The 57671-nt window shown below is 41.2% G+C and carries 52 protein-coding genes and 2 rRNA genes (1 of these 54 running past the window's edge); 28 read left to right on the top strand and 26 right to left on the bottom strand.

Features of this window, described 5'->3' with window-relative positions:
• From cgtA to rplU, 3 genes are all read right to left on the bottom strand, one after another.
• Positions 1-1033, bottom strand: the 5' portion of a protein-coding gene (cgtA, locus tag L1272_RS01165) for an Obg family GTPase CgtA (protein WP_054551016.1). Its footprint begins 122 nt before the window's first position; only the first 1033 of its 1155 coding nucleotides appear in the window; its start codon is at positions 1031-1033; its stop codon lies beyond the left edge, outside the window.
• A gap of 162 nt (positions 1034-1195) precedes the next feature.
• Positions 1196-1453, bottom strand: coding sequence for a 50S ribosomal protein L27 (rpmA, locus tag L1272_RS01160; protein WP_054551015.1), 258 nt, complete (start codon positions 1451-1453; stop codon positions 1196-1198).
• 16 nt (positions 1454-1469) lie between these two features.
• A complete protein-coding gene (gene rplU / locus L1272_RS01155; RefSeq protein ID WP_036965957.1) occupies positions 1470-1781 on the bottom strand; it encodes a 50S ribosomal protein L21 in 312 nt (103 codons plus the stop codon).
• A 410-nt stretch (positions 1782-2191) separates the two neighbouring features.
• Between rplU and ispB the strand changes: the two genes are divergently transcribed.
• Complete coding sequence (ispB, locus tag L1272_RS01150; protein ID WP_054562777.1) at positions 2192-3163, top strand: octaprenyl diphosphate synthase; 972 nt, start codon at positions 2192-2194, stop codon at positions 3161-3163.
• 89 nt (positions 3164-3252) lie between these two features.
• Here ispB and mdh read toward each other — a convergent pair whose 3' ends face one another.
• Positions 3253-4188: a malate dehydrogenase gene (mdh, locus tag L1272_RS01145; protein WP_054551013.1), complete on the bottom strand. Its 936-nt coding sequence runs from the start codon at positions 4186-4188 to the stop codon at positions 3253-3255.
• Between the two features lie 225 nt (positions 4189-4413).
• Between mdh and argR the strand changes: the two genes are divergently transcribed.
• Positions 4414-4881, top strand: a complete 468-nt coding sequence (gene argR, locus L1272_RS01140) for a transcriptional regulator ArgR (protein ID WP_054551012.1) — start codon at positions 4414-4416, stop codon at positions 4879-4881.
• Here argR and L1272_RS01135 read toward each other — a convergent pair.
• From L1272_RS01135 to L1272_RS01115, 5 genes are all read right to left on the bottom strand, one after another.
• On the bottom strand, positions 4878-5777 hold the full coding sequence (locus tag L1272_RS01135; RefSeq protein WP_235372598.1) for a Dyp-type peroxidase: 900 nt from the start codon (positions 5775-5777) through the stop codon (positions 4878-4880). The genes argR and L1272_RS01135 overlap by 4 nt on opposite strands.
• Before the next feature lie 61 nt (positions 5778-5838).
• The gene (locus tag L1272_RS01130; RefSeq protein WP_235372597.1) at positions 5839-6882 is read right to left on the bottom strand and encodes an ABC transporter ATP-binding protein; all 1044 of its coding nucleotides are present in this window, start codon (positions 6880-6882) and stop codon (positions 5839-5841) included.
• Complete coding sequence (locus L1272_RS01125; protein ID WP_187490277.1) at positions 6879-8513, bottom strand: ABC transporter permease; 1635 nt, start codon at positions 8511-8513, stop codon at positions 6879-6881. The genes L1272_RS01130 and L1272_RS01125 overlap by 4 nt, the downstream gene beginning before the upstream one ends.
• Positions 8514-8590: 77 nt before the next feature.
• Entirely contained in the window at positions 8591-9595 is a 1005-nt protein-coding gene (locus tag L1272_RS01120; protein ID WP_187490276.1) for a Fe(3+) ABC transporter substrate-binding protein, read from the bottom strand.
• A 953-nt stretch (positions 9596-10548) separates the two neighbouring features.
• Entirely contained in the window at positions 10549-11211 is a 663-nt protein-coding gene (locus tag L1272_RS01115) for a tRNA-uridine aminocarboxypropyltransferase (RefSeq protein ID WP_138619138.1), read from the bottom strand.
• Between the two features lie 479 nt (positions 11212-11690).
• On the opposite strand from L1272_RS01115, the gene rluA reads away from it, so the two are divergent.
• Entirely contained in the window at positions 11691-12344 is a 654-nt protein-coding gene (rluA, locus tag L1272_RS01110; protein WP_082401641.1) for a bifunctional tRNA pseudouridine(32) synthase/23S rRNA pseudouridine(746) synthase RluA, read from the top strand.
• A gap of 80 nt (positions 12345-12424) precedes the next feature.
• Positions 12425-13357, top strand: coding sequence for a DUF3530 family protein (locus L1272_RS01105; RefSeq protein ID WP_235372596.1), 933 nt, complete (start codon positions 12425-12427; stop codon positions 13355-13357).
• Here the strand turns inward: L1272_RS01105 and djlA are convergent.
• The 3 genes from djlA to L1272_RS01090 are packed head-to-tail and all read right to left on the bottom strand — an operon-like array spanning position 13340 to position 15890.
• Complete coding sequence (djlA, locus tag L1272_RS01100) at positions 13340-14212, bottom strand: co-chaperone DjlA (protein ID WP_235372595.1); 873 nt, start codon at positions 14210-14212, stop codon at positions 13340-13342. The genes L1272_RS01105 and djlA overlap by 18 nt on opposite strands.
• Positions 14213-14235: 23 nt before the next feature.
• The gene (gene murU / locus L1272_RS01095; protein ID WP_235372594.1) at positions 14236-14892 is read right to left on the bottom strand and encodes an N-acetylmuramate alpha-1-phosphate uridylyltransferase MurU; all 657 of its coding nucleotides are present in this window, start codon (positions 14890-14892) and stop codon (positions 14236-14238) included.
• Positions 14889-15890 carry an aminoglycoside phosphotransferase family protein gene (locus tag L1272_RS01090; protein WP_235372593.1) on the bottom strand — a complete coding sequence of 334 codons (1002 nt, stop codon included), beginning with the start codon at positions 15888-15890 and terminating at the stop codon, positions 14889-14891. Before L1272_RS01090 ends, murU begins: the two co-directional genes overlap by 4 nt.
• Positions 15891-15993: 103 nt before the next feature.
• On the opposite strand from L1272_RS01090, the gene lptD reads away from it, so the two are divergent.
• The 7 genes from lptD (at position 15994) to L1272_RS01055 (ending at position 24722) form a co-directional block, all read left to right on the top strand.
• Positions 15994-18240 (top strand): LPS assembly protein LptD, encoded by a 2247-nt coding sequence (lptD, locus tag L1272_RS01085; protein WP_235372592.1) that lies wholly within the window; start codon positions 15994-15996, stop codon positions 18238-18240.
• 36 nt (positions 18241-18276) lie between these two features.
• Positions 18277-19569 carry a peptidylprolyl isomerase SurA gene (gene surA, locus L1272_RS01080; protein WP_138601738.1) on the top strand — a complete coding sequence of 431 codons (1293 nt, stop codon included), beginning with the start codon at positions 18277-18279 and terminating at the stop codon, positions 19567-19569.
• Positions 19570-19574: 5 nt separating this feature from the next.
• The gene (pdxA, locus tag L1272_RS01075; protein WP_054550998.1) at positions 19575-20567 is read left to right on the top strand and encodes a 4-hydroxythreonine-4-phosphate dehydrogenase PdxA; all 993 of its coding nucleotides are present in this window, start codon (positions 19575-19577) and stop codon (positions 20565-20567) included.
• On the top strand, positions 20564-21370 hold the full coding sequence (gene rsmA / locus L1272_RS01070; protein ID WP_054550997.1) for a 16S rRNA (adenine(1518)-N(6)/adenine(1519)-N(6))-dimethyltransferase RsmA: 807 nt from the start codon (positions 20564-20566) through the stop codon (positions 21368-21370). The genes pdxA and rsmA overlap by 4 nt, the downstream gene beginning before the upstream one ends.
• A complete protein-coding gene (apaG, locus tag L1272_RS01065) occupies positions 21354-21743 on the top strand; it encodes a Co2+/Mg2+ efflux protein ApaG (protein WP_054550996.1) in 390 nt (129 codons plus the stop codon). Before rsmA ends, apaG begins: the two co-directional genes overlap by 17 nt.
• Positions 21744-21749: 6 nt before the next feature.
• Positions 21750-22565 (top strand): symmetrical bis(5'-nucleosyl)-tetraphosphatase, encoded by an 816-nt coding sequence (locus L1272_RS01060; RefSeq protein WP_054550995.1) that lies wholly within the window; start codon positions 21750-21752, stop codon positions 22563-22565.
• 141 nt (positions 22566-22706) lie between these two features.
• Positions 22707-24722: a methyl-accepting chemotaxis protein gene (locus L1272_RS01055; protein ID WP_138601742.1), complete on the top strand. Its 2016-nt coding sequence runs from the start codon at positions 22707-22709 to the stop codon at positions 24720-24722.
• A gap of 190 nt (positions 24723-24912) precedes the next feature.
• Here L1272_RS01055 and lpdA read toward each other — a convergent pair whose 3' ends face one another.
• From lpdA to ampD, 6 genes are all read right to left on the bottom strand, one after another.
• Positions 24913-26337, bottom strand: coding sequence for a dihydrolipoyl dehydrogenase (gene lpdA, locus L1272_RS01050; protein ID WP_194441848.1), 1425 nt, complete (start codon positions 26335-26337; stop codon positions 24913-24915).
• Positions 26338-26525: 188 nt separating this feature from the next.
• Positions 26526-28424 carry a pyruvate dehydrogenase complex dihydrolipoyllysine-residue acetyltransferase gene (gene aceF, locus L1272_RS01045; protein WP_235372591.1) on the bottom strand — a complete coding sequence of 633 codons (1899 nt, stop codon included), beginning with the start codon at positions 28422-28424 and terminating at the stop codon, positions 26526-26528.
• A 9-nt stretch (positions 28425-28433) separates the two neighbouring features.
• Entirely contained in the window at positions 28434-31100 is a 2667-nt protein-coding gene (gene aceE / locus L1272_RS01040; RefSeq protein WP_062566172.1) for a pyruvate dehydrogenase (acetyl-transferring), homodimeric type, read from the bottom strand.
• Positions 31101-31185: 85 nt separating this feature from the next.
• On the bottom strand, positions 31186-31935 hold the full coding sequence (gene pdhR / locus L1272_RS01035) for a pyruvate dehydrogenase complex transcriptional repressor PdhR (protein WP_036965924.1): 750 nt from the start codon (positions 31933-31935) through the stop codon (positions 31186-31188).
• Positions 31936-32413: 478 nt separating this feature from the next.
• On the bottom strand, positions 32414-33265 hold the full coding sequence (ampE, locus tag L1272_RS01030) for a beta-lactamase regulator AmpE (protein ID WP_235372590.1): 852 nt from the start codon (positions 33263-33265) through the stop codon (positions 32414-32416).
• Between the two features lie 21 nt (positions 33266-33286).
• On the bottom strand, positions 33287-33829 hold the full coding sequence (gene ampD / locus L1272_RS01025) for a 1,6-anhydro-N-acetylmuramyl-L-alanine amidase AmpD (protein ID WP_235372589.1): 543 nt from the start codon (positions 33827-33829) through the stop codon (positions 33287-33289).
• A 187-nt stretch (positions 33830-34016) separates the two neighbouring features.
• Here ampD and nadC point away from each other — a divergent pair, with 187 nt between their 5' ends.
• From nadC to yacG, 8 genes are all read left to right on the top strand, one after another.
• Entirely contained in the window at positions 34017-34865 is an 849-nt protein-coding gene (gene nadC, locus L1272_RS01020) for a carboxylating nicotinate-nucleotide diphosphorylase (RefSeq protein WP_235372588.1), read from the top strand.
• Between the two features lie 490 nt (positions 34866-35355).
• The gene (locus L1272_RS01015) at positions 35356-35784 is read left to right on the top strand and encodes a pilin (RefSeq protein ID WP_235372587.1); all 429 of its coding nucleotides are present in this window, start codon (positions 35356-35358) and stop codon (positions 35782-35784) included.
• Positions 35747-37120, top strand: coding sequence for an O-antigen ligase family protein (locus L1272_RS01010; protein ID WP_235372586.1), 1374 nt, complete (start codon positions 35747-35749; stop codon positions 37118-37120). The genes L1272_RS01015 and L1272_RS01010 overlap by 38 nt, the downstream gene beginning before the upstream one ends.
• Before the next feature lie 8 nt (positions 37121-37128).
• Positions 37129-38358 (top strand): type II secretion system F family protein, encoded by a 1230-nt coding sequence (locus L1272_RS01005; RefSeq protein ID WP_235372585.1) that lies wholly within the window; start codon positions 37129-37131, stop codon positions 38356-38358.
• 123 nt (positions 38359-38481) lie between these two features.
• Positions 38482-39378 carry a prepilin peptidase gene (locus tag L1272_RS01000; RefSeq protein ID WP_290440844.1) on the top strand — a complete coding sequence of 299 codons (897 nt, stop codon included), beginning with the start codon at positions 38482-38484 and terminating at the stop codon, positions 39376-39378.
• Between the two features lie 2 nt (positions 39379-39380).
• Positions 39381-39977, top strand: coding sequence for a dephospho-CoA kinase (gene coaE, locus L1272_RS00995; RefSeq protein WP_235372584.1), 597 nt, complete (start codon positions 39381-39383; stop codon positions 39975-39977).
• Positions 39978-40175: 198 nt separating this feature from the next.
• Positions 40176-41852, top strand: a complete 1677-nt coding sequence (gene pilB, locus L1272_RS00990) for a type IV-A pilus assembly ATPase PilB (protein ID WP_138619056.1) — start codon at positions 40176-40178, stop codon at positions 41850-41852.
• A gap of 73 nt (positions 41853-41925) precedes the next feature.
• Positions 41926-42117 carry a DNA gyrase inhibitor YacG gene (gene yacG, locus L1272_RS00985; RefSeq protein ID WP_235372583.1) on the top strand — a complete coding sequence of 64 codons (192 nt, stop codon included), beginning with the start codon at positions 41926-41928 and terminating at the stop codon, positions 42115-42117.
• Positions 42118-42218: 101 nt separating this feature from the next.
• Here yacG and L1272_RS00980 read toward each other — a convergent pair whose 3' ends face one another.
• The gene (locus L1272_RS00980; RefSeq protein WP_235372582.1) at positions 42219-42746 is read right to left on the bottom strand and encodes a Spy/CpxP family protein refolding chaperone; all 528 of its coding nucleotides are present in this window, start codon (positions 42744-42746) and stop codon (positions 42219-42221) included.
• A gap of 171 nt (positions 42747-42917) precedes the next feature.
• Here L1272_RS00980 and L1272_RS00975 point away from each other — a divergent pair, with 171 nt between their 5' ends.
• Genes L1272_RS00975 through L1272_RS00965 form a run of 3 tightly spaced genes read left to right on the top strand, consistent with a single transcriptional unit; the run spans position 42918 to position 45936 of the window.
• Entirely contained in the window at positions 42918-43607 is a 690-nt protein-coding gene (locus L1272_RS00975) for a response regulator transcription factor (protein ID WP_235372581.1), read from the top strand.
• A gap of 1 nt (position 43608) precedes the next feature.
• Complete coding sequence (locus tag L1272_RS00970) at positions 43609-44994, top strand: ATP-binding protein (protein WP_235372580.1); 1386 nt, start codon at positions 43609-43611, stop codon at positions 44992-44994.
• The gene (locus tag L1272_RS00965; RefSeq protein WP_235372579.1) at positions 44995-45936 is read left to right on the top strand and encodes an alpha/beta fold hydrolase; all 942 of its coding nucleotides are present in this window, start codon (positions 44995-44997) and stop codon (positions 45934-45936) included.
• Here L1272_RS00965 and L1272_RS00960 read toward each other — a convergent pair.
• Positions 45915-46823 carry a cation diffusion facilitator family transporter gene (locus L1272_RS00960; protein ID WP_235372578.1) on the bottom strand — a complete coding sequence of 303 codons (909 nt, stop codon included), beginning with the start codon at positions 46821-46823 and terminating at the stop codon, positions 45915-45917. The two genes, L1272_RS00965 and L1272_RS00960, sit on opposite strands and share 22 nt — an antisense overlap.
• A 101-nt stretch (positions 46824-46924) precedes the next feature.
• On the opposite strand from L1272_RS00960, the gene trmL reads away from it, so the two are divergent.
• Complete coding sequence (gene trmL / locus L1272_RS00955; RefSeq protein ID WP_054550977.1) at positions 46925-47389, top strand: tRNA (uridine(34)/cytosine(34)/5-carboxymethylaminomethyluridine(34)-2'-O)-methyltransferase TrmL; 465 nt, start codon at positions 46925-46927, stop codon at positions 47387-47389.
• A 102-nt stretch (positions 47390-47491) separates the two neighbouring features.
• A complete protein-coding gene (locus tag L1272_RS00950) occupies positions 47492-49378 on the top strand; it encodes a putative bifunctional diguanylate cyclase/phosphodiesterase (protein WP_235372577.1) in 1887 nt (628 codons plus the stop codon).
• A 74-nt stretch (positions 49379-49452) separates the two neighbouring features.
• Here L1272_RS00950 and gpsA read toward each other — a convergent pair whose 3' ends face one another.
• Genes gpsA through L1272_RS00930 form a run of 4 tightly spaced genes read right to left on the bottom strand, consistent with a single transcriptional unit; the run spans position 49453 to position 51710 of the window.
• Positions 49453-50460 (bottom strand): NAD(P)H-dependent glycerol-3-phosphate dehydrogenase, encoded by a 1008-nt coding sequence (gpsA, locus tag L1272_RS00945; RefSeq protein WP_054562802.1) that lies wholly within the window; start codon positions 50458-50460, stop codon positions 49453-49455.
• A 3-nt stretch (positions 50461-50463) separates the two neighbouring features.
• On the bottom strand, positions 50464-50949 hold the full coding sequence (gene secB, locus L1272_RS00940) for a protein-export chaperone SecB (RefSeq protein WP_054550974.1): 486 nt from the start codon (positions 50947-50949) through the stop codon (positions 50464-50466).
• Between the two features lie 41 nt (positions 50950-50990).
• Positions 50991-51248 carry a glutaredoxin 3 gene (gene grxC, locus L1272_RS00935; protein WP_054550973.1) on the bottom strand — a complete coding sequence of 86 codons (258 nt, stop codon included), beginning with the start codon at positions 51246-51248 and terminating at the stop codon, positions 50991-50993.
• A gap of 30 nt (positions 51249-51278) precedes the next feature.
• Complete coding sequence (locus L1272_RS00930) at positions 51279-51710, bottom strand: rhodanese-like domain-containing protein (protein WP_054551326.1); 432 nt, start codon at positions 51708-51710, stop codon at positions 51279-51281.
• A gap of 192 nt (positions 51711-51902) precedes the next feature.
• On the opposite strand from L1272_RS00930, the gene gpmM reads away from it, so the two are divergent.
• Genes gpmM through L1272_RS00910 form a run of 4 tightly spaced genes read left to right on the top strand, consistent with a single transcriptional unit; the run spans position 51903 to position 56688 of the window.
• Positions 51903-53447, top strand: a complete 1545-nt coding sequence (gene gpmM, locus L1272_RS00925; RefSeq protein ID WP_054550972.1) for a 2,3-bisphosphoglycerate-independent phosphoglycerate mutase — start codon at positions 51903-51905, stop codon at positions 53445-53447.
• Between the two features lie 3 nt (positions 53448-53450).
• A complete protein-coding gene (locus L1272_RS00920; protein ID WP_235372576.1) occupies positions 53451-54590 on the top strand; it encodes a murein hydrolase activator EnvC family protein in 1140 nt (379 codons plus the stop codon).
• A gap of 35 nt (positions 54591-54625) precedes the next feature.
• Positions 54626-55894: a S41 family peptidase gene (locus L1272_RS00915; RefSeq protein ID WP_235372575.1), complete on the top strand. Its 1269-nt coding sequence runs from the start codon at positions 54626-54628 to the stop codon at positions 55892-55894.
• A 35-nt stretch (positions 55895-55929) separates the two neighbouring features.
• Complete coding sequence (locus L1272_RS00910; RefSeq protein ID WP_235372574.1) at positions 55930-56688, top strand: divergent polysaccharide deacetylase family protein; 759 nt, start codon at positions 55930-55932, stop codon at positions 56686-56688.
• Positions 56689-57328: 640 nt separating this feature from the next.
• Here L1272_RS00910 and rrf read toward each other — a convergent pair.
• Positions 57329-57443 (bottom strand): 5S ribosomal RNA (rrf, locus tag L1272_RS00905).
• Between the two features lie 124 nt (positions 57444-57567).
• Positions 57568-57671 (bottom strand): 23S ribosomal RNA (locus L1272_RS00900); the annotation flags it as partial.

Here is a 57671-nt window from a genome sequence, read left to right as displayed (position 1 = left end):
TCTCTTCTTCAGCGAATTTCTCTTTCGGCATACTATCAAGTAGCGCCATAATGTCATGACACAATGCTTGAGTATTTTGTTTATTCGCAGCAGAAATACGGTAAACATTAACCTCTTCACCTAGCTCTTCGGCAATTTCATTACACAGGGCTTCAGCTTCATCTTCTGGTAATAGGTCAATTTTGTTAAATACTAACCAACGCGGCTTTTCAGCAAGTTTAGGGCTGTATTGGTGTAGCTCATTAATAATCGCAAAGGCATTATCAACCGGGTTTGTACCATCTACAGGCATAACATCAATGATATGCAGTAATACACGACAACGCTCCAAATGCTTTAAGAAGCGAATACCAAGGCCTGCGCCATCTGAAGCGCCTTCGATTAGACCTGGGATATCAGCAATTACAAATGACTTATTCGCATCTGGGCGTACTACACCAAGATTAGGAATAAGCGTCGTAAACGGGTAATCTGCCACTTTTGGTTTAGCTGCAGAAACACTGCGGATAAACGTTGATTTACCAGCATTTGGTAAACCAAGTAAGCCAACATCTGCAAGTAGCATTAGCTCTAGACGTAAGCTGCGAACTTCACCAGGTGTACCTAGTGTTTTTTGACGTGGAGCGCGGTTTGTACTTGATTTAAAACGTGCATTCCCCAAGCCATGGAAACCACCTTTTGCAACAACAACCTTTTGACCATGCTTGGTCAAATCACCTAATGACTCTTCAGTATCAACATCAATGATACGTGTACCAACAGGCACTTTAAGCGTTAAATCAGCGCCTTTTTTACCAGTCATGTTACGGCTTTGACCATTTGTGCCGCGCTCTGCTTTATGAAAACGCTCAAATTGGTAATCAATTAACGTATTTAAGTTTTCATCGGCTTGTAGATAAACGCTGCCGCCATCGCCGCCGTCGCCGCCATCAGGACCGCCATCTGGTACATATTTTTCACGTCGGAAAGATACGACACCGCTGCCGCCATCACCCGCGTCACAACGAATTTCTACTTCATCTACAAACTTCATGATTACTCACTTTAAGATTGGCTTGTTAATAACTCTATTATATACCTAAGTGCCCTATTCAGCACCCAATGCCAAGGCGCTTAGGTATATATTTATACGCACTATTATGTGCCTTAAAACAAAAAACCCCGCAAAGGCGGGGTTTTTCAAATATCGAGATGATTACTCAGCTACGATATTTACGTATTTACGGTTTAAAGGACCTTTCTGTTCGAATTGAACTTTACCATCTGCTTTTGCGAAGATAGTGTGGTCTTTACCGATACCTACGTTTGCGCCAGCGTGGAAACGAGTACCACGTTGACGAACAATGATGCTACCCGCTAGAACTGATTCGCCACCAAAACGCTTAACACCTAGGCGTTTGCTTTCTGAATCGCGACCGTTACGAGTACTACCAGCTGCTTTTTTATGTGCCATTTCTCAGTACCTCTAATTAAGCGCTAATGCCAGTGATTTTAACTTCAGTGAACCATTGACGATGGCCCATTTGCTTACGAGAATGCTTACGACGTCTAAATTTAACAATCTTAACTTTCTCACCGCGACCGTGTGAAACAACCTCAGCTGTTACTTTACCACCGTTTACGAACGGTACACCGATCTCGATTTTCTCACCATCAGCAACTAAAAGTACTGAATCAAATTCAACTGCTGCACCAGTTTCAACGTCTAATTTCTCAAGACGAATTGTTTGACCTTCAGTCACACGGTGCTGTTTACCACCACTTTGGAAAACCGCGTACATAATTAACTCCGTCTGTGCGCCCTCAAATCGACGCAACTAAAATATTCTTCAATAGGGCGCGAAGTTTACGCTAATGTGCAAAAACTAGCAAGCCTCTTTTTCGATAAAATGAATAAAAAATAGCTGCATTGAGAGCAATTCAATATTTTCCCCTATTCTATCCTAAAAACACCACATGCCAAGCGGTTTTTACGATCTCATGACAATTAAATTACGCTAATAATAGGCACCTTTAAAATTCAAAAAGCTGATCACTTATTAATCAAGGTTATAAATTTATCTTGGCAAAATTGATCTCAAATAAAAAACTTTACAGTGTTTTTTTACTGAATCATCACAAAATATCGAGCAAGCGCTTTTTTTGTTGTACAATCAGCCCCGTATACCCATAAATATTGGCTCGGAGATCAATGGATATAAAAGCTATCCAGACGTTAATCGAAAATGAAATGGATGACGTCAATCAACTTATACATGCCCAAATGCGCTCAGATGTCGCATTGGTTAACCAACTCGGTTTATACATAGTAAACAGTGGCGGTAAACGCGTTCGTCCTATGTTGGCCATTTTAGCGGCAAAAGCACTTGGTTATGAGGGCAAAGACCATATTACGCTTGCCACTATCATCGAATTTATTCATACCGCCACTTTATTGCATGACGACGTTGTCGACGAGTCACATTTGCGCCGTGGTACGCCTACAGCCAACGCAGAGTTTGGTAATGCAGCTAGCGTTTTGGTCGGTGACTTTATCTATACACGTTCATTTCAGCTTATGGTTGGCCTAGGTAAAATGCCAATCATGCAAATTTTAGCGGATGCAACCAATGTCATCGCTGAAGGTGAAGTATTACAGCTAATGAACTGTAATGACCCTGACACCACAGAACAAAGCTATATGCAGGTTATTTACAGCAAAACGGCAAAATTGTTCGAAGCTGCAACCGGCCTTGCTGCAATTATTACCGAGCAAGACGAGCAAACCCTTGAAGCATTAAACTTATATGGAATGCATCTTGGCACTGCATTCCAATTAGTGGATGATGTACTTGATTACAACGCCGATGCCGAGCAACTTGGTAAAAACATTGGCGATGATTTAGCTGAAGGTAAACCTACCCTACCGCTTATCTACGCAATGCAAAAAGGCACACCAGAGCAAGTTAAGCTAGTACGCGAAGCTATTGAGCTTGGTAATGGTATGGACCATTTAGAAAGCATTCTAGCGGCATTAGCTGACACTAAAGCCCTTGAGTTTGCAATGCAAAAAGCTGAGCAAGAAGCTGACAAAGCAATTGCTTGTATTGCGTTCTTACCAGATACACCGTACAAACAAGCCTTAGAGAGTTTGGCCCGTATCGCCGTTGCCCGCGATCACTAAACACTATTTATTCGAGCCATTAAAAAAGCCTGCATTTGCAGGCTTTTTTGTTTTCGGCGATTTAAAAAATCGCCTATCATCTGTCGGAATTAACCGTTGATGAAATCAACACCTTCTTGGATGTCTTTGTTAAGTGTAGCTAGCATGTCGTTTTTAGCTTGCTCTTCGAATGCACTTAACTCACCGTAAGAAAGGATTTCTTCAACGCCGTTTTTACCTAGACGAACTGGGTGTGCGAAGTATGCTGCGTCACCGTTTTCAACTGCAACGTATGCGTAATCAACTACTTCTTCACCTTGTAAGCCTTTAACTAAAGACATACAGAAGCGTGCTGCTGCAGCACCCATAGAAAGAGTCGCTGAACCGCCACCCGCTTTAGCGTTAACAACTTCAGTACCTGCGTTTTGGATACGTGGAGTTAATGCCGCAACTTCTTCGTCAGTGAAAGTAACACCTTCAACTTGAGATAGAAGAGGAAGGATTGTCGTACCTGAGTGACCGCCGATCACTGGAACTTTAACGTCAGTTGCGCTTAAACCTTTAAGTTCAGCAACAAATGCTTCTGAACGGATCACGTCAAGCGTTGTGATACCGAATACACGGCCTGCATCGTAAGTACCCGCTTTTTTGAATACTTCAGCAACGATTGGCACTGTGCCGTTTACTGGGTTAGTGATGATACCTACTAACGCTTTAGGACAGTTTTTAACGATGCCTTCAGCTAATGTTTTGATGATACCTGCGTTTACGTTGAAAAGGTCCGCACGGTCCATGCCTGGCTTACGTGGCATACCCGCTGGGATAAGAACGATATCACAACCAGCTAATGCTGCGTCTAAGCTGTCAGCACCAAAGCCTTCAACTTTAACGTCTGTTGGGATGTGAGAAAGATCAACCGCTACACCAGGAACAACAGGGGCAACATCGTATAACGATAATTCAGAACCTGCAGGTAAACTTGTTTTTAATAATAAAGACAATGCTTGGCCGATACCGCCAGCTGCGCCTAAAACAGCAACTTTCATTGGAATTCTCCGTAATTTGAGGTAGGAAATATTTGTGGCCCTAAAGATAATGAAATTAGCGACTAAAAACAAATTTATCCTGCTTATTTCGCGTATAATTTCGACCATAGTTGTAAACTTAGCTGTAAAGACACAGCATTTTGGACGACTTTGTAAACTAATACTGCATAAATATGCAGAGTTGTGTAGAATTACCCTACATTTTATGAATAAAGAAACGGCAACATGCAACCACAAGACAAACAAGAAGCACTGATCAAAGCGTTTAAAGCGCTATTAAAAGAAGAAAACTTCGGTTCACAAGGTGAGATTGTCGAAGCATTAAAAGAGCAAGGCTTTGATAATATTAGTCAAAGTAAAGTATCTCGCATGTTAAGCAAATTTGGTGCGGTACGTACTCGTAATGCAAAACAAGAAATGGTTTATTGCTTACCGGCTGAAATGGGTGTGCCAACAGCGAAAAGCCCACTGCGTCAGCTTGTTATTGATATTATGCATAACGAAATGATGATCATTATTCGCACCAGTCCAGGCGCAGCACAATTAATTGCTCGTTTACTTGATTCACTCGGTAAAGCAGATGGCGTACTAGGCACTATTGCAGGCGACGACACTATTTTTATCGCCCCTGCGAAGATTTCTGAAATCGATGTGACGCTTGATCGCGTACGCACTTTATTCGATACCGTTTAAAGCTGCTTTAAGAAGTTTACTGACGGGGCGAAAAACGCAGATCCCATATCGGCTTGAGTAAAATCGAGCCAATGATCATAGCAATCGCCCTGCCCCAAGCGACTCTTTAATACCTGCTCAAACGCATCCCCTTGCGCCGCACACGAAACCATTAAAATTCCCTGCTTATGCACATCACCAAATGGCATGCTTTGGTTTAGCAAAAGAGGCTGGCCATGCTCATCTTTTAATTCACTACGAACCGCATGACTGGTTTCTACAGCAGGCACAATCAAGGTGTTATCTAGACGCGTGCGCCCCAAGATTTGCTCTTGCTCTGATAACGATAAATGCTGCCAGACACTCAAATCATGCACAAAGCGCTGAACATGGATATAGCTGCCTTGGTCTTCAAAGTGACCCGGTTTGTCGATAAGTGCTGTACTACGCTTTTGACGGCCATGAGGTGTATCGCCTGCATAAATAAAGCCGTTAAAATCACGTCCATCTAAAAACCGAAAATTACGGACCTGCTCCACCAGCTCAACATCCGGTGTTAATAATTTTAGGATTTGCAGGGCAAATAGATGGTTTACATCTTCACGGTCTGAGCGAATTTGTACAAACAAATCAAATGGCTGGGCACTCATCACATGATCACTGTGAGTTACATTCGGAAAGCTTTGCAATTGACTAGGAATAAACTCGGGCAAGATATGCGGCCAATACTGAGCACCAAGGGCAACCACGCACGATAGCATGGCTTCTGAGAACTGATCAGCAAACTCATCTTGAATGACGCTAACGCGTTTTAGTTTTTTACGTAATGACTCATCATGGCCATCGTAAACATTAAAAAACAGGTGCAAACCATGTAAGTTTGCTTCAGCACAAATCCCAGATTGCGCTTGCGCCATAGTGAATCCTTAGCTTCTCGTTATTTGCACAAAGCCAAGGATTCAAGATTGTTATTTATTACTAATCATGAAAAAAATTGACTGTGTGCGGCATTATTTTTATTTTTACAGGTTGCTCAACAGCTAACACGCGGTCTTGCTCTGCAGCAACTTCACACTCTTGCCCTGCAATATTAATTCGATATACATAACGCGTACCGATAAAGCGCCTGTGCAAAATAGTTAAACTGTTTGCGTCACTGTGCGCAGCTTCACACAACTGAATATGGTGCGGTCTTATATACACTTGACCTTGCTGACAATCTGCATTGTTCGGTGTCAATGAGTGAACCACACCAAACGCCGTTTCGTATTCAGTTGGCGTTAATACTTTTGCCGTTAAGTATATGCCCGTACCAAGAAACTCTGCAACCACCTTTGAGTTAGGTTGGCTAAATAACTGCTCAGGAGAGCCTTGTTGGGCTATTTTTCCACCATGCATAACCGCAAGCGTGTCAGCAAATGCGAAAGCTTCTTCCTTTGAGTGAGTAACAAATACCGCAGAAACCTGCTGAGCTTTAATAATTCGGCGTATATCTGCAATAAGCTCAAAACGCACTTGTGTATCAATATTCGAAAATGGCTCATCAAGTAATAATAAACTTGGTTTGTAAGCAAGTGCACGGGCTATTGCCACACGTTGCTGTTGGCCACCAGAAAGCTGATGAGGGTATCGCTGTGCACAACCATCGAGTTTAACAAGGCTAAGCATTTCATCTACACGCTCTCGCTTTTGCGCTTTGCTCATATTGCTAAGACCAAACGCAATGTTGTCGCTTACCGTTAAATGAGGAAACAGCGCATAGTCTTGGAACATCATGCCAATATTACGTTTTTCCGGTACAACAAACAGCCCACTATCGTTGACCACTTTTGAATCAATACTCATATAGCCTTGATCAGGCTGTAAAATCCCGGCAATTGCCTTTAAGGTGGTGGTTTTGCCGCAGCCACTTGCGCCAAGCAAACAGACGATTTCATCTTGTTCAACATTGAGGTTTAGTTCACTCAACACCTGAGTCGCATTGTACTGATAAGCTAAGTCTTTAATTATCAAATGACTCATGAGTGATTTTGCTCCATCGAACGATTAACGAAATACAAAGGGATTAACCCAACTAACACGATAAACAAGGCTGAAATTGACGCAAGCTCCAATTGCTCATCACTAACATATTGAAAAACATGAGTTGCTAGGGTTTCAAAATTAAAAGGTCTGAGTAATAGAGCTGCAGGTAACTCTTTCATGCACTCAATAAACACTAACAAACCAGCTGTTAAAATACCGCGTTTTAATAGCGGTAAATGTACTCGCCAAAGGGTTTGCATGGGCCCTTTGCCCATTGATTGGCTGGCCATATCTAACGATGGGCTAATACGTAAAAAACTGCTTTCAAGCGCGCCATGCGCAATCGCATAAAAACGTACAACATAAGCAAAAATCATCGCAAATAAAGTACCGCTTAAAAGTAACCCTGGTGATAGACCAAAAGGCTCAAGCCAATTATTTAATGCATCATCTAACTGAGTTAATGGGAGCAATACAGCAATCGCTAATACAGTACCAGGTAAGGCATAGCCAGTACTTGCTAAACGCCCAGGGATCAAAGGGTAAGCTTGCTTCGCAATGCGTTGATAAAACAATACCAATAAGCTCAATAGGATAGTTGCAATGCTCACCACTACAGCCACTTTAAAGCTTTGCCAAGCGTAATTAAAGAATGCCCCATTCCATGCTTCATCTGCATAGACAATGGCATATTTAACTAATACTCCAACCGGCAGAATAAAAGCCAATACCAGCACAACGGTGCAAGCCAAGCTTGCAGCCCATGCCGCACCGCCTTTTAAGCGATACAAAGTTGCGCTGTTTACGCTTGACTGACGTTCATACACAGCTTGATTGCGACGACTAAAGCGCTCTACCATGATGGTTAAAAACAAAATCAGTAACATAATACCTGAGATTTTCGCCGCTGCGGTTAATGAGTAATAGCCAAGCCATGTATCATAAACAGCGGTCGTCAGTGTGCTCACAGCAAAGTAGTTAACAGTAGCAAAATCAGCCATGGCCTCCATACTGATTAATGTAACCCCTGCCACAATCGCCCCACGACCAAGAGGCAAACTAACGCGTAAAAAACTTTGTAATGGTGATAGCCCCATTAGTTGACTAGCTTGTACTAGTTTAAAAGACTGCTCCCTGAGTGCCGTTTTAAAAATTAGGTATAAGTAAGGATAGAGTACCAAGGCAATCATAAAAATAGCCCCAGTCAATGTACGAATATCAAAAAACCAGTAATCGTCTGGTGATTGCCAACCAAACCAGTCTCTGAGTGCGATCTGTACAGGCCCTGCGTAATCAAGTAAGTCGGTATACACGTAGGCGATAAGATAAGTTGGCATTGCTAAAGGCAGCATTAACGCCCATTCAAATTGCTTACGCCCAGGAAACTCGCAATATGCAGTTAACCAAGCTAACGGCAATGCTATTACACAGCTCAGCAGCCCTACCCCTGCAATGAGTATGAGAGTATTACGGGTATAATCCCACAGCACAGTATCGAAAAGGTGCTGAAATACATCTGAATCTCCTTGCAGAGATTCAAATAATAAAAAGCCTAATGGCGTAACAAGCAACAGGCCAATAAGCCAGGCTATAAGCTGCCAACGCGACAGCGAAAACTTCACATGCATAAGTGGATTAATACCAGATAAAATAAAAGCTGTTAAAAAACAGCTTTTATAAAAATGTGTTACGAGAAATATCCTCGTTATAAATCAAACTTTACTTCATCAATCAGCTTCAGTGCCACAGGGCGATATTTGCTGATCTCATCAAGAGGAAGGCTATCTTCTTTAAACTCACCCCATGATGCAACCATCTCAGATAATGCAACCCCTTGCTTTACAGGGTATTCCATATTAACGGAAGCATACATATTTTGCGCCTTATTGTCGGTCATATACTCAACCAGTTTCAAGGCATTTTCAGGGTTTTTAGCATAACGGGTCATAACAACGCCCGATACATTGATATGAGAGCCACGGTTCGTTTGGTTAGGGAAGTTAATATATACCGCTTCTGCCCATGATTTTTGCTGCTCATCTTGCATCATTTTGCCAAAATAATAGCTGTTGCCTAACGCCAGATCGCATAAACCTTCTTTTACGGCTTTGACTTGCGCTCTGTCATTACCTTGCGGTTTACGTGCTAAATTGGCTTTTACGCCCTCAAGCCATTGCTTAGTTTTTGCTTCGCCATGGTGAGCAACCATAGAAGCAACTAAACCTAAATTGTAAGGATGTTTACCAGAGCGAGTACAGATTTTACCTTTGTATTTTGGGTCTGCTAAATCTTCGTATGTTAACTCACCAAGCGCACCAACGCGCTCTTTTGCGGAGTAAACATTACGTACACGCTTGGTAAGTGCTATCCATTGACCGTCGGAATCGCGAAAAGTACTTGGCACATTCGCATTAACTACATCACTATTAATTGATTGCGTTAAGCCTAAATCTTCTAATTGAATCAGCGCACTAAAATTTGAGGTTAATACTAAATCAGCCTTGCTGTGCTTACCTTCACGCTTTACACGTTCAATCAGCCCTTTTTTGGCAAAAACCACATTGGTTTTAATACCTGTTTGCTTAGTGAAATCATCCAAAATAGGCTGAATTAAGAATGGTTGACGAAACGAGTAAATATTTACTACATCTGCAGCAAATGTAGGCGCGCTTAATAATGCGCTAAGTAATACTAAGGCTGTTTTTTTCATTTTATAGCACCTAAATAATAACAATTATCAAAATATTTTACCTAGAGTTAGGGCAAAGTGCACCCGTTTAAACTTATATTTCAATCAACATAGCTGCCATTTAGGAATTTGCATGTAAGACATATCTCACCCACATGGCAGTTATTGAGTAAAAAGCACCAGCAAACACTGCATAAAAACACTTAACCAACTGAAATTTAATGAAATATATTAAATGACAATAAAATAACCAACAGATTAAATAAGATTTTGACCTACTCAGCTTTGCCTATTTCTCTATAATTACTTACATCAACTAAGCAAGAAGCTTAATGAGTAGATGGATAAGGAAGCATTACTCATAATACCGCGGAATAAGGTTCATTAGGAGAATAAGGAATCAAGGACAGGCTCTGGAAGAGTAACGCAATGGAGTGACAACCTACGGACAGCATCAGGATGATGTGGAATGGCATAACAACAGGATGTTGTTATACAGGAAGTTCAAAAAGTGGAATAAAGGACAGGCCGTTAGGGCATCGCAACGGATTTGCAAATAAAGGGATAGTGTCGGGATGGCACGTAAGGGAATGGTAAAGTGATTACCAGCAAGGATGTAAAGGACTAACAAGGAAACAAGGCGGGATTGCCTTATATTACACAGAACCAATAAGTAAAGTGTAATCGCATGGATTGGCAAAGTTTAGGGAGTTGATTAGATTCAATTGCAGGATGCAAAAAATTAAGAAGATTCCGCAAGCGCGACTAGAGATAGTACGCGCTTTTCTTTTGCCTACAATTTAGTAAAGAGTTATACCAATTCGCTTAATTAAGTGGTCTATTTTGAGGCAATAAAACCTCGTCGATAACAAGGCAAAAATTTCGTTATTTAGTTGTTCTAAATCAGTAATTTTTAACGCAGGTAGCGACAGGTTTAATCCCTCAAAATGATTAAGTATTATTGCGGATTGGTACTATTGCTCTGGGCGTCCCTTATTTCGCTTACCAAGCAGGTAAGCATCTCTAAACTTAATAAAATGTTGCTCAAGCTTTTGTGTAGCGTCTTCCTCACCAGCAAGAGCAAGAACCATAATAGCCACCTCAGCAGTACCTAGTTGATGCTCATGCGGGGCAACACGCAATCGATAATCCGAAAGCTTTTCAGGTGTAATTGAAAGCACAGGAAAATTATCTAGATAAGGGCTTTTACGGATCATTTTCTTTGCTTCGCGCCAAGTACCATCTAAAAAGATAAACAATGGACGCTTACCTTCAACAGGGGTTACTTCGGTGATCACCCTCTCTTCGTCGTCTACATCGCTAGCAGGAAAAATAACCATTGGCTGATACTGGGGATCTGCCAATAAGCTTAATAAGGCTTCATCTGGATTTGTTCTATCCCATTTAAAGGCATGGTTATCTGGCACGATTTCAGCAATTAAACGGCCAGTATTTGACGGCTTAAAACTCTCATTGTGGTACATAAGTAAACAAACCGCGGCATCACACTTTGCCTGTTCAACACCATCACAAATACAATAGTGTTCGGCTAATAAACATCGCTCACAACGCGTTAACTTTGCTCCTCGCGCTTTAAATTCACGACGAGACTCAGTCATTTGCTGAGCACGAAGCATTAACACGGAATTATTTGAGATAGTAGCCACTGTATTTACCAGATAATTAAACGGCGCGTATTGTAGCTAAAAATAAGGGGAATAGATATCTGCAAGCCCAAAGAGCAAGCTATTCCTAAAAAATGAAGAGAAGTAGTGTTATAAAAAATGCAACAAGGGTTAGCTTCCAAAAAACGGCTATTAAATCGCTATTTTTATGACGTAAATCATCTCTGTGGGACTTCTTCAAAAACACGATCTGTAAATCTGATAGGCCTTTACAGTGCGGACACTCTGGCTCAAGATAATTTACTTCTAAGCCACATCGTGAACAAGGCTTACTGCGAATTAAACCAAAGCGAAACATTTGTTTGTCCTTTTCTTAAAACTCCATAGCTGAATTTACTGTATCTTAACTACTTTTCTAAAACCAGCTCTGGCATTGTGTATGCGCTCATACTCCTTTAAAATAGCGCCCTTGCATATCATCGAGGCTGGCTGTGTTACTCAATTATAATCCCCCAATGACACCTTATTTAAGTATTGTTTATCAAGACGATGACTTACTTATTGTGAATAAACCAAGTGGTTTACTTACTGTGCCGGGAAAAGACCCAAAACACGCCGACTGCCTTATTGCTCGCATTAATCGCGTTTTCCCAACGGCAAAAATTGTTCACCGCCTTGATATGGCGACCTCTGGCATTATTTGTTTAGCTATGCATAAAGAAGCGCATCGTAATTTAAGCATTCAGTTTCAAGATAGAAAAACCGCGAAACGCTACATTGCTCGTGTATTTGGTAAGCTTGAGCAAGAAACTGGTTCTGTAGATTTACCACTTATTTGTGATTGGCCGAACCGCCCAAAGCAAATGGTTGATCACGATAATGGCAAACCGTCATTAACCCACTTTAAAGTGCTTGAATATGAACAGAATGCAACTCGTGTTGAGCTGACCCCAATTACTGGGCGTTCTCACCAACTACGTGTGCATATGCTGTCATTGGGTCACCCTATTTTAGGCGATAAGCTGTATGCTCACCCCGAGGCATTCGCCATGGCTCCTCGCTTACAACTGCATGCCGAAATGCTAACCTTAGCTCACCCTGCCAGCGGTGAAACATTGATTTTTGAAGCCGCTCCTGAGTTTTAAGACAATTCGCTAAATATTTAATAAATACTGCCGATAGTTAATCAATAACTGATTTAATTAAAGACTCAGGTAATATCGGCATGAATTTAAAACCCGCACATCGCTTACTTTACGCAGCCTGTTTTGCGTTCATGGGCAATGTGAATGCTGCCGATTTTATTAAACCCACCCCTTGGTCAAGTTTGGTCACTAACGATATTCAACGCTTTTTACCAAGCGATGAAGTACGCACTCTGCTTGCCGGTGAAGATGAGTTCATTAGCTTATATCGCCAATCGATGGCAGCCAGTCAACGCGGAATTGTGCTAATCATTCCTGATTGGCAGCACCTACCCACTAATAATGCTGGTATTAACTTTTTGCGTAAGCAGTTAAACGAAATTGGCTATGCAACCCTTGCCATGACCATGCCTGACATTGATTGGCACCCTGTCGATATGACAACGCCCGAGTCATCTGAAAGCTCTGAACCTGAGTCAACACAAACTGTTGAACAAAGCGATGAGCAAGCAGCTTCTGCTCCACCAGCCCAAACGCAACAAGCGCCGCATTTTGTTACGGGTGAGCCCAATATCAGTGAAGCCGTGCTTGATGATTACAAATTAAAGCTAATTGCCAGATTCAATGCCTTGTATAACAGTGCAATGGATGAAGGCGGCAATATTATTGTGGTGGCACAAGGTGCCAGTGCGGGGCTGTTGATTGAGCATTATGCTAGCTTTCCAAATAACGAACTAAACGCTTTTATTAGCTTAGGTAGTTATTTACCCAACAGTGTTCGTAACCAGCATCTCAATGCGACGCTTTCAACTATCAGCCCACCGTTACTGGATATTTTTTATAGTGAGGGTAACCCTGACACCCTGCAAAGTGTGAAAGACAGAAAACGTTGGGTAAGAAAACACGCTAAATATGACTACCGTCAAAGAGAGTTATTTGGTGTGCCTTCAGAGCCTGAGCAGCACCAGCGACTGCTCAAAGAAGTAGACGGCTTTTTACGCCGCCTTTTTTAAATACTCATAAGCCGCTTGAATATCTTGGCTTTTCTTTACCGCAACTTCCATCATATGTTTTGGTAAACCTTGCGATACCAGCTTATCGGGGTGATGCTGAGCCATAAGCTTTCGATAAGCAACTTTAATATCTCTCGCTGAAGCATCATTGTTTAAGCCTAAAAGAGCCAACGCTTGGGCGCGATTCATACCATTATTCGGTGGCACACTGTGCCCTCTTTGTTCACTATGACTGCTGCGATTTTGCTGGCTTTGTTGACGCTGTTGTTCATAAAAACGCTGTTGTTGCTGACGAAATGCAAATTCGGCTTGGTAGCGTTTTAATAAAAATGCGAATTGAGTACGTGAAATACCTAACTGCTTGCTCACCTCTTGCAATAGCTGCTTTTCTTGCTCTGCAAGGTGGCCATCTGAAAAGGCCATTTGAATTTGTATTTCGAGGAACAGTTGCAATAAATCATGGCGTCGAGCAAAGCGCTCTTTAAAGTCATGAACGGTTTCTTTTAATGAAAAGTCGCTTTCTTTACCACTACGAAAGGCATCCTGTGCTTCTCTTCGCTCATCACCCGATAAGCCCATTTCGTTCATAAACAAACTTGCAGCACGAATATGCGTTTCACTAACGCGACCATTTGATTTGGCGATATGCCCCATCACCGCAAAACAGCTAGAAAAGAAAAGTGCTTGGCGCTCGTTAATATCATCGCCTTTAAACAAACCAGAAAAACCACCTGCTTTATCAAAGTCTTGTTTTAAGCTGCGATCGAACATATGGCCTAGGTATAGGCCCAGTAAGGCTCCTATAAATTTGCCAAACATAAAGCCAAAACAAAAACCGAGTACTTTTCCCCACATAATTTGGCAAACCTCTGTTGTTATTACAAAGCGAAACGTTGATTGATTTCGTCGAGTCTGGCAGGTGTGCCAATGTCATCCCATTGCCCCAAATAAAGTTCAGTCGAAACCTGGTACTCACTGAGCCTTTCTCGCAAAATAGGCCCAAGCGGACGAATACCAGCGCTGAGACCTTTAAAGAAATCAGCATGATAACGACTTATACCGGAAAAAGTATACTTTTGACTATCAGGACTTAGATGACTCAGTGCAAAATCACCATCAGGGTTATGCGCGGGATTTTCAACAAGGACAATATGCGCTTCACCGGCTTGCAGGTGCAACTGCATTAACGAAGTCACATCGTAATCAGTAAATACATCACCATTAATGACAATAAATTGTTCGCCCAATAACGGCAATGCTTGAATGATCCCCCCGGCGGTTTCAAGCCCCCCAGCCTGCTCTTGGCTGTAAGTGATCGATACACCAAACTGCGAACCATCACCGAAATACTCTGTTATTTTGTCGCCCTGCCAGGCAAGGTTAATAACAATATCGGTAACCCCGGCTTGACGTAAGTTATTAATATGATGCTCTAATAGTGGCTTGCCGTTAATCTTTAGCATCGGCTTTGGTTGCGTTTCGGTTAGCGGCATCATGCGTTTACCACGCCCCGCCGCTAGGATCATTGCTTTCATTTGGACTCTTTCGTTAAACGCTGCTTAGTCTGTGGAATAATTATCTGCTCTATCCACTGACCAAGGACTGTTAACTCTGGGTATTCTTTACTGACATTACTGATGTATGTAAGGGTTGGCAGTACATTATTCAAATAGCCAGACTTACCGTCACGTAATTTTAAGCGGCAAAATATGCCCGCAGCTTTTAAATGACGCTGCACGCCGGTTAAGTCAAACCAACGTTTAAACATCGCAAACGAAGTGTCTTGCAATAGCTGCTGCTCGCTAAATTCGTCATAAGCGTAATGTAAAAGGTAGTCGAGCTCTTGTTCTGGTAGCTTGAAATAGCAATCTCTTAATAATGAAACAAGGTCATAACACACTGGCCCTTGTACGGCATCTTGATAATCGATGATTGCCCATTGCTGCCCTGTGCGCATAATATTGCGACTATGGAAGTCTCGGTGCACCGTAACAATTGGTTGCTCAAGGGCATTATTAATTAATAACTCACAGGCTTGTTGCCACATTTTCTGCTCATCAGCAGAGAGTTGCTCACCGATAAAGTTATCGACTAACCAATCTCTAAAAATACTTAGCTCAAACTGTAAAAACTCGCCATCAAATACTTTCATATATTGGGCAGGCGGGATTTGCGCCCACTGTGCACTTAACTTTATTAGATGTTTGTAGTGTAAAGTGCGGTCTTCGTCGCCCAGTAAATCAGCCAAATGAGTATTCCCTAAATCACTCAGCAAGAAGAAGCCTTGTTTTTCATCAGCCTGAAGAATTTTTGGTAATTTAAACCCATGCTGAGAAAATACTTTGTTGAGTTCTATATAAGGTGTGTTATCCAGTTTGTCTGGATCTGAGTCCATGACAATATAACTTTGATCACCTGTATTTACGCGGAAATAACGGCGAAAACTCGCATCCCCAGTGATGGCGGCTAATTGATATTCATCCTCTTTAAAGTGAGGATTTAAAAACTGCTGTAAACTTTTATAACGATTCATTTAGTAAGATATCTATTTTTCACTAAGTCAATTACTGTATTTGCCATTGTTTTCCTTTATTATGTCTAGCTTATATCCAACCAAAGAGCATTAAGGTCATTAAATGAGCAAAACCTGGGGCATAATGATGCTAAGCGTACTTAGCGCACCATCGTTCGCCGAAACTGAACTGACACACAATTTTTGTGGCACTTCAATGCAAACCAGAGCTTGGCAACCGCTCCCTGGCCTTGAACTTAATACGATCGATATCAAATCCGATGATATTGAACTATTGGGTACCCAAAGCGCAGAATTTACCGGTAATGTAGATATTAACACCCTAACGATGAATTTGTCCGCACAAAGTGCACTGATTGACAAACAACGTGGGTTACTTAATGCAACCGGTCCTATCGTTTATCGCGATAAAGTAAGCCAAATTAATAGCTCTGGACTCAATGCAGATTTAAACAATTCTGAATTGAGCTTGCTAGGCGCAGACTATAAGTTTACTGATCAACTTGGTCATGGCGGCGCAGAAAAACTAACAGTTAATGAGTCTGGCCTAAACCTGATGAACGCAAGCTTTACTACCTGTCCGGGTGAAACACCTGTGTGGGCCATCGAAGCTGACGAAATCGACTTATCAAGAGAAGAAGGTTGGGGCGAAACACATAATACTGTGCTTAGAGTGCTTGATACCCCAGTACTTTATGTTCCTTATTTTACTTTCCCATTAGATGACCGTCGTAAGTCAGGTTTACTAACACCTAATTTCTCGAGCTCAGGCCGCTATGGTATCGAAACCATTACTCCTTATTACTGGAATATTGCACCAAATTACGACGCGACTATAACACCGCGCTATATGTCTAAACGCGGTTTACAAATGATTGGGGAGTTTCGTTACTTAACTGAGCAAAATAATGGCTTAGTTGCTGTTGAGTACCTAGACAAAGATGACGAAGAGCCAAATGTAGACTCTCGTTACCTGTTCCACTGGCAACAGCAAAGTTATTTAGGTGAAAACTGGCGTGCTAATATCGACATAACAAACGTCAGTGATGATAACTACTTAACCGATTTAAACTCTGGTTATGCGACTCGCACCGATACTCAGTTGTACCGCACCGGCTCTCTAACCCACTTAGGTGACACTTGGCGCACCAATATCAAGTTGCAAAGTTTTGAAGTACTTGGTGATCACCGTGAATCATATGCGGCGCTGCCACAAATTAGTTTTTCGCAAACTGATGCATATGATTTTTATGGCATTGATTTAACCCTTGATGGTGAGCTCAGTTATTTCACTAATGATGAAGCTGTAATTGATGAAGCAAGCCGTGTTCATATAGAGCCTAAAGCAAGTTTTGGTTACCAAGAATACGCATGGTCATTTTTATCTGAGTTCAGCTTATTACATACTGAATACAACCAACATGGTGACTTAGCTGGTACCGAGTTTGATGAAAATGTCACTCGAACCCTACCTAAAGTGCGTTTATACAGCCAATTAAATTTTGAGCGTGATACTGCATTTTTCTTTAAAGATGGTATTCAAACTCTTGAACCACAAATTCAGTACTTATATACGCCAAATAAAGACCAATCAAATATTGGTCTTTACGATACAGCAAAATTACAAGACGATTTCTTTGGCTTATTTAGAGATCGCCGTTTTTCAAGTATCGACCGGATAGCAACTGCAAACCAATTTACGTTAGGTGCAACAACACGCTTATTTAGTAGTGAAAATGAAGAAGTATTTAACTTCAGTGCCGGACAAATTTTTTATTTAAGTAATGATGCCAAGCCTACATCACAAGGTATCGACTCCGACACTAACTACAATGCCTTGTTTGCAGCGCAAACCATGTTACATTGGCACCGTCGTTGGTATTTATCAGGTGGTATCCAGTACGACACTGATGGTAAAGAAATTATTCAGTCAAATATCACCTTAGATTATAAAGGTGACGATAAACAGCTCGTGCAATTGAACCATCGCTATGCAAATGATGTCTCAGGCAATACAATCGAGCAAGTTGGTCTATTTACCAGCATTCCGCTATCAGAAGATTGGCAGTTTGTTGGCAGCTACCACCGTGATTTAGAGAGCGGTCGTAGTATTGAGGTTTTCAGCGGTCTTCAGTATGAATCATGCTGTTGGGCGTTTCAAATCACAGGCCGTCGTCAAATCGAAACTGATTTGAACCAGGCGATTGGTCAAGAGCAAGCAACCTTTGACACAAGTATTGGTTTCAATATTGTGTTAAAAGGGCTTGGAAGCAAAAGCCGTTATGATGCACAAAAATTATTACAACAAGGTATTTTTGGCTATCGTAGACCGTATTTTCTTAATAACTAGTACCGCAGTACTATTAGCAAGAGTATTAGAAAAAGTATGAATTTAAAAAAATTATTTGCATCAGCATTATTAACAGTTGGCCTATGCCAAAGCGTTTTCGCAAAACCAGTTGAAATTGACAAAGTGGTGGGCGTTGTTAACCAAGGTGTTATCTTACAAAGTGAAGTAGACACCATTGTTAATCGCGTAAAGACTCAGGCTGCAGAGCAAGGTCAAGAATTACCTTCTGATGATACACTGCGAATTCAAGCCATTGAGCGTTTAGTTAGCCAAGAACTAATGATGCAACTTGCTGAGCGTATGGGTCTTGAGATTTCAGACTCGCAATTAGACCAAACTTTAGAAAATATGGCGCGTGAGCAAGGTGGCAGTATTGCTGACTTACGTAGGACAATTGAAGCGGCTGGAGACAGCTACCCTGCATATCGCGAAGAAATCCGTAAAGAGATCACCACGCAACAAGTAACTCGCATGAACGTGGATCGCCGTATTTATATCAGTACGCAAGAAATTGATAACCTGTTAAAAATCATGGAAACACAAGGTAAAAATGCCGAAGAATATGACATTGGCCATATCTTGATTGATATTCCTAGTGATGCTACTGCGGATGAAATTGCGAGCGCTAAAACGCGAGCTGAGAAAGTTATTGAGTTTTTAAAAGAAGGCAAAGAGTTCAAGCGTATTGCTATTTCATCTTCAAGCGGCTCAAAGGCACTTGAGGGTGGTCAGCTTGGTTGGATGAGCATCAACGAAATGCCATCGCTATTCGCAGAAGCTGTAAAAGGTCATAAAAAAGATGACATTGTTGGTCCGCTTCGTTCAGGTGCTGGTTTCCACATCATCAAAGTGCAAGATGTTCGTGGTCGTCAAGTTGTTGAAACAACAGAAGTTCGTTCACGCCATATCTTAGTTAAACCATCAATTATTTTAAGCGAAGAAAAAGCGCGTGACATGCTTAAAGGCTTTGCAAAAGATCTTCGTGATGGTAAAGCTGACTTTGCAGAACTTGCTAAAGAGTACTCTGAAGATCCAGGTTCAGCACTAAAAGGTGGTGAGTACGACTGGACTGACCCAAGCACCTATGTACCAGAGTTTAAGAATACCTTGCTTTCTCTAGATAAAAATGAAATCAGTGAGCCATTCAGAACTCAGTTTGGTTGGCACATTGTACAGCTACTTGATAAGCGTGTAGCAGATAAAACAGAGCAAGCTAAACGTAATCGCGCTCACCAACTACTGTTTAATCGTAAATTTAAAGAAGAAAGTTTCAACTGGCAGCAAGAAATGCGTGAGCAAGCACACGTTGATATTTTCCCAACAGAATAATAATTATGACCATTAGAATTGCAATTACCCCAGGTGAGCCAGCTGGTATTGGCCCTGATTTACTTATCAAGTTAGCGCAGCACCAGTGGGATGCCCAACTGGTGGTGATTGCTGATGGCGCGTTATTAAAACAGCGCGCTAAGTTGCTTGGTTTAGATATCAATTTAATTGACTTCGATGATAGCCAAGCACCAAGCATTGCCCCTGCAGGCAGCGTTTACTTACACCAAGTAGATTTAGGCACAGACGTTGAAGTGGGCGTACTTAATGACGCTAACGGTCAATATGTGTTGGATACACTGCGCATTGCCAGTGAAAAAAATATGGATGGTACTTTTGCTGCTGTTGTTACAGGCCCAGTTCATAAAGGGATTATCAACAAAGCGGGGATTTCGTTCAGCGGTCACACAGAATATTTTGCACAGCAATCAAATACTGCCGATGTAGTGATGTTGTTAGCAACTGAAGGCTTGCGCGTGGCACTTGTTACGACCCATATACCACTTGCTTATGTATCGCGCGCAATCACCGTTGAGCGTTTAAGCAAAGTAGCCACAATATTAAATCATGACTTACAAACAAAGTTTGGCATTGAAAAACCACGCATTCTCGTATGTGGCTTAAACCCACATGCCGGCGAAGATGGTCATTTAGGCACTGAAGAAATTGACACTATAACGCCAACTCTTGAGCTATTAAATAACCAAGGTATGAACTTAATTGGCCCATTGCCTGCTGATACCCTATTCCAAGATAAATATCTTTCGCAAGCAGATGCAGTGCTTGCAATGTATCACGATCAGGGATTACCTGTGCTAAAATACAAAGGTTTCGGCAATTCGGTCAACATCACTCTTGGCCTGCCATTTATTCGCACCTCAGTAGATCACGGCACGGCTCTCGATTTAGCCGGCACAGGTACTGCTGATGTAGGTAGTTTTGAATTAGCGATCCGCGAAGCAATTAAGCTCGCCCATGAAAAAGCGCAGAATCAATGACAGATAAAGTACATTTAGGACACCGCGCGCGTAAGCGTTTTGGTCAAAACTTTTTAAACGATGACATGATCATCGACAAAATCGTCACGGCCATTGATCCTAAACCTGAAGATAATTTAGTAGAAATCGGCCCGGGTCTTGGTGCTATCACTGAGCCAGTCGCTGATTTAAGTGGCCACCTAACGGTTGTTGAGTTAGATAAAGACTTAGCAGAACGTTTAACGAGCCACCCATTCTTAGGGCCAAAGTTAACAGTGCATCAAGGCGATGCAATGAAGTTCGACTTTAGCTCTTTGATCAAGTCAGACGAAAAATTAAAGATTTTTGGTAACTTACCTTACAATGTTTCGACCCCGCTGTTATTCCATTTATTTGAATTTGCAGACAATGTTGAGCATATGCACTTTATGCTGCAAAAAGAAGTAGTTAAACGTATGGTCGCAGGCCCAGGCAGCAAAGCTTTTGGCCGCTTGAGTGTAATGACACAATATTACTGTCACGCAATGCCAGTGATTGATGTGCCACCAGAGTGCTTTAAGCCAGCCCCTAAGGTCGATTCAGCAGTAATTCGTTTGATCCCTAAAAAGCCTGAACAGCGTTCAGCTAAAAGTACAAAACTTCTTAACACAGTATGCTTAGAAGCCTTTAATCAGCGCCGTAAGACTCTGCGTAATAGTTTATCTAACTTACTTACAGCTGAAGAACTAACAAGCATCGGCATTGATATCACGCTGCGTGCTGAAAGCCTGTCTTTACAACAATTTATTGATATAGCTAATTGGATTTATGACAACAAGCAGTAATCTAGGTTCTCCAATTAAGGTGTCGGTTGAGACCTTCTACGTAGAAGGTCAATCAGAGCCTGAACAAGATAAATACGTTTTTGCTTATTCTATCACCATTAAAAACCACAGTTTATGCAGTGCTAAGCTTTTGAGCCGTTATTGGTTAATTACTGATGCTAACGGCAAAGAAGTGGAAGTACAAGGTGAAGGTGTTGTTGGTGAAACCCCAACCATTGCCCCAGGTGAAAGCTACAAATACACCAGTGGCGCTGTGCTTGATACCCCAGTTGGGACAATGCAAGGTCATTACACCATGCGTAACGAATTTGGGACTGAATTCGAAGCACCAATCGAGGTGTTTCGTTTAGCTCGCCCAAACATATTGCACTAAATAACGATGGCTGATTATGCAATTGGTGATTTACAGGGGTGTTATAGTGAATTTGATGCGTTATTGAAACGGGTCAACTTCAACCCAAGCCAAGATCACCTTTACTTAGTCGGCGATATAGTCGCTCGAGGTCCTGACTCACTCGCCTGTCTCGAGCGTCTTCATACTATGCAAGGCAGTGTAACTATTACCCTTGGTAATCATGATTTACACCTTATCGCTTGTCATTATCTAAATAAACCTGCAAACCCCAAAGATAAGCTGGCCGATGTTTTTAATAGTCCAAAACGCGCTGAATATATTCATTTTTTACAGCAACAGCCATTAGCTATTTGGCTTGAACGCTATAACATGCTGATAAGTCATGCTGGCCTAAATCCTAGCTGGTCAATAAAAAAAGCATTGAAACGTGCTAGTTTTGCCCAACAATGCTATCAAGGAGCTGATGCAACTCATTACTTCGCCAATATGTACGATCCCCATCCGTTACAGTGGCAATCGAATTTAAGTAGTGAAGCTAAATTTCGCTATATTGTTAATTATTTCACTCGGATGCGGTTCGTAAACCTTACAGGTGAACTCGATTTTGCAAACAAAACCAGTATTAGTGAAGACAGCTCAATAATACCTTGGTTCGATCACCCTGATATTTCTAAGTTAAAACAGCATATTGCATTTGGCCACTGGGCTGCTTTAGAAGGTAAAGTCAAACAAGAAAACATCCACGCACTTGATACAGGCTGTGTTTGGGGTGGCGCAATGACCCTAATGGAACTCAACACAAAAGACTATTTCGTCGAAAAATCCCACTCTTTTATCTAAATAAACTGAAAAATAGCTGAACATCTGTTAGATTTATAACAATTAAAATAAATTTAATTTAAAGCTAATTAAATTTAAATACTTAACTAATTGGCAACCTTGCCGATAAGTGTTGATTAGTACTATTTTCTGGAATTGCATATGAACTTGACCGTTAGACAGCGCATTTGGGGTGGCTTTATTGTTATTACGTTACTCCTGCTTTTTATTGGTGGTAACTCGTTGGTAAAAATTACCAACATAGATCAATCAACACAGCGAGTTAACCAGCTTTCGCTGCCAGCTCTCGATAAGAGTTATGAGTTACAGGTTGAATTTATTTTAATGAGTAAGTCAGCTCAGGCAAGTTTTTATACTAGTGCGCAAGATGAACTGGCGACATTAAGAAAAAATTTCAACCAACAAAAAAAACGATATGATAATTCCTACCAAGAGCTTCAACAAATTGTTAGCAACGATCCAAAGCTAAAACAAAGCAGCCAACAAGTTGAGCAAACTTATAAGCGCTTTGTTAAGTCTGTCGACAACCTGTTTGCAGATAAACAAACTCAACTTGAGCTAAATAAAACACTACGCACCCAGCTTGAAAACATCGAAATCAGTGCTGAAGATGCAAATTCAGTGGTGCTTGATATTATTGATATAGATGGACTTGAAGAAAACCATTCACGTGCTTATCAAGCCGCCAATAACATGGAAAACAACTTCCAATCAGTCGTCACTAACAGCACTGATATGCTAACGGTGAAAACTCTCAACACATTAGACATCGTAAAAAATGAACAGGTTTATTACTTAGAAGAAGTTGAGCGTAGTTTAGGGCTCATTCGCCCAGCAATTATTGATAATAACGCCGGTTTGTATAATGATTTAAACGGCTACTTTGAAACGCTTTCAGATAATGTTCGTGGTAATAACAGTTTATCTGCAAATAAAAAACGTTTAATTGATGCAATTGCTAAAACAGAAGCTGAATTAGCAAACGCAGAAAACTCTACTAGTGAAGCATTAAAGCAATTAAAAGAACTAGTTGACCAAGCTACAGTGCTGGCTTTTGACTTGCAGCAAGATGTCAGCGGTAATGTCTCAACAGCAACTATTTGGACTTGGGTTGCCATGGTGATTGCTACTTTAATTGCTATCATCGTTGCTGCTGTGACTGTTAATCGTATAACCAAGCCCCTTTCTGAAGTAAACCGTATCCTTGATATCGTGGCAAGCGGTGACATGACACAGCGTCTTGACGACTCAGCTAAAGACGAGTTCGGTGAACTATCACGTAGCTGTAATACGCTAATTGAAAGTTTGCGTACGCTTATCCAAGGTATAATCTCTCGCTCTACACAGCTAGCTGCTGCTTCTGAAGAGACATCGGCAATCACTGAAGAATCTAGCCAAGCTATACGTAATCAACAAGCACAGGTTGAACAAGCGGCAACGGCAACAACTGAGATGAGCAGTACATCACAAGCGGTAAGTAGCAGTGCTCAACAAGCTCTTAGTGAAATAAAGAACGCTGACAAAGAAGCAGATCGTGTCAAAGGCATTTCATCACAAAATAAAGCAACCATTGAGCAACTAGCTCGTGAAGTCGATGATGCATCGCAAGTTATCAACCAACTTCATAAAGACAGCGCTTCAATCGGTGGCATTTTAGATGTTATTCGTGGCATTGCTGAGCAAACCAACCTACTTGCGCTTAATGCAGCCATTGAAGCAGCCCGTGCCGGTGAACAAGGCCGAGGCTTTGCCGTAGTTGCTGATGAAGTACGCTCTCTAGCAAGCAAGACTCAAGAGTCGACCCAAGAGATCCAAGCAATGATTGAATCGCTTCAGGTTGGCGCTGAGGCTGCTGTATCGGCTATGTCGAAAGGTAAGCAACAAGCTGAGTCGTGCGTTGAGCAATCAGACCTTGCAAACACGGCCCTTGATTCAATCACTGCTGCCGTTGCACAGGCTCATAACGTAAGTGAAGAGATTTCAACAGCCGCTCACGAACAACAGCAAGTATCTCAAGAGATCAGTGAACGTTTAGAGTCGATTGTAGCAATCGCAGAGCAAACAGCTGAAGGTGCAAACCAAACTAATATCTCAAGCTCTGAAGTAGCAAAACTGGCTGAAGAACTGCGTTTATCGGTAGATGCGTTTAAAGTATAGTAAGCTACAAGCTAATGAAGAATAGAAGCCGTGTTTGTGAAAGCAAACGCGGTTTTTTTATAGTAATTCTTAACGAGGTTAACAGCTGGCTTTTGATTCAGTCTTATTGTGAATAACTAAAATGTGCTGATGGTTAAAAAACAAAAAACCCAGCCGGAGCTGGGTTTTTAAAACGATTAGTCAAAAGAACTTACTTCTTTTTAACTGCTTTTTTGTTTGGAAGGTCAGTGATTGAACCTTCGAAGATTTCAGCAGCTAGACCGATTGATTCGTTTAATGTTGGGTGAGCGTGAATAGTTAACGCTAGGTCTTCACCGTCTGCGCCCATTTCAACTGCTAAGCCGATTTCACCTAGCATTTCACCTGCGTTGATACCAACCATAGCACCACCGATAACACGACCTGAGTCTTTATCGAAGATTAGCTTAGTTTGACCTTCAGTACGTGCTGAAGCGATCGCACGACCAGAAGCAGCCCAAGGGAATACAGCAGTTTCGATGCTTAATCCTTGCTCTTTAGCTTCTTTCTCAGTTACACCAACCCATGCGATTTCTGGATCTGTGTATGCGATTGAAGGAATGCACTTAGGATCGAAGAAGTGTTTCTGACCAGAGATAACTTCTGCAGCAACGTGAGCTTCGTGAACCGCTTTGTGTGCAAGCATTGGTTGACCAACGATATCACCGATAGCGAAGATGTGATCAACGTTTGTTTTAAGTTGCTTATCAACATTGATGAAACCACGCTCATCAACGTTAACGCCTGCTTTATCAGCGTCAAGTAATTTACCGTTAGGTGTACGACCTACAGCTACAAGCACTTTGTCGTAACGTACTGCGTCAGCTGGTGCGTTTTTGCCTTCGAATGAAACGTATAGACCGTCTTCTTTCGCTTCAACGCCAACAACTTTAGTAGAAAGCATTACGTTGAACTTGTTCTTAACGTATTTTTGGTAGATCTTGATAACGTCTTTATCAGCTGCTGGTACTAATTGATCAGCAAACTCAACTACGTCGATTTCAGAACCTAGTGCACGGTATACAGTACCCATTTCAAGACCGATGATACCACCACCTAAAACTAGTAGTTTCTCAGGAACGTCTTTAAGCTCTAGCGCACCAGTTGAGTCAATTACACGGTCATCTTCAGGGATGAAAGGTAAGTTAACAGGTTGAGAACCCGCTGCAATAATAGCATTGTCAAAAGTGATTGTTGTTGTACCGTCTTCACCTTCAACAGCAAGTGTGTTGCTACCAGTGAATTTACCGTAGCCGCTAACTACTTTCACTTTACGCATTTTAGCCATGCCGTCTAGGCCGCCAGTTAGTTGACCGATAACAGACTCTTTCCAAGAACGGATTTTGTCTAGGTCGATTTCAGGCTTGCCAAAAGTAACGCCGTGAGATGACATTTCAGCTGCGTCATCGATCACTTTAGCTACGTGTAAAAGTGCTTTTGAAGGAATACAACCCACATTTAGACATACACCGCCTAATGTGTTGCGAGATTCTACCAGTGTAACTTCTAAGCCCAAGTCAGCAGCACGGAAAGCCGCAGAATAACCACCAGGACCACCGCCTAGTACAACAACTTGAGTTTTTAATTCGTTGCTCATGCTATTACCTTAAATGTTTGAACGGGACACTGCCCCTAAGTTTAACTGCCATGTTTCTGCAAGGCAGAAAGGGAGAGCAGATATCTATACCAAGATTGTTCTATGGCAAAGATTGTATCATTGCCAATGGTAAAAATCCCAGCAAAAAACAACTTGCTGGGATTTGATTCTTATAATTTACGAGACGATTACATCACTAGTTGACGAATATCGCTCATGTAGCTTGCTAGCGTCACAGTAAAGCGTGCTGCTAGGGCACCGTCAATAACCCTATGGTCGTATGACATTGATAATGGAACCATTAATTTAGGTTCAAACTCTTTGCCATTCCACTTAGGTTTCATTTCTGACTTAGATACACCCAAGATAGCAACTTCTGGCGCATTCACAATTGGCGTGAACGCTGTACCACCGATACCACCAAGGCTTGAGATTGTGAAACAACCGCCTTGCATATCAGATGAAGTTAGCTTGCCGTCACGTGCTTTCTTAGAAATATCCATTAACTCACGAGAAAGTTCAATGATGCCTTTCTTATCAACATCTTTGAACACTGGAACAACTAGACCATTTGGCGTATCAACTGCAACACCGATATTGATGTATTTCTTCAAGATTAAGCTTTCGCCGTCTTCAGACAGTGAAGAGTTAAACGTTGGGAATTCAGCCAATGCTTTCGCCGCTGCTTTCATTACAAATACAAGTGGTGTGATTTTAACACCCAGCTTTTTCTTTTCAGCAAGTGCGTTTTGCTCTTTACGGAATGCTTCAAGGCTTGTGATATCAGCTTCGTCAAACTGTGTAACATGTGGGATTTGCACCCAGTTACGGTGTAAGTTAGCACCTGATAGCTTCTGGATACGAGAAAGTTTCTTCTCTTCAATTTCACCAAACTTAGCAAAATCAACCTTAGGCCAAGGGATAAGACCTAACTCACCGCCACCGGCATTACCTTTACCTGCAGATAGCTGACCTGACTCAACTTTCTTCACAAGGTCTTTCACGTAGTTTTGTACGTCTTCTTTCACAACACGATTCTTACGACCCGTGCCTTTTACGTTTGCTAGGTTAATACCAAACTCACGCGCTAAACGACGAACAACAGGCGATGCATGTGCATACGCTTTGTTATCTGCAAAACCTTCGTTGCTTGCAGGTGCTGCTGCAGGCTTTTCAGCCGCAGGCGCTTTTGCTGCAGGAGCAGGCGCTGCTTCAGCTTTTGCAGGAGCAGGTGCCGCTGCAGTTGGTGCACTACCCGCTACTTCAAATACAAAGATAAGTGAGCCAGTTGATACTTTATCCCCAGCTGCTACTTTGATTTCTTTAACAGTACCGGCAAATGGTGCTGGTACTTCCATTGATGCTTTATCGCCTTCAACGTTTAAGATTGATTGATCTTCTTCAACCTTATCGCCAACAGCAACCATCACTTCGGTTACTTCAACTTCGTCACCACCGATATCAGGCACGTTTACTTCTTTAGTGCTTGATGCCGCTGCTGCCGGCGCTGCTTCAGCTGGTGCTGATTCTGCAGCTGGCGCTTCTGAACCGCTTGAAGCTGTTTCAAAAACGAAGATTAGAGAGCCCGTTTTCACTTTATCGCCAGTCGCGATTTTGATCTCTTTAACCGTACCCGCGATTGGAGCAGGCACTTCCATTGATGCTTTATCGCCTTCAACGCTTAATAAAGATTGCTCTTCTTCAACCGTGTCACCTACCGCAACCATGATTTCAGTTACTTCAACTTCATCATCGCCGATATCTGGCACAGTTACTTCCTGCACAGCAGAAGCTGCAGGCGCAGCTGCTGGAGCTGGCGCTTCTTCTTTAACCTCAGCAGGAGCCGCAGCTTGTTCTTCACCTTCGAAGATCATGATAAGTGAACCGGTCGTTACCGTATCACCTTCAGCTACTTTAATTTCTTTAACCGTACCTGCTTGTGCAGCAGGTACTTCCATTGATGCTTTGTCGCCTTCAACCGTTAATAACGATTGGTCAACCTCAACCTTATCACCAACGCTAACAAGGATTTCGGTTACTTCAACTTCATCGCCACCGATATCTGGTACATTAATTTCAATACTCATTGGAACCTCTTATGCGTATAGCGGGTTAACTTTGTTTGTGTCGATGTCGAATTTCTTGATTGCTTCAACAACCACTGACTTCTCAACTTCACCACGTTTAGCAAGCTCAGATAGTGTTGCAACCACAACATAACCAGCATTCACTTCAAAGTGACGGCGTAAGTTTTCACGGCTATCAGAACGACCGTAACCATCAGTACCTAACACTTTGTAGTTGCTGCTTGGTACGAATGAACGAACTTGTTCTGCGTAGTTCTTCATGTAGTCTGTTGCTGCAACAGTCACGGCATCAGTTAATGCGTTCGTGATATAAGCAGTCTTTTGCTCTGCTTCTGGGTTAAGCATGTTAAAACGCTCAGCGTCTTGACCGTCACGAGTTAACTCGTTGAATGATGTTACAGAGAATACATCTGAACCGATACCATACTCTTCGCTCAGGATTTGTGCCGCTTTACGCACTTCAATCATGATAGTACCTGAACCTAGTAACTGTACTTTCGCTTTATCGCCAGCCACAGTTTCAAGTTTATAGATACCTTTACGAATACCTTCTTCAGCGCCTTCTGGCATTGCCGGTTGATGGTAGTTTTCGTTCATTAGCGTTAGGTAATAGAACACGTTTTCTTGATCTTCACCGTACATGCGACGGATACCGTCTTGCATGATTACCGCTACTTCGTATGCGAATGTCGGATCATAAGAAATACAGTTAGGAACCGTGTTAGCAAGAATGTGGCTGTGACCATCTTCGTGCTGTAAACCTTCACCGTTTAGTGTAGTACGACCTGCCGTAGCACCTAGTAAGAAACCACGTGCTTGTTGGTCACCGGCCATCCACGCCATATCACCTACACGTTGGAAACCAAACATTGAGTAGTAGATGTAGAATGGGATCATTGGTAAATCGTTAGTGCTGTATGATGTTGCAGCAGCAACCCATGATGACATTGCACCTAACTCGTTGATACCTTCTTGTAGTACCTGACCTGATGTTGCTTCTTTATAGTAAGAAACGATGTCGCGGTCTTGCGGAGTGTAGTTTTGGCCATGCGGGTTATAAATACCGATTTGACGGAATAAACCTTCCATACCGAATGTACGCGCTTCATCAGCGATGATAGGAACGATGTTTTTACCAATGCCTTTGTCTTTTAGTAACACATTAAGTGCACGTACAAAGCCCATTGTTGTAGAGATGTCACGTTTTTGCTCTTCAAGTAGTGGCTTGAACGCGTCAACTTCTGGCAATGTTAAGCTTTCAGAAAACTTAGGAATACGCTTAGGTGTGTAACCTTGTAGCGCTTCACGACGTGCGTGAAGATACTTGTACTCTTCAGAACCCTCTTCAAGAGTAAGATATGGCAAGTCTTTAATTTCTTCATCAGAAACTAAATCTTGTAGACCTAAACGTGAACGTAGGTGCTCAACGTGGGTCATGTCCATTTTCTTAACTTGGTGCGCGATGTTTTTACCTTCAGCCGCTTCACCCATGCCGTAACCTTTTACAGTTTTAGCTAGGATCACAGTCGGACGATCTTTGGTTTCTTCCGCTTTTTTGAATGCAGCGTAAAGTTTTGAAGGCTCATGACCACCACGCTTAAGTGCGAAGATTTCTTCATCAGTCATATCAGCAACAAGTGCTGCTGTTTCTGGGTAACGACCGAAGAAGTGCTCACGAACATATGCACCGTCTTTTGCTTTATATGTTTGGTAATCACCGTCAATAGTTTCGTTCATTAACTGCAGTAATTTACCTGATGTATCTTTAGCAAGTAGGATATCCCAACCACTACCCCATACAACTTTAATCACGTTCCAGCCTGCACCTTTGAATAGGCCTTCAAGCTCTTGAATGATCTTACCGTTACCCATTACTGGGCCATCTAAACGCTGTAGGTTACAGTTGATTAGATAACATAGGTTATCTAGCTTCTCACGCGCAGCGAATGAGATTGCACCACGTGATTCTGGCTCATCCATCTCACCGTCACCTAAGAAAGCGTATACACGTTGGTTTTTAGTGTCTTTTAAGCCACGACCGTCTAGGTATTTTAAGAAACGAGCTTGGTAGATTGAAGCAATTGGACCAAGACCCATAGATACCGTAGGGAACTGCCAAAATTCAGGCATTAACTTAGGGTGTGGGTATGAAGGAAGACCTTTACCATCAACTTCTTGACGGAAGTTATCAAGCTGCTCAGCAGTTAACCGACCTTCAACAAATGCACGGGCATAGATACCTGGAGAAATGTGACCTTGGTAATAAACTAAATCACCGCCATCAACATCGTTTGGTGCTTTGAAGAAGTGGTTAAAACATACTTCATAGAATGCAGCTGAAGACTGGTAAGACGCCATATGGCCGCCTAAGTCTAGATCTTTTTTCGACGCGCGTAATACGATCATGATCGCATTCCAACGAATGATTGAACGAATACGACGTTCAATGTTTACGTCACCTGGGTAAGCAGGTTCTTGATCTACCGGAATGGTATTAACGTAGTTAGTGGTTGTGCCAGTAGGCATATCAACACCGTCTAAACGGGCTTGCTCTAACACTTGCTCAAGTAAGAATTGAGCACGTTCAACACCTTCTTCACGCACAACAGACTCAAGGGCTTGTAACCACTCTTGTGTTTCTAGCGCGTCTACGTCAATTTTATTGACTTCAGACATATGGAGGTTTCCTTATGTTTAAAATACTAATTATTTTAATAAATCTTAAAATTAAGTAGTTAACTAAACTTAGCTAATCACTTGCTTAATGTTGTTTGGTGCGTCTTAAACTACGTTCAATCCGCGAATGCTCTTTGCCAGCCTCAAGTAAGGCTTCTTCGATAAAGGCTAAGTGAGCATTACTAGCAAGGCGTGCTTGCTCTGGGTTTCCTTCAATAACCGCATCCATCAACAGTCGTCTATGTTCTGCGAGCTGCTGGCTGATCTGTGGTTTTTTTAACAGTACAGTTAAATTCTGTAATACATTTTGCTCTAGCAAGGCCTGCATACCACGTACTAAATGTAGCAGTACAACGTTATGAGACGCTTCTGCCACACTAAAATGGAATGCATTAATTGCTTTTGCTTTTTGCACAATGTCGTCATTAACGAGCGCAATGTTGTCAAAGCTTTGTTTTACTTTTTTGAAATCATTCGTTGTGCCGCGCATAGCTGCATAATATGCCGCAATTCCTTCAAGGGCATGACGAAATTCAAGTAAATCAAATTGTGACTCTGGATGCTTACTAATCAAATCAAAAAGCGGATCAGTGAGCCCCTCTTCAAGCTGATTTTTTACGAACGTTCCGCCACCTTGGCGACGCGTTACTAACCCCTTGGCCTCTAGCTTTTGAATCGCCTCACGCAGTGAAGGTCGCGATACTTCAAATTGTTTCGCTAATTCACGTTCAGGAGGCAGCTTTTCGCCTGGTGCCAACGACCCCTCAAGAATCATATTCTCAAGTTGTTGTAAAATTACATCAGATAATTTTGCTGCTTTAATCTTTAAAGACATTTATTAACGTCCGCATTGTTATGCGCTAACCCCATAAATATCGGGTATTTAGCCTTGTGCTTTGACCAACAAGGTAAATTGGTCATACCAAATTTGTCGCATACGTTATCAAAAACCCGTATTTCTGTCAATTTCACTACGTTCAGCGCCTAGTTACACCCTAACGTAATTCGTCTAAAGATTAAACAGTATGGATTAAAGTGGCTTTTTCTGAAGGAAAAAACAATAAAAAATAAATGGTCAGACCAGATTGAGCGGCAAAAGCTTTTAGAGGTCAGGTTTTCGGTGTTAGTTGAATTGAGTAGCTTTGTAGCAGCGGGGTTACCCCGCGTCGTTGAATTGAGTACTGAAAAATATTCGAAGTAGGATGCACTTCAATGCTGAAAAAATCAGAACTCAATCGAAGTGCATTAGTAGAGCAATTAATGAATAAAGTTATACAACAAGCTTTACTCTTTCAACTCGCTAACTTTACACACTACGCCAAACCACCAAATAAGGTAAGCGCTGCGATGATCACTAAAAAGAACAATACATTTCGTTTTACAAGCTTCATCATGCAAGTAGCTTCATAAGTACAACCAAAATGTTGTTGCTCTATTTGCTCAGCGGCAAGTGCGGTTTGCGTAACAACTTTACGGTTACTCACTGAAAAGTCGAGCACATACTTGAGCCAACAACTGGTGCCTTTATTAAAGTTACCAATCACTAAATAACCAAAGCTTGCAACTCGTGCAGGTAACCAATCAAGCCAAAACAGTAAGCTATGGATCAGTTTAAAACGCTTAGCGTACGCCACTTTATAGTCGTCTCTGACTTTATCAGCAAAAGTTCGAACTAGCGCATAAAGAACCGCGCCAGGCACACCTAAAACCACAAACCAAAAAATGACTGCGCAATAAAAGCGAAAGTTAAGCCAAGCTAAAGTCTGACCAAAAGTCTCACCTTGAGGCTCATCTTCTGTTTTCTTTTGCCCCATTTGTAATGCATATAAGGTCGCCGCCTCTTGATCGTTGCGGGTTAAGGCATTTAAGTAAGATTTATATAAAGCACGTTGTTTAGCACAGCCAAAACATACCAGCAGCGCAGTAATATTCACTGCCAGCTGCCAAATAATAAAATCAGAGAGTTGATAGACTAAACCTGCGGCAACGACAGGCAACATTAACCAAATCAAAAAGCCAATTGGCGAATTAAATAAGCCTTTTTCTGAGAGTTGTTTTTGCGAGTGTTTAAGATATCTATTGGCATAAAAACCGATTTGCCAATAATCTGCTCGAGCTCCTAAACGCTCAATCACCAAAGCAATAATTATTGAAATTAAGATCATGCCTTTACCTATATCCTTTAACTAAAACACTAAATCAAAATAGTATTGCCAATCAAAACTCGCACCTGGGTCAGTTTTTCTGCCCGGTGCAATATCACAATGGCCAACAATGCGCGAACGGTTTATCTCAGGGTACTTTGCCATCAACGCCTTAGTCACTAAGTGTAATGCATTATATTGGGCTTGGGTATACGCTTTGGTGTCTGTACCTTCAAGCTCAATGCCCACGCTAAAATCATTACAGCGCTCTCTACCTTCAAACGTTGAGATACCGGCGTGCCAAGCTCGTTTCTCAAAAGGCACGTACTGAATAACTTCACCGTTACGACGAATAAAGCAATGTGCTGACACTCTTAAGCCTTTTAAATCAGCAAAGCTTTCATGCGCCGTACAATCAATTGTTCCCATGAACAAATCATCAACAAAAGGCGTTGCAAACTGCCCTGCTGGCAATGAAATATTATGAATAACAAGTAATGATACCTCGCCTTCTGGGCGTTCATCGTAATGTGTACAGGGCCTTTGTAACACATCGTTTAATTGACCCAATTCATTTATATGCATATTAAAAACTAACGATGACAATAAAGTTAAATAGTGTAAAGGGTTAAAATCTCAGGGTCTAGTTGCTTTGATTCAATCACTTAAAGTAACAGTGGGGATACTTTACTGTAGCCAATCTTTGTCTTCTATTGAGGGGTTAAACATAGTAAAATTTCGCCAATTTATTAATAAACAATGAGCTTTCGACATGTCAGTCCCACACACATTAATTAGCCAACTGGTAAAACTTGCCCTTGATGAAGATTTAAATTACCAAAGCGCAAATGACGGTGATATTACCGCGCAACTAATTCCAGAAAACGAGCGAGCCAATGCCAAGGTAATTACCCGTGAAGACTGCGTATTTTGTGGTAAAGACATTATTTTAGAAGTATTTAAGCAAGTCGACCCTACAGTAAACGTTGAAGTACTTGTAAATGACGGCGACAAAGTAGCTGCAAATAGCACACTTTTTACAGCATCAGGCTCAGCTCGCGCAATTTTAACTGCAGAGCGCACAGCCCTTAACTTTGTACAAACACTCTCAGGTACAGCAACAACAACTGCTCATTACGTAAAAGAGCTTGAGGGCACGACTACGCAGTTACTCGACACACGTAAAACAATTCCAGGTTTACGTGCGCTACAAAAATACGCTGTAAAATGTGGCGGCGGCGCGAATCATCGCATCGGTTTGTTTGATGCGTTCTTAATTAAAGAAAACCACATCGCTGCCTGTGGCGGTATTGATAAAGCAGTAGCTCAAGCAAAAATCAATCACCCTACAAAACCAGTTGAGGTTGAGGTGGAGTCACTTGATGAGCTTGAGCAAGCAATCACAGCAGGTGCTGATATCATCATGCTTGATAACTTTACAGTCGAACAAATTCAACAAGCAGTCGTGCTGACAGACAAGCGAGCAAAGCTCGAAGTATCTGGCAACATGACACTCGAAACCTTAAAAACCTATTCGCAGGCTGGCGTTGACTTTATTTCAAGTGGCGCACTTACAAAAAATTTACAATCAATCGACCTTTCAATGCGTTTTAGTGCTTAAAAATAGCTAGCCACGTATTTAATGCTTACCTAATCCGTTGACAACGAAATAAAAAAAGCATTAAATACGTACAAAGCTTGTAATAGTAACAAAAAACAAACATTTATACGGCAAAATATCACTCTTTAGTATGTCTGCACCCTAGGCTCTTACACACATTTTAGTTTCACTCATCAAAGTATTAGCAAGGATGCCATATCAAACAGTGCAATAATTGAATTAGCTTGACCTGTCTCAAACTAAAGTAGGAAAGTTCTGAAAAAACCTCTAGCTAACAGGAAAATAGCTTTCAAAATCATTGAATAATGCTAAAGTTAATTAATGTTTTCAGAACATGGGAAGTTCTAAGAGTTTTATGTTATCAATCAAGCTTTATTAAAGAAGTTTTAATTAAAACTGTAAGATTTATCCTGTAAATTGAGCCTTGGTTTACAACGCTGAAGTTACAGCTAAACTTACAAAATCATCATATCCTTTAGGAGAGGAACAAATGACACAACAAAACCAACAGGGTTTCACCCTAATTGAATTAATGATTGTAGTTGCAATCATCGGTATTCTTGCTGCAGTAGCACTTCCTGCTTATCAAGATTATACAAAACGCGCACACGTTAGTGAAGGTATTACACTTGGCGCTTCGGCAAAAGCAGCTGTAACTGAATATTATGTTTCTGAAGCGGATTGGCCTGCAGACAATACTGCAGCAGGGATGCCTGTTTCTACCACAATCACAGGTAACGCTGTTACTAGTGTAGAAGTTGATGACGGAGTAATCACTGTAACTTACAACGATAAAGTTGAAAGTGGAAAAACGGTTGTATTTACACCAAGTGTTGCGGGCACAGGCTCTATCAAATGGACATGTAACGCTGGTACTGTAGATGCTAAATACCTACCTTCTAACTGCCGTGGTAGCTAGTTTTAAATCTAGGGGCTTTAACGAAGCCCCTAAAAACCTCATTAAGCTGTTAAGTTTAACCCCCGCATTATTCACAATAAGTATATTTTTATTTTCCGTATATTCTCCAAATTTATACGACTCAAAACGAATTATTCAAATATTTTTTTTATTCATCATAACTACAACCTTTATCTTTATCCCTTTAAAACTTTCTATATATAAAGTTTATTTTATAATATTTCTTTTGACTTGTGCCATTCTATCAATCAATAACTTTAATATTGAAACTATTTTATATTTATTGCATTACATTTTTCTATTTAGCTTCATAGCTTTAGGAGCTAAGATAAAAAAAGAATTAAAAACAACCTTCTTAAGTATATTTCTTTTAAACTTAGCATTAATTTCATGCTCTATCCTAAATTTATCCATATACGCATTTTTTGAAAATACAGTTAAAGCCGATGATATTATATATGGATTTAATAATATTAGATTTTTTAACCAATTCCAGACCCTATCTTTTCCTGTACTAATATACTTTTTAAACAACAATAAAATCTCGAGAATAGTTTTTTTTATTCTATTTTTAAATATCACACTCCTACTTATAACGGGTGCACGGGGCGCCATTGTATCTTGCATGATAATAACTTTATTAGGCGTTAACTTAAGAGCTATTAACCAAGAAAAAGGTAAAACCATATTAAAAGCCACGCTATCAGCCCTAATACTATTTTGCTTATATAGCTTTTTTATTGAATCAGATCAAACAATAGGCTATACATTTAGAGCATCAAGCTCTTCTCGTATCGAGATTTGGTTAGATTTAATAAGGAGCTTGAGTATAAATGAATTTTTTTTAGGTAATGGCATTGGTAGCTATATAAATTATAACTTTGGTGTTCGACACCCTCACAATAGCATTCTTCAATTGGTATATGAACTTGGTGTCATTCCTGCATTTGTCATTGTGGGATTTGTGTTAAGAGTAATCTACAAAAGTATAAAAAATAATAGAGATGGTGAAGTTTCGGAAGAACACCAAACTTGCCTACTTGCACTTATAAGCATGCTCATACTTTCTTTTTTTTCAGGCGTGATTGTTATGCCAATCCCACAAACATTTGTGTTAATATTTTTTGGTGTACTGATTAGTAACTCGGAAAATGCAGGTTCTAGAAGTGAAATTTTTATCGGTGGGTATTTTTTGAAGATTATACTTACATTAATTCTGCTAATATATTTAGCTTCTGCTTTTATAACCTATAAATGTAAAGACAATAGCTTTCTAGGACCAAATTATTGGGCGCATGGCCAGTTTACCATAGAGTATTGCAATTTTTCTTTTTAGGATTTCTAATGACTAAACAACATAACAATCAAAGCTTAGACACCTTTCAGTGGATAGGTGTTAACTCACGAGGTAAAAAGCTTGAAGGTGAGCTGTCAGGTCAAAGCATAGCCTTAGTCAAAGCACAACTCAGAAAGCAAGGTATCACTCCTTCTAAAGTAAAACGCAAAGCAAAACCGTTATTTGGCATTAAATCTGTTCAAAAAATTACGCCAAAAGATATTGCCTTAATTACACGACAGATTGCCACTATGCTGATGGCTGGTGTTCCCCTAATCCAAACTATTGAGATGATCGGGAGCGGTACAAAAAATAAAAGTATTACTAAATTAATGGAAGGCATAGGTGATGAAGTCAAAGCCGGTGTGCCACTTTCTCAAGCGCTCCGTAAACATCCGCGCTATTTTGATGATTTATATTGCGACTTAGTGGCCTCAGGTGAACAGTCGGGTGCCCTTGATAAAATTTTTGACCGTGTTGCGCTTTATAAAGAAAAGGCCGAAGCATTAAAATCGAAAATTAAAAAGGCCATGTTTTATCCTATTGCGGTTTTGGTGGTCGCAGTCATTGTAACTTCTATTCTACTTATATTTGTAGTGCCACAATTCCAAGATATCTTTAATGGCTTTGGAGCTGAGTTGCCGGGCTTTACGTTAATGGTGATTGGTATTTCAGAGTTCATGCAGGAATATTGGTGGATAATTCTAATTGCAATTATCGCCGCAGGTTTTGCTTATAAAGAAGCTCTATTAAAAAGTAAAAAACTCCGAGATGCTAACGATAGAGCCATATTAAAACTCCCCGTTATTGGTATGATTTTGAATAAAGCGGCGGTTGCGCGTTACGCTCGTACTTTATCAACTACGTTTGCTGCTGGTGTACCTCTGGTTGATGCACTTGACTCTGCTGCGGGTGCTTCTGGTAATGCGGTTTATCGCTATGCAATTTTAGAAATTAAAGCAGAAGTGAGCTCAGGTAATTTAATGAACTGGGCAATGCGTAACTCTAAAATATTCCCCGATATGGTGATCCAAATGGTAGCCATTGGTGAAGAGTCTGGCTCACTTGATGGCATGCTTGCTAAAGTCGCAACTATTTATGAGCAAGAGGTTGATGATGCCGTTGACGGTTTATCAAGCTTACTTGAACCACTCATTATGGCTGTATTAGGTGTGCTGGTTGGTGGTTTAATTGTTGCTATGTACTTGCCTATATTCCAGTTAGGGTCGGTGATTTAACACATGGCTGTAAGCAAAACTCAAAACGCTAGTTGATAACTTGCTACATAAAATAAATAATAAAAACAGTTCAACACAGCGAAATAAATTCGGCCTCTAAATGGTCAGATGTTAGGTATTTTAATGGAAAACTTTTTTCTTGATATAACCACTGCGATGCAAAGTCAGCAGTGGTTTTATTTTTTAACTGTGGGCTTAGTAAGCCTATGTATTGGTAGCTTTTTAAATGTGGTGATTTATCGTTTGCCACTGATGATGAAAAGAGAATGGCAAACTGAATGCCGTATTGTATTGGCCGATGAGCTCAATTCAAAACAGCAAGCAGAACAAGCTCCCTTTAATTTAGTAAAACCTAATTCAACCTGCCCAAAATGCAAGGCTCCGATTAAAGCTTGGCAAAATATCCCTGTGCTAAGTTGGCTATTATTAAAAGGTCGCTGCGCAAATTGCCAATCACCAATATCTGTACGCTACCCTATTGTGGAAATGCTCACAGCAGTTTTAAGCATAATTGTCGCTGTAATTTTTGGCCCAACTAAGCTTGCTCTACTTTATATATTTATTACTTGGATTTTAGTAGCTTTGACCTTTATCGATATAGATCACATGTTACTACCCGACCAACTAACCCTTCCTTTAGTATGGTTGGCACTGATTGCAGCCACTATGGATATTACCATTGCTCCAAGCGACGCTATTATTGGCGCTGCAATTGGCTACTTAAGCTTGTGGAGTGTCTACTGGCTATTCAAGTTAGCCACAGGTAAAGAGGGTATGGGATATGGCGACTTTAAACTATTAGCTGTGTTTGGTGCGCTATTAGGTTGGCAAGATATTTTAACCATAGTGCTGTTATCAAGTGTCGTTGGTGCCATCATCGGCATTGCGCAAATCATTATTCAAGGTAAAGATAAAACTACGCCAATTCCATTTGGACCCTACCTTGCCATTGCCGGTTGGCTAACCTTGCTTTGGGGTGAGCAAATTCAAGCTTACTACTTTAATTATTTGGGCTACTGATTATGGCAAACTGGGTTTTAGGGCTAACTGGCGGTATTGGTTCAGGGAAAAGTGCAATAAGCGCCATGTTTGAAGAGCTTGGCATTCAAGTGGTTGATGCTGATATCGTGGCTAGAGAGGTCGTTGAGCCAGGTTCAACGGGACTTGAAAAAATTACTGAACACTTTGGTGATGAGATACTCACTACTGATGGCAGCCTTGATCGTGCAAAACTAAGAGCAATTATCTTTGCTGATGAATCACAAAAGCAATGGCTAAATAATTTATTGCATCCGCTTATTAGAGAGTCAATGCTCGCTCAATTACAGCAAGCCACCAGCCAATATGTAATATTAGTTGCGCCTCTACTTTTTGAAAATGGCCTAGATCAATTCTGTGATCATACTCTATTGATAGATGTTCCTGTTGAAGTGCAAATAACGAGAACCACAGCTCGAGACAATATCTCTGTTGAATTAGCTAAGCAAATCATCGCTTCACAAATGCCAAGAGCAGATAAGCAACAAAAAGCGACAGATACATTAGATAATAACCGCCTTCTTTCTGAGGTAAAAATTGATGTACAAAAGTTGCATGAGAAATACCTGACTTTAATTTAACGATATTATTGATTTAAATACTTATTTTTGTAAAAAAGCAGCCACAGAAAAACAATACCAAAGTACCAATTAACTAGCTAAACATTTGAGTTTATGGTTAATTTATTTTGCAATTTTTCCAAAATCAGACAAGACTGATGTAACCGTTTTACTTTTTCTGTTAGATTGTGGCAAATAAAGGATCAAACTAGGTGCGCAATGAATATTAACTCACCGCTACTTCGAAAATTTATCACTCTAGGTCGCATTGATGCAGAGACCGTAAAATCAAAGCAGCGCGAATACAGCTCTACTGCGGAGCTAATTTCTAAAACATGTGGTATGGCTGGCCATGAGCTAGCAGAGCAATGCACAGATCTTTTCAGAGTCCCTTATTTTGACATCAAAGATTTTGATGTATCACACATTTCTGAAGAACTTGTTAAAGACAAACTCATTCGTGAACACCACATTCTGCCTTTAGTAAAAAAAGGCCGTAAACTCTACATTGCCGCCTCTGATCCAACCGATTACGGAGCCTTTGAAAACTTTGAATTTAGTACTGGTCTTTCATGTGAAGTAGTTGTTGTTGATTACGTTCAGCTCGAAAATAAAATAGAACAATTACTTGATGCTGCAGGCGGTTTACACTTAAGTGAAGATGAGTTTAAAGAACTTGGCGATCTTGAAACCGAAGCTCCTAAAGACTTAACCAGCAAAGATGAAGACAAAGACGATGCGCCTATTATTGTCTACATCAATAAAATTTTGATGGATGCGATAAAAAAAGGTGCATCGGATCTACACTTTGAACCTTATGAACACCGTTACCGTGTACGTTTTCGTATCGATGGTATTTTGCATGAAATGGCAAGTCCACCCAATAGCTTAGCGAGCCGTTTGTCGGCGCGTATTAAGGTTATGTCTCGACTTGATATTGCAGAAAAGCGTAAACCTCAAGATGGTCGTATTAAGCTTAAAATCACTGAGCGTAAAAGTATCGACTTCCGTGTAAGTACATTACCAACTCTTTGGGGCGAGAAAATCGTAATGCGTATTCTCGACTCATCAAGCGCTATGCTAGGTATCGATGTACTTGGTTATGAACCAGAGCAGAAAAAACTCTACATGGATGCACTTGAACAGCCCCAGGGCATGATCTTAGTAACCGGTCCAACAGGTTCTGGTAAAACCGTATCACTTTATACTGGTTTGAATATTCTTAACCAGCCAGAGCGTAATATCAGTACTGCCGAGGATCCAGTAGAGATCAACCTTGAAGGGATTAACCAAGTACAAATTAATCCAAAGGCAGACATGACCTTTGCCAATGCATTAAAGGCTTTCTTACGACAAGATCCCGATGTCGTCATGGTTGGTGAGATCCGTGACCTTGAAACCGCTGAAATTGCAATAAAAGCGGCGCAAACAGGTCACTTAGTATTATCGACTCTGCATACCAACTCAGCACCAGAAACCCTTACTCGTCTTTTAAATATGGGTGTTCCTGCTTATAACGTCGCAAGTTCAATCAGTCTTATTATTGCGCAGCGTCTAGCAAGACGACTTTGTCCTAAGTGTAAAACACCAGAAACACTGCCTGATGAAGAATTGATTCGCCAAGGTTTTGATAAAGACAAACTCAATGAAGTTCAGCTATTCGCACCAAAAGGCTGTGATAGCTGTACTGAAGGGTATAAAGGTCGAGTTGGTATTTACGAGGTAATGCAAATTACTCCTGAAATAGCGCAAATTATTATGCGTGGTGGTAACTCACTCGAAATCGCTGAAGTATCTCTTCGCTCAGGCTTTAATGATCTACGTTTATCAGGCCTAAAAAAAGCCGCCGATGGTGTTACCTCTCTGGCTGAAATAAACCGAGTAACGAGTTTCTAAACAAATTCGTTACTGGATTCTCAACTAACTGTTCAGTAAGATCTGACGAAAGAGCTTAATTAAGAGTGATATCATGCCAACAGTTGTAGACTGCCCAACATGCAAAGCCAAAGTAGAATGGTCAGAACAAAGCCCACATCGTCCATTTTGTTCAAAACGCTGCCAGCTAATAGATTTAGGTGAGTGGTCGTTTGAGAACAATAAAATTTCTAGCCCAATTAGCAATGCTAATGATTTGAGTCAAGATATGATTGAAGATATCTAAGCGATGCTAGCTAAAAACGATGATTCATTCTTTAAAGAATAAAGCGTCAAATACAAAAAATGCGGCATTTGCCGCATTTTTATATTAATAGTAATTTGGTATTAACCTTCAGAACGCTCACCTTTGCGCTCTCCGCGTGGACCATGGTGACCCTTTTTGTGACCTTTTTTACGCAGGTGCTTTTTAATCTCTTGATAGCTTTCGCGCTGTTCAGCATTTAAAACCTGCCAAATGGCATGATCAGATTTCATTTTTAGCATTGCAAACTGCTGGCCTTTTTCTTGACGCGCATTAATTAGTTCTAATGCGGCATTTTCATCAAATGTTTTAGCTGCTAATAATGCATCCATTTTCTCTTTGTGTGCAGTACGAGCGGGTTTCATTGCATATTTATCACCACGCAGTGCTGCAAATTGTGTTTTCTGATCGGCAAAAATCGCTTTAAGTTGCGTTTGCTGATCTTCTGTAAGTTGTAATTTATCAATACCACGCTCAGAAAGTAAAAAACGTGCTTGTGGATTCATCCCACGGTTAAAGTCACCTTTCGCCATTGCTGAAGTAGCACCGACACTCGCTGCTGCTAAACCACAAACAAGTACGAATTTAGAAAGCTTATTTGAAATAGTCATAATCATTACCTTTTGTTGGGTTGTGCTCTGTTGTCGTTTCCGACTGATGGGTTAACTATAACTAATTCAATGCAAAGGAACGCAAACCAGTGTAAAGGTTGTGTAAAGATTCACTTTTACACAATTTACTGAGTAAAATAACCTTAAAGAAATAAATAGCTAGGTGTCAGAATGAAACTATTAATGATCGACGACGATACAGGATTGTGCGAATTACTCAGCGAGTACTTATCAGCACAAGGTTTTACAGTAGAGTGTGTTCATGATGGCGCTGAAGGCCTAAAACAAGCTATAAAGCATAACTATGAGCTAATATTGCTTGATGTGATGCTGCCATCTATGGATGGCTTTGAAGTGTTAAAGCAGTTAAGACAACATAAGCTTACTCCAGTGATCATGCTAACCGCTAAAGGTGAAGATTTTGATCGTATCTTTGGTTTAGAGCTAGGCGCAGATGATTATATTCCTAAGCCATTTAACCACAGAGAACTGCTAGCTCGCGTTAAAGCAATTACCCGTCGCATCGAACATATCAATAGCTTATCGAGCCAACAGGCCAGCTCATTGAGTGTTAACAGCATCAATGTTAATTTTGCAACGCGAGAAGCTTCTGTTAAAGACAATGTACTTAGTCTAACCGGCACTGAGTATGAGATCCTTGCCATGCTAGTACAACAGGCCGGTGAAGTGATCAGCAAAGAACAAATAAGTGAGCAAGTCCTTGGTAGACGCCTTGCCCCTTTTGACCGTTCAATCGATATGCATGTCAGCAACATCCGTAAAAAGATTGCAGAACACGTTAGTAATGAACGAATCAAAACCATGCGTGGCAGTGGTTATGTATTAATACAAGGCGAATAATATGCAAACTCCAAGCTGGCTAAAGCATCCTCGCCATTATTTGTTTTTAAAAATCTTTGCCTGGTTTTGGGTTACCGTCATAGCGACTATCACAATATTGGTTTTTTTAAGCCAATTAACGAGCAATGTCGGCAACGATGAGCTGCGTGGACCCATGCTTAAGAACCTAGAGTACACTGCTAAAAGTATTGAACGTATTGTTGCTAAGCACGGCAAACCAACTCAAGAGGTTTTATCTCATCCGCGCTTATCTAAGCATAAGTTATTGTACTTAAATGGTGAGGTGCATGGTGTTGAAATGCTTAGCGAACCTGTATCCAAAGAGATTGATTTAAGCCTGCTGAACTTTACCAAATATATGCGCCCGCAAATTATTTTTACCGATGAATACCAAGCTTATGGACCGGTAGCTTTAAATGTACCCGAAGGTAAATTTTATCTTTATGAAATCGATGAAAAACGTAAAAAACCGTTTTTTGTCAGCCTTTGGCTAATGCCAACCTGGCTCAAGCTATTGATAGCTTTAGTTGCATCCTTGATGCTGAGTTTCTTCTTTAGCCGTAACTTAATAGCTCCCATTAATAGTTTAAAAGAAACCGCAAAAAAACTGGCTCATGGCGATTTAACAGCTCGTGCCGATGTATCCCCTACTCGTCAAGATGAGTTAGGTATACTTGGTCGTGACTTTAATACCATGGCAGTACAACTTGAGCAGCTTATTAGCGCGCAAAAAAGATTACTAGCAGATATTTCCCATGAACTACGCTCACCATTAACGCGCTTAAAAATGGCCACAGGGCTTGCACAAATGCAAGCTGATGACGCCCAACAAACTTATTTAGAACGCATTGAAAAAGAGGCCAATCAGCTTGATAAAATGATTGCCGATGTACTTCAAGTTTCACGCTTAGAAGCCAAAAGCCAAACCCTAGCGTTGAGTACGCAGTCTTTACAAGTGATTGTTGATCATGTTCTCAACGATGCTCAATTTGAAGCCAAGCAAAACAATAAAGAGCTTATTGTCAATGGTACACTAACTGCCGATTTAAAATGCGATGAAACCTTAATAGCCAGCGCACTTGAAAATGTACTACGCAATGCCATTAAATACGCAGAACATTCAATCTCAATAGGTTTAGTTGAATCAGATGCTATCTACATCACTGTTTGTGATGACGGTAAAGGGGTTGATGAAGCAAACCTAGCAAGGCTATGTGAACCTTTCTTCCGTCAGGAGCATGCTCGCGATAGAAACACTGGGGGCACAGGCTTAGGTCTTGCAATTGCAAAGAATGCTATCTCAGCACATGATGGTACACTAACACTTGAAAACCAAGAACATGGCGGACTGTGCGTAAACATCCGTCTCCCATTTAAGAGTGAGTAAATGTTTTACAGTAGCGAAGCAAGTCTTGTTAGTAACCTACCTAATATTAACCAGTTTTTTTCTGAGCAATTAAAGCAAGACTTTCTGAGCACCGCTCATGGCAAGCTTTATTACGGCTATGCTATTCCTCAGCAAGCAAAAACGGCCATCGTCATAAGTACTGGCCGTATAGAGTCTCTAGTTAAGTACAAAGAGTTGCTTTGGGAGCTATATCAAAATGGTTTTGCGGTTTTTAGTGTTGATCACCAGGGGCAAGGCCGCTCTTATCGTCATCTAAAAAATACTCATAAAGGCTATGTAAACCGTTTTACTGATTACGCAAATGACTTTGCTGTATTTATAGAAAAAGTGGTGCAGCAACACTGGCAAGGAAAACAGGTTTTGCTTGGCCACTCTATGGGCAGTGCCATTGCCTATGATTACCTAACACGCTATCAGCATCAATTTGCAGGGGCTTTTTTATCAGCGCCGATGTTTGATATCTATACCAAAGGCACGCCAAAACCTGTAGCAAAACTGGCTGCTAAAATTGCATCCTTACTTGGTCTTGGCCGCAGTTACGCATTTGGCCAAAGCGATTATTTACCCGTCGACTTTGCAGCTAATGAACTAACCAGTAGTGAAATTCGATATAAGCTGTTCAGAGAGCTGTATGCAGCAGAAGGTGATTTACAACTAGGTGGCGTCACCTATGGTTGGCTTAATGCGTCGTTTGATTTTATTGCCTCTTTAGTGGATAAAAAAGTCCATATTCCTTTGTTTATCGCCAGCGCAGAGCAAGATACCGTAGTCGATAACGCTGCGCAATTTGCACTTACTCATAGACAAAAGCAAGCACAAATAAAAAGCTACGCAGGTGCTCGCCACGAGTTATTGTGTGAACGCGACGAAATTAGACAAGCAGTACTCAGCGATTTTTATCAATTTTGTGCAGAACTTTGACGTGTTTTCTTAACCACAGAAAGTGGGTCTAGGTGCATCAGAACATCCATTTCACAATCAAAATGCGTTTGAATTAATGCTTCGACTTCATCTGCAACTTGATGGGCTCTTATTAATGATAAAGAGTCTTCCAGCTCTAAATGCATCTGAATAAACTTAATTTTACCACCTTGGCGGGTGCGAATATCATGGGCGCCAAATACGTCTTGATGACTATTCACAATGGCGAGTATCTCTGCTTTTTCTTCATCTGGCAGCTCTTTATCCATTAAATGATCAGCACTGTCACGAGCAATGTCCCAACTGTTATAAAGTAAATAAACAGCCACACCAATAGCAAATAATGGATCGGCATAAGCAACACCGTACTTAGCTAACACAATTGCCAGTAGTACGGCCAAATTTAAGATTAAATCGCCTTTATAATGAATCGAGTCTGCTTTAATGGCGATTGATTCAGTGTGGTTGATCACCTTAGTTTGCACAAACACCACCACGAGCGTACAAACAATAGCGAAAATACTGACCCAAATACCAAGATCAGAATGCTTTAAAGTTACAGGATTAAATAAGCGCTCAATGCCATGAAACGCTAAAAAACAACCAGAACCTGCTATAAAAGCGGCTTGTGCAAGCCCTGCTAATGCTTCGGCTTTACCGTGACCAAAGCGATGATCGTCATCAGCAGGACGCAGTGCATAACCAAGCACTAAAAAACTCATCAGTGATGCGGTGATATCCATTAACGAATCAGTTAAAGAACCCAACATTGATGCCGAGCCAGATGCAAGCCATGCCCAGCTTTTTGCAGCAATCATTAAACTCACCATAACAATGGTGACTAGACTCGCTGTTTTAACCCAAAACTCGTAACTACGATGCTGCACAACAACTTACCTTAAGTGAGTAACTGTATTGAGTATATCATCTTTTCTTTCTAGTTCGTGTATACTCAGCAGCAGATCAAATCCTTTAAAATGAGATTCACATGCTTGATATTGTGTTGTACCAACCAGAAATTCCACCAAACACGGGTAATATCATTCGCTTATGCGCAAACACAGGTTATGCGTTACACCTAATTGAACCACTTGGTTTTGAGTGGGATGATAAACGTGTAAAGCGAGCTGGCCTTGATTATCATGAGTTTAGCCATGTACAGCGCCATGCCTCGTTTGAAGCATACCTTGAAAAGTGCCAACCAAAAAAAGTCTATGCTTGCACAACAAAGGGCAGCCAATTTCATCATCAAGCGCAATACCAACCCGGCGATTGTTTAGTGTTTGGGCCAGAAACGCGTGGCTTACCTGATGAACTCATTCAATCATTACCGAAAGAGCAACGTGTACGCATTCCAATGCAAAAAGACAGCCGTAGCATGAACTTATCTAACTCAGTGGCTGTATTTGTTTATGAATCTTGGCGTCAATTAGGGTTTGTGAACGGTCAATAATGCACTGAAAATGTGATTTAAAATTATCCACTAATTATTTAGCACGACCTTTTTTAATATACTAATCTAAAAGGGCTGATTTAATACTTTAGATGGAAAGTAATGCGTATTTTCACCCTAGTGTGCTGTATCATTTTACTGTTACAGCACTTTGCCAGTGCTGCAACAGTTTTCACTTCCAACCCACCGATTGCTTTAACAAGTTATGTTATCACCGCAGCACTTACCTTGTTATTACTCATTGCAGTAGTGATAATTATTAGTATTGCTCTACGGCGTAAAAAACAGAGATTGGTTTTTGTTGATGCGTTACTTTCAAAATCGAAAGACGCTGTCTGGGTTACTGATGATGAGTTCAATATCATTGAGGTTAATAGAACATTTAGCGAAATCTCAGGTTTTAGCGAGGATGATGTCATCGGTAAACGATTTAAAGCACATACATCTAATGGCCGTGACCAACAATTAGAAGCAATTATAAAGCAAGAGCTTATAGATGATGGCTATTGGTCTGGTGAAATTTGGAATGTCCGTAAAAATGGCAAACCCTACGCCCTTGATTTATCCATTACTAAAATTACGACTTCACGCTTTTTCAAAAAATCTGTTCGCTATGTCGGAGTATTTTCAGATATAACAGCCCGTAAGAATAACGAGCGCACGATGCTCAAGCTTACAACCAAAGATACTGTCACTGGTTTATCAAACCGCGCCATTTTTATAGAGTCGCTCGAAAAAGCGATTAAAGCCTGTAACGACACATACCCAAGCTTGCTAATCATATTTATCGACCTAGATAACTTCAAAAAAATAAACGACTCTTTGGGCCATACTGTTGGAGATGTTTTATTAAAAGAAGTTGCTTGCCGTCTTACTGGCGCACTCAACTCAGCTTTTACCATTGCAAGACTCGGCGCAGATGAATTCGCGATTCTTGTGCCGCCCTATCTCTATTCAGGTAAAACGGTATTCTTCGCCAAAAAGACCGCAGACATCGTGCTGCAGCAATTCAAAACCCCTTTTATGTTGGATGGTTTTGAGACTTCGCTATCTGCCTGTTGCGGCCTTGCTATCTATCCAGACAACGCCTACAACTGTGAATACTTAATGCGCAGCGCAACCAGTGCTTTGAATCATGCTAAGAAAATGGGCCATAATACATATCAATTTTTTGACAAAGACCGCCACACACTCGACCCAACCGAGTTAACCAAAGAAAGCGCTTTATTTAGAGCTATCAACAACAATGAGTTTGAGCTTTATTTTCAGCCTAAGTTTGATGCCCAGCATAATCAGTTATACGGCTTTGAAGCATTAGTTCGCTGGCCACAAGAAGATGGCAGTGTGATTAACCCCGATGAGTTCATTCCGCTGGCTGAACAAAATGGTGCCATTATTCCGCTTACCCAATTACTAATGGAACAACTACTTAATCAACTGGCACAGTGGCGAAAACAAAACATTTCGTTTGGTAATGTAGCTATTAATATTTCAGCCCTACACTTTCAACAAAGTAGTCTTATAGAAACACTCGTTGATAATTTGGCTAAATTTGACGTCCCAGCACATTGCTTAGAACTCGAGATCACAGAAAGCGCTATGATGGACAACCCCGAGTTCGCAGAGCAGCAAATGAAACGTATAAAATCACTAGGTGTACATATTGCACTAGATGATTTTGGAACAGGTCATTCATCACTCAGTTACTTAAAACGCTTTCCTATTGATACGCTAAAAGTTGACAAGTCATTCGTAAAAGACATCGATAAAAACGACCAAGATCGTAATATCACTGCCACCATAGTGCGACTAGCTAAATATTTAGATATTAATGTGGTCGCCGAAGGAGTAGAAACAGAAGAACAAGCCTACATGCTACATATTATGGGCTGTCATTTTCAACAAGGTTATTATTACTGTAAGCCATTAAAAGCTGAGCAAGTTAGCGAATTTATTAACGAAAAATTAAAAAAGCAACAATCAAGCTAATGATTAGAAATATACTTTAAATAAAAAACGCGATTAATAAATCGCGTTTTTTATTTAAAAGTGCACAATCTAAATTATTCAGATTTTTGCTCACGGCCAAGTAGTGCCATCGCAGCTTCTTTTACATCTTTATTTTCATAAAGTACTTGGTAAATTTGCTCCGTTATTGGCATTTCAATACCTGTGCGCTCAGCAAGTAAATACACTTCTTTGGTATTTCTATAGCCTTCAACAACCTGACCAATAGATTCAATCGCAGCTTCTACGCCTTCACCCTTGCCAAGAGCAAGGCCAAAGCGACGGTTACGAGATTGGTTATCTGTACAGGTTAAGATCAAGTCACCAAGGCCGGCCATACCCATAAAGGTATCTGAACGGGCACCTAATGCACAACCTAAACGGCATAGCTCAGCTAAACCGCGAGTGATTAAAGCAGTACGTGCGTTGGCACCAAAGCCAAAACCGTCAGACATACCTGCGCCAATCGCAATGACATTTTTAACTGCGCCACCAAGCTGTATACCAATAAAGTCATCATTGTTATACACCCTAAATGAGCGGCCACAGTGTAAAAGGTCAGCTAATTGCTTAGCAAAGTCTTTAGAAGTCGACGATACCGAAATAGCGGTTGGTAACCCCATTGCCATTTCTTTTGCAAACGTAGGTCCTGAAAGCACAGCCAGAGGAACATCATCTCCTAGCTCTTGTACCGCTACTTCTTGCAATAAACGCCCTGTATTTGGCTCTAAACCTTTGGTAGCCCATGCAACCTCAGCACCTTCTGACAACCAAGGTTTGATTTTTTGCAACGTGCCAGCAAAAGCATGACTCGGCACAACAACCAAAATGATCTTGCTTGCTTTAACTGCCGTTTCTAAATCAGCTTCTAGTTGGAGGGTGTCAGGAAAGCTAACATCTGGAACATAACGTTGATTCTTTCGCTCAGCTGCAAGCGTGGCAACGTCATCGCTATTGCGGCCCCACAAAGTAACTGGGTGGCCATTTCTGGCAAAGCAAATAGCAAGGGCGGTGCCATATGACCCCGCCCCTAATACTGTAACAGCTGATTGTGCTGTACTCATAGCTTATGCGTCTGCAGTTGCCTGTTGATCTTGAGCTGCACGTTGTTGCATGTATTGAGCAAATAGTGCGTCGAAGTTAACTGGCGCTAAGTTTAATTGTGGGAAAGTACCACGGTTAACTAGGTTTGATACTGCTTCACGTGCGTAAGGGAAAAGTACGTTCGGGCAGAAAGCACCTAACATGTGTGCAAGTTGAACTTCTTCAACTTCACCAATTGTGAAAATACCCGCTTGTTGGATTTCACATAGGAATGCAGTTTCTTCACCGATTGAAGCCGTTACTGTTAAAGCAAGAACAACTTCAAACACACCTTCTTCTAATTTGTTAGAACGAGTATCTAAGTCAAGCTTAACTTCAGGAGTCCACTCTTTTTGGAAAATAGCAGGTGAGTTAGGCGTCTCAAATGAAACATCTTTTGTGTAGATGCGTTGGATTGAGAATTGAGCGCCGGCTTGTTCTGCTGCTGCGTTTTGATTTTCTTCGTTCATTGTAATTCCTAACTTGTATTCGTTTTTATATTTAAAATTTATTAAGCGTTAAGCTTTGCGTCTAAAAGGCCTTGCGCTTCAATTGCCATCATGTCGTCACAACCGCCGATATGTTCATCATTAATGAAAATTTGCGGAACTGTGTAACCACCATTTGCTTTGTCGATCATTTCATCACGACGCTCAGGGTGAACACCAATATCGATATTCGTGTAGTCTACACCTTTACTGTCTAATAACGCCAAAGCACGTTGGCAGAATGGGCAGTATGCTTTTGTGTAAAGAACAACATTACTCATAATAATTCCTCTATCGGGCAGTGAGCCTTATTAACGACCGGTCGTTGTTGGTAAGCTAGCTGATTGCCAAGCGCCCATACCGCCCGCTAATACATAAACACGCTCAAAACCTGCTTTATGCATTGCAGTTGCGATACCTGAGGCTGTCATGCCCGTGGTACATACTAGTATAATGGGTTTCGTCTTAAACTTTTCAAGGCTTGAAAAATCAGATTGCTTTGCTTTTTCCGGATTTAAGTGAGTTGCGCCTGCAATACGGCCAGAGTTAAACTCTTTTTGTGAACGTATATCAATCACTTGGCCATCATCACGGTTGATTAGCAAGGTAAGTTGCTGTGGGTTGATTTGACGGATAGCCGAAAATTTACTTTTAAACCAACTGCTGATCAGCATTGCAACTAATGCCAACCAGATAATGCTCAAAACCGGATGATTCGAGATAAATTCAATATATTGATCCATGCGTTTTCCACTAAGAAATTTAGGTACCACAGCGCATAGCCATGGGTTAATTAAAATTTGCCACGCAAGTATACGTGCTTGAATTGAAAATGCTAGGGCGTGAAATATTTTAATATGACATATTGATAGCTGATCAAAACCATAAAACACGGTATGCTAGTGATATATAAGTGCCAATCTTCAGGAGCTATAATGACAGAGCATAAAAAACCATTGGTATTAATGATCTTAGACGGTTGGGGATACCGTGAAGACACAGAAAGTAACGCCATACTTGCTGCTAATACCCCAGTACTCGACAACCTTTGGGCAACCCGCCCACATACATTAATTTCAGGTTCGGGACTTGATGTTGGTTTACCTGCAGGACAAATGGGTAACTCTGAAGTAGGTCACGTAAATTTAGGTGCTGGCCGAATCGTTTACCAAGATTTCACTCGCATCACTAAAGCCATTGAAGATGGTGAGTTCGATAGTAACCCTGCACTTGTTGATAATATCGATAAAGCTGTAAATGCAGGCAAAGCCGTGCATATCATGGGCCTTTTAAGCCCAGGTGGCGTTCATAGTCACGAAGACCACATTGTTGCAACAATCGAACTAGCTGCTAAACGCGGGGCAAAAGAAGTTTACTTCCATGGTTTCTTAGACGGTCGAGACACGCCACCACGCAGTGCAAAAGCCTCAATTGAGCGTATCGAAGCTGTATTTGCTGAACTTGGCTGTGGCCGTTTAGCCACGCTTGTTGGTCGTTATTATGCAATGGACCGTGATAACCGTTGGAATCGTGTCGAGCTTGCTTATGATGTTATGGTGAGTGGCATTGCTGAATACAGCTACACTGACGGTGTAACCGCACTAGAAGCCGCTTATGCACGTGACGAGAACGACGAGTTCGTGGCTGCAACAACGGTTGTACCTGAAGGCCAAGCAGCTGCAGAGATCAATGACGGCGACACTGTTATCTTTGCTAACTTCAGAGCAGACCGAGCACGTGAAATGACTCGTGCCTTTGTTGATGCTGACTTCAGTGGTTTTGATAAGAAAAAATCACCTAAGTTAAGCGCTTTTGTAATGATGACAGAGTACGCAGCAGACATTAAAGCGCCGATTGCGTTTGCTCCGGAGCCTTTAACAAATGTATTAGGCGAATGGTTAGAGAAACAAGGTAAAACACAGCTACGTATTTCTGAAACAGAAAAATACGCACACGTGACCTTTTTCTTTAGTGGTGGTCGTGAAGATGAATTTGTTGGTGAGACTCGCGAACTGATTCCATCACCACAAGTAGCAACCTACGATCTGCAACCAGAAATGAACTCTGAAATGCTGACCGATAAACTTGTTGAAGCAATCGCTAGCGGCAAATACGATGCCATCATCTGTAACTACCCTAACGGAGACATGGTAGGCCACTCAGGTGTATTTGAGGCTGCTGTGAAAGCGTGTGAAGCAGTTGATCATTGTATTGGTCGTGTAGTTGCAGCACTTGAAGAACATGGTGGTGAAGCGCTTATTACAGCCGATCATGGTAATGCTGAACAAATGGCTAACCCAGCAACGGGCCAAGCACATACCGCACACACCAGTGAGCCAGTGCCATTTATCTATGTTGGCCGTGATGCGACACCACATGATGGTAAAACACTGAGTGACGTGGCTCCAACCATGCTTCACCTACTCGGCTTAGAGCAGCCAAGTGAAATGACTGGTAAACCAATCATGACGCTGAAATAAGCTATGAGTAAATGTATTAACCACTTCCTTAAAACTGGTTTAATACTGACTTCATTAGTAGCAACTACGGTTGTTGCTAATGAAGATCAAACCAAAAAAGACTTATCAGACATTCAATCAGCTTTACAAAAAACAGAGGCTGAGCTTAAAGGTCAACGCAAGTCCATTGCCCAAATGCGTAAAGATCTGCGCGCCCATGAGCTCGACATCGCCAAAAATGCCAAAGCATTAAACCTTGCCGCCCAATCTGTTAAAGAAAATGAGCAACAACAACGCGAACAACAAGCTAAAGCTGAGCAACTTAAAGCCCAGCAAGCACAGCGCCAAGCCTTGTTAGCTGCACAACTAAAAAGCGCCTATATGGCGGGTAGTCATGACTATTCAAAGATGTTGCTTAACCAACAAGACACAGCCAAAATTGAGCGTACACTAAGTTATTATAATTACTTAAATAAAGCACGTATTGAGCAAATTGAAGAACTCAAAGCACTGCAGCAAGAAATTGCAGACAACCAAGCTGAGCTTGAAAAAACCAAACAACGTCTAGTTGCCTTATATGATGAGCAAAAAAGACGCCAGCAAGCTCTAGTCAATGCACAGCAAGAGCGTAAAACTAACCTCAATAAACTCCAGTCAGCGTTAAAAGAAACGAAGAGCTCAATTGATTATTTAAAAGAAAATGAGCAAACCCTGATCACCGCCATTGAAGAGCTTGAACAAGAACGAAACGAAAAAGTTGAATTACTAGGCTTACAAAGTAGTAAGGGCAAACTCGACTGGCCAACCAAAGGAGCATTACGCCACCGCTTTGGACAACGCAAGCACGGCAACATAGATTGGAAAGGCGTACTAATCAGCGCCAAAGAAGGCAGTAATGTTAAAAGCGTACAGAACGGCCAAGTGGTTTACGCTGACTGGCTAAATGGCTTTGGCTGGGTTATCGCTATTGATCATGGCGATGGCTTTATGAGCTTATATGGTCACGCTCAAACCCTTCTTCGCGATGTTGGCGACCTTGTTAGAGAAGGCGAAACGATTGCTTTAGTCGGTCAAAGCGGCGGACAACCAGATCCTGGTCTATACTTTGAAATACGCCACAAAGGACGCGCAGTAAATCCTGTAAAATGGTGCAGACGCATTTAATTGATTAAATAGCTGCACTCTATGAGGAGCAGCTGATGCTAAACACAACTTACTCTTACAATGCTCATTTTTCCCCAGCTAAGTTTTTTACTCAGCTGTCTTTTCTATTACTTGTCAGCTTGCTATGCCTGATATTGCAATCGTTTCAGGTTGTTGCAAAACCCTCGTTACAATCACTACAGCATCAGCAACTAAACGAAATCCTATTTAATATTCATACGTATTATGTTGATGATCTGAAGCTACAAAACGCATTTGTAACTCAACATGATAACTTACAAGTCGAAGCGTTATTCGAGCGCCTTGATCCATATTCAAAATATCTCGATGAAACTGAACTCGATGCTATCTTCAGTAGCACTAATGGTAGGTACACAGGACTCGGTATAGAAGTAAAAATTGAAGAGGGTCGGGTATATATTGTTAACACTATTAATAACTCACCTGCTGCGCTTGCAGGTCTTCAAGTAAATGATGAGGTTATTGCAATTAATCAACAATCTATTTTAGACAAAAGCATCGAAGAAGTGGCTAAGTTGATTCGCCAAAGCGGTGAAAATGCCGTTGATGTAGTTATTAAAAGAGACACAAATACTGAGCTTAATTTCTCGGTTAAGCGCCAACAAATTAACCTAGAAAGTGTGAGTGGCCATTTAGCAGATACAGGCGTTGCACTGATCAGTATCAATGCATTTAACAATCATACATTGCACGATGTTGCTCGAGAGCTTGCAAAAATGCAGGTCACCAATAGCTTCCCTCTTTCAGGTTTAATCATTGATTTACGCGATAACCCTGGCGGTACATTACAAGGGGCGATTGAAGTTGCAGATCTGTTTTTAGATAACGGCACCATCGTATCCACCAAAGGCCGCTTTAATGAAGCTAATCAGAAGTTTAAAGCCCATAAAGGCGACATACTCAGTGGCGCTCCTATTGCCGTGCTAATTAACGAAAACTCAGCCTCTGCAGCTGAAATACTCGCAGCAGCACTGAGAGACAATCAACGAGCGGTGCTAATTGGCGAAACTTCATTTGGTAAAGGCTCAGTGCAATCATTGATACCTCTAGGTAACGGTAATACCGCATTAAAACTGACTACAGCACGTTATTACACACCTTTGGGTCAATCTATCGATGGGAAGGGGATCACTCCAGATGTGAGTATTAATCAAACAATGCTTTCAGAAATTGACCAAGGCGTTATAATAAAAAATATCCAAGAATTGGCGCTTTTTAGCTCACTTCTAGATAGACAAGACAAAAAGCAACTTACAGCAAAGCAGCTCGTTATTATGCAGTAAGTAAATGCTCACAACGGATATAATAATTACAAAAAGTGAACTTAAAAAAAGGCTTATTACTCGCCATATGTTGCCTACCGCTATTCTGCCAAGCAAAGCAAATAGCCATAGTAATTGATGATATAGGCAACCATCAGCGCGATCTTGAAATATTAAACTTACCAGGGCAAGTGACCTTCTCGATCTTGCCCCATACCCCCTATTCGCAAATATTTGCTGAACGCGCCAGTAGAACTCATAAAGAACTACTTTTACATGTTCCCATGCAAGCGCTTGATAAAACCAAAGCACTTGGTCCGGGTGCGCTCACCAATACTATGAGTAAGTCAGAGTTACAAACAACCCTTGGCCATGCATTAGCCTCTTTACCACAAGTAAAAGGGGTCAATAACCACATGGGATCTGAGCTAACACAGCTTACTGAGCCAATGAAATGGACGATGGAAGTATTAAAGAAACGTGGTTTGTATTTCTTAGACAGCCGTACAACGAGTCAAAGTGAAGCACAAAATGTTGCTAACCTGTATGGTGTCGCAAATGTATCTCGCCATGTATTTCTTGATAACAATGTCACCCAAAGTCAGCTACAACACCAACTAGAAGAGCTAAAAACCAAAGCTCAACACTTCAACTACGCAATCGCCATTGCCCACCCCTACCCAGAAACCGTTGCTTTTCTACAACAAGCCCTCCCAGAACTACAACAACAAGGCTTCGAACTTGTTCCCCTCTCACAACTAGTCGAAACAAAATACATTCAACTAGCCAAAGCAGAGCAAAAACAAGGGGAATGAGTGTTATAAACGAGAGTTAGCGAGGGGAAAGTTGAAAGAGTAAAGTTTGGAAATCTGGCGTAGGTTGGGTAGAGCGAAGCGAAACCAAACACAGAGCTATCAGCTTTCAGCCGTCAGCTATCAGCCGCGGTGTGGGTGTTTAGGTCAGAGCCTCCTTAAACAATAAAGCCCTGCCAGAGGCACTTCAGAGTTGTCTATTAGCAAGGTAAAGCTTGAAGGTCTGGCGTAGGTTGGGTAGAGCGAAGCGAAACCCAACAGCGTGGTAATTCGTCATGCAGAATGAAGAGATAAAGCTCATTAATAAAAGACGAATTAGCGCAAGGTGAAGTAAGCCATTTTAGAGCTCGCTAACCTGTTAGACCAGTAGAGATTTTAAGAATTTTTAACCATGGGTTATGAAGAAGGTCATATGGATTATGTTGGGTCTCGCTCCGCTCTACCCAACCTACCTGGGGAATGAACTGGGTTAATGCTGAGGGTGACTCTGTACTAAACAACACTACAGTTCAACTTTACCCTTGCTAACTTGTAACTCACTAACTCACGTTGGGTTTCGCTACGCTCTACCCAACCTACCTGGCTGAAAGCTCCAAACGCAAAAAAGCCCGACTCTTTCGAATCGGGCTTTCTCTTATTTGGAGCCTGGCGATGACCTACTTTCACATAGCAGCTGCTACACTATCATCGGCGCTGTTTCGTTTCACTACTGAGTTCGGCATGGGGTCAGGTGGGTCCAAAACGCTATTGTCACCAAGCAAATTTGGTTTAATTCGCTCTTTTGAGCAAATTAATAAATCTGGAATTCTCATATCAAGTAAATGTCTACTTTAGTAACTTAACTTCTGTCGTTACGCTGTCATAAAACGCGTTTGGCGTTGTATGGTTAAGCCTCACGGGTAATTAGTACAGGTTAGCTTAATGGCTCACACCACTTCCACATCCTGCCTATCAACGTTGTAGTCTTCAACGGCCCTTCAGAGACT

The organism is Pseudoalteromonas sp. PAST1 (assembly GCF_021532515.1).
In the GTDB taxonomy this organism is placed as follows: Bacteria; Pseudomonadota; Gammaproteobacteria; order Enterobacterales; family Alteromonadaceae; genus Pseudoalteromonas; species Pseudoalteromonas simplex.
Note: the sequence above shows the minus strand (reverse complement) of the source record. Positions and strands in the feature narration are given on the sequence as shown.

Bases quoted from the DNA above. Each gene is read 5' to 3' on its own strand.
- rpmA (WP_054551015.1), bottom strand. From the start codon at position 1,453: ATGGCACATAAAAAAGCAGCTGGTAGTACTCGTAACGGTCGCGATTCA.
- rplU (WP_036965957.1), bottom strand. From the start codon at position 1,781: ATGTACGCGGTTTTCCAAAGTGGTGGTAAACAGCACCGTGTGACTGAA.
- ispB (WP_054562777.1), top strand. From the start codon at position 2,192: ATGGATATAAAAGCTATCCAGACGTTAATCGAAAATGAAATGGATGAC.
- mdh (WP_054551013.1), bottom strand. From the start codon at position 4,188: ATGAAAGTTGCTGTTTTAGGCGCAGCTGGCGGTATCGGCCAAGCATTG.
- argR (WP_054551012.1), top strand. From the start codon at position 4,414: ATGCAACCACAAGACAAACAAGAAGCACTGATCAAAGCGTTTAAAGCG.
- L1272_RS01135 (WP_235372598.1), bottom strand. From the start codon at position 5,777: ATGGCGCAAGCGCAATCTGGGATTTGTGCTGAAGCAAACTTACATGGT.
- L1272_RS01130 (WP_235372597.1), bottom strand. From the start codon at position 6,882: ATGAGTCATTTGATAATTAAAGACTTAGCTTATCAGTACAATGCGACT.
- L1272_RS01125 (WP_187490277.1), bottom strand. From the start codon at position 8,513: ATGCATGTGAAGTTTTCGCTGTCGCGTTGGCAGCTTATAGCCTGGCTT.
- L1272_RS01120 (WP_187490276.1), bottom strand. From the start codon at position 9,595: ATGAAAAAAACAGCCTTAGTATTACTTAGCGCATTATTAAGCGCGCCT.
- L1272_RS01115 (WP_138619138.1), bottom strand. From the start codon at position 11,211: ATGCTTCGTGCTCAGCAAATGACTGAGTCTCGTCGTGAATTTAAAGCG.
- L1272_RS01105 (WP_235372596.1), top strand. From the start codon at position 12,425: ATGAATTTAAAACCCGCACATCGCTTACTTTACGCAGCCTGTTTTGCG.
- djlA (WP_235372595.1), bottom strand. From the start codon at position 14,212: ATGTGGGGAAAAGTACTCGGTTTTTGTTTTGGCTTTATGTTTGGCAAA.
- murU (WP_235372594.1), bottom strand. From the start codon at position 14,892: ATGAAAGCAATGATCCTAGCGGCGGGGCGTGGTAAACGCATGATGCCG.
- L1272_RS01090 (WP_235372593.1), bottom strand. From the start codon at position 15,890: ATGAATCGTTATAAAAGTTTACAGCAGTTTTTAAATCCTCACTTTAAA.
- lptD (WP_235372592.1), top strand. From the start codon at position 15,994: ATGAGCAAAACCTGGGGCATAATGATGCTAAGCGTACTTAGCGCACCA.
- surA (WP_138601738.1), top strand. From the start codon at position 18,277: ATGAATTTAAAAAAATTATTTGCATCAGCATTATTAACAGTTGGCCTA.
- pdxA (WP_054550998.1), top strand. From the start codon at position 19,575: ATGACCATTAGAATTGCAATTACCCCAGGTGAGCCAGCTGGTATTGGC.
- rsmA (WP_054550997.1), top strand. From the start codon at position 20,564: ATGACAGATAAAGTACATTTAGGACACCGCGCGCGTAAGCGTTTTGGT.
- apaG (WP_054550996.1), top strand. From the start codon at position 21,354: ATGACAACAAGCAGTAATCTAGGTTCTCCAATTAAGGTGTCGGTTGAG.
- L1272_RS01060 (WP_054550995.1), top strand. From the start codon at position 21,750: ATGGCTGATTATGCAATTGGTGATTTACAGGGGTGTTATAGTGAATTT.
- L1272_RS01055 (WP_138601742.1), top strand. From the start codon at position 22,707: ATGAACTTGACCGTTAGACAGCGCATTTGGGGTGGCTTTATTGTTATT.
- lpdA (WP_194441848.1), bottom strand. From the start codon at position 26,337: ATGAGCAACGAATTAAAAACTCAAGTTGTTGTACTAGGCGGTGGTCCT.
- aceF (WP_235372591.1), bottom strand. From the start codon at position 28,424: ATGAGTATTGAAATTAATGTACCAGATATCGGTGGCGATGAAGTTGAA.
- aceE (WP_062566172.1), bottom strand. From the start codon at position 31,100: ATGTCTGAAGTCAATAAAATTGACGTAGACGCGCTAGAAACACAAGAG.
- pdhR (WP_036965924.1), bottom strand. From the start codon at position 31,935: ATGTCTTTAAAGATTAAAGCAGCAAAATTATCTGATGTAATTTTACAA.
- ampE (WP_235372590.1), bottom strand. From the start codon at position 33,265: ATGATCTTAATTTCAATAATTATTGCTTTGGTGATTGAGCGTTTAGGA.
- ampD (WP_235372589.1), bottom strand. From the start codon at position 33,829: ATGCATATAAATGAATTGGGTCAATTAAACGATGTGTTACAAAGGCCC.
- nadC (WP_235372588.1), top strand. From the start codon at position 34,017: ATGTCAGTCCCACACACATTAATTAGCCAACTGGTAAAACTTGCCCTT.
- L1272_RS01015 (WP_235372587.1), top strand. From the start codon at position 35,356: ATGACACAACAAAACCAACAGGGTTTCACCCTAATTGAATTAATGATT.
- L1272_RS01010 (WP_235372586.1), top strand. From the start codon at position 35,747: ATGCTAAATACCTACCTTCTAACTGCCGTGGTAGCTAGTTTTAAATCT.
- L1272_RS01005 (WP_235372585.1), top strand. From the start codon at position 37,129: ATGACTAAACAACATAACAATCAAAGCTTAGACACCTTTCAGTGGATA.
- L1272_RS01000 (WP_290440844.1), top strand. From the start codon at position 38,482: ATGGAAAACTTTTTTCTTGATATAACCACTGCGATGCAAAGTCAGCAG.
- coaE (WP_235372584.1), top strand. From the start codon at position 39,381: ATGGCAAACTGGGTTTTAGGGCTAACTGGCGGTATTGGTTCAGGGAAA.
- pilB (WP_138619056.1), top strand. From the start codon at position 40,176: ATGAATATTAACTCACCGCTACTTCGAAAATTTATCACTCTAGGTCGC.
- yacG (WP_235372583.1), top strand. From the start codon at position 41,926: ATGCCAACAGTTGTAGACTGCCCAACATGCAAAGCCAAAGTAGAATGG.
- L1272_RS00980 (WP_235372582.1), bottom strand. From the start codon at position 42,746: ATGACTATTTCAAATAAGCTTTCTAAATTCGTACTTGTTTGTGGTTTA.
- L1272_RS00975 (WP_235372581.1), top strand. From the start codon at position 42,918: ATGAAACTATTAATGATCGACGACGATACAGGATTGTGCGAATTACTC.
- L1272_RS00970 (WP_235372580.1), top strand. From the start codon at position 43,609: ATGCAAACTCCAAGCTGGCTAAAGCATCCTCGCCATTATTTGTTTTTA.
- L1272_RS00965 (WP_235372579.1), top strand. From the start codon at position 44,995: ATGTTTTACAGTAGCGAAGCAAGTCTTGTTAGTAACCTACCTAATATT.
- trmL (WP_054550977.1), top strand. From the start codon at position 46,925: ATGCTTGATATTGTGTTGTACCAACCAGAAATTCCACCAAACACGGGT.
- L1272_RS00950 (WP_235372577.1), top strand. From the start codon at position 47,492: ATGCGTATTTTCACCCTAGTGTGCTGTATCATTTTACTGTTACAGCAC.
- gpsA (WP_054562802.1), bottom strand. From the start codon at position 50,460: ATGAGTACAGCACAATCAGCTGTTACAGTATTAGGGGCGGGGTCATAT.
- secB (WP_054550974.1), bottom strand. From the start codon at position 50,949: ATGAACGAAGAAAATCAAAACGCAGCAGCAGAACAAGCCGGCGCTCAA.
- grxC (WP_054550973.1), bottom strand. From the start codon at position 51,248: ATGAGTAATGTTGTTCTTTACACAAAAGCATACTGCCCATTCTGCCAA.
- L1272_RS00930 (WP_054551326.1), bottom strand. From the start codon at position 51,710: ATGGATCAATATATTGAATTTATCTCGAATCATCCGGTTTTGAGCATT.
- gpmM (WP_054550972.1), top strand. From the start codon at position 51,903: ATGACAGAGCATAAAAAACCATTGGTATTAATGATCTTAGACGGTTGG.
- L1272_RS00920 (WP_235372576.1), top strand. From the start codon at position 53,451: ATGAGTAAATGTATTAACCACTTCCTTAAAACTGGTTTAATACTGACT.
- L1272_RS00915 (WP_235372575.1), top strand. From the start codon at position 54,626: ATGCTAAACACAACTTACTCTTACAATGCTCATTTTTCCCCAGCTAAG.